The following is a 57,671-nucleotide window of genomic DNA, read 5'->3' on the forward strand; positions in this document are numbered from 1 at the left end:
AGTCGAGCCTATAAAGGATTTTACCTTAAAACTTTATGGAGATGGGAAGCTCGTTTGCCTGGAGCATAGTTCTTTGGACTTACGCCTCCGGGGTGGTTCTGCAATTTGGGGTAAGTATAAAGGAGATACAGGTGGTACCTTTGCGCGTTTTTTAAGCCTGTATTTATACATCCCTAAAGGAAAAGACTCATTTGAAATTTGGTAAAGAAAAATATTTAGCCGTAACCCTTTTAAAACACTTTACTAAAGAGGCAATGAAAACTATTAAGGCAGTTAATACGTTATCTAATTAATATAGACTTAATATTGAATTAAGAGGAATTGCCGGTCAGAGAGTTATAAAGATAACTGATAGCAAATGTAAAATCTTATTATAAATAGATTGTTGAAAATGAGTGTTTTATTGCGTATTTTTTCCATTATCTCATATAGAATGCGTACAGCGTCACGCTTGATGAAACGGAAAGTAAACCCTAGCACTATCACGATAAGCCGATTAAACCCAATAGTTTAAGGATTTGTGGCCTGTTTTTTGCTTTTTATGATCAGGGGTAATTTAACTATCGTGCTAGTTTGAATATCCCTGTGGAAAGAATAGTCTTGTCATTAAGGTTACCTTATCCTCGTATAGTTTTATTAATTATCCAAATTGTGAAGTAATGTGATTTTAGAATAAATTGTGATCTATGAAGCCTATAAACCAAAAAGAGATAAATGCGGCATACCGCAAATTTATCATTTCATTCACCTTTCTACTACTGATAGCATTATCCAGCTTATTCCTCTATTTAAAAGCTTCTGAAAAAGAATACGTGATCTTAAAAGAGCAATATGAAGAAGTGGAAAATTTAATGAACGCCCGCACGGATATCAATAGACAATTTGCGCAGATCAATCAATATTTCAAAGATATTGGGCAAGGCGATGCCGATATGTCTGCGGTAGCACGAAAGCGGGTGCTCCAGAATGAAATTGCAAAAGGGTCGGGACATATCGGAAGGGTCATCGATGGGCTGAAAGTGGATAGCAGTAGGGCAAGTTTAAAGCTTTATCGCAGATTGAATAAGGATATCCTATTGGTATCGCGCCTACAGGATTCTTTATTTTCCACTAAAAACGTAATTGAAAGCAAACGAATGCAGCTTCAGAGTTGTATTACCATGAATAATCAAATTAACAAAGTTGTAAACCAAGGTTCTATAGTAGGGAGATAAGGTATGATTAAACTAAGCTTAGTCGAACGACGTGAACATTTTTTGCTGCTGCTGGCCGCATTTGTATTGGCAATGACATTATTGGGGTACGTTTTATTTTACAGCGACGGTCCGCGATTTGCCATCTCTAAAGAAGATCTTGCCCTGCGTATACGTGACGATCAAAAGTTTGAGGAATCGGCTAATTTGGCTTTGAAATATGTTGATAGCGCTTCGGCGCAGATCAAAAGATTTGATCCGACCGTACAGGCCGTTTTTATTGAAAATGATATTAAAAAGACCTTCTCGGACATTAATGCTTTATACGCACAAAATAGCTTCGATAGTCGATATAGTATTTTTGCGCAAGGTGCATTGTTTTACGAGAATTATTACGTCGACAGGCGGGAGTTGAAAGGTAATCTCAATGATATTGAGCGCATTTCCAAAAACCTCGACGACTGCATTGTGAACCGGAAACAATTGCAGCAAACGATCAATATGATGAATTCACGCTAATTGCAAATTTTGAAAATCATTTTTTAATTAATCAATTGTAACTAAATGGATAGGAATTTTATCGAAGAGGGCGACGAACGGAATGTCTCAAAAAGCAACCCTCGTATTTACTTGTTTATCATTATCTTTTTGGTCGTCGCTCTTTTAGCAGGGTTGATTTATTTTTTCAAGGTCTATACGCGATCGGAAGAGAAGATTAGCGCCAAAATTAATAAAACTGAAATCTACCTAAATGAAGATCTGATTTATGCCGACAACACCAATGGCGCTAAAAAATGGCTTTGGGAATTTGGAAACGGCGATAAGTCGACAAAACAGCAAGGTACTTACCGCTTTAATAAGGTTGGGTCTTATGTGGTCAGACTCACCGTGAATGAGAATCTGCGTGAACAGTTCTTCGTTTCTGTGAAAGACAGTGTGGTCCATTCGATAGCACAGGATACCACATTGTTTATCAGCGGTTCTACAAACGGTATCGTGCTCGAAGAGATCCGTTTGGAAGCAAATGGCCCTGGTGAAATATTCGAATGGTGGTTTGGTGAAACCGGAAAGGTGGATGCAATCGGTAAATCGGCTTTATATACCTATACGAAGCCCGGTGTTTATCAGGTGCGGCTGCGCTCGGATAAAAGTTCAAAATTTGCTACACACAACATCCGTATTGTTGACCCGGCAGCAGACATTAATCAGCTGGTCACGCCGGGCAAAGGAGCGCAGGATGCCTTAAACGATCTGAAAGAAAAAATTCAGGATATCGCTAATGGAGCCGATTTTAACTCAAAATATAGTTACATCTTATCGAAATACCTCTGTGGGGACGAAAAAGTGAAAGTGAACGTCGAAATGGATGGTAAGAAAAAACAGATGGATATTTACGCGTATCTCATGGGACTTACTTTTTCAAAAGGGGTTACCATCAATGAAGTCACAGTGGAAAGCGCTTCGACGCCAAACGCCACAAAAGAATGTCCTACTTTAATTAAAGTTAAACAATCAAAATAAAGCCAAGCGCTGTATGAACTTAGTTAACTCTTTTCGGTTTTGTACCTTATGCCTGGGCCTGCTGTGGAGTGCCCTTAGCGCAAATGACCTCCTCGCACAGTCTGCGACCTCATTTGGCGGATCTGTGGTGGGACTGCCTATTCCATACCTCGAACCTAATGCTTCGACATCGACCAAAGAATCTTTCGATAAGTCTAACCTCCCTTGGATTGTTTTTTCGGATAGAAATGATAATCATACCAGCACTTCGCCGGGTGGTACGCTCATGATGGAAAAACTTTCGTTTATGCAGCCTTTTTATGTGTCGGAAGAAAAGGACGGCTATCTTAAACTCCTGCGGTTTAGCGATAATATGGTACGCGGCCTTAAGCTGAAAGATAAAAAACGTGTGGAAAGTGTGGGTTGGATAGCAAAGGATAAGTTGTTGCTTTGGCAGCGTTCTTTTGTCGATGTAGCAACCCGATTCCCCAATAAAGCGCTAACCATTATCAATGATGTAGAGCCTTTACTGAATGGACAGTATTATTTCGATAAAAAAGATTCTATTTTTGTTTTTGACGGACCTGATCTTAAAAATGGGAAATCTAAGGTGGCCCTGCATAATTACGTGTATATCTTCAAGAAGTCGGATGACGGCAAGCAGTTTCTGATTGGATCGACGGATCAGTTTGTTCCGCGTGAGGCAGCAAAATATATCAAAGGCTGGGTGTCAGCATCGGTCGTACAAAATTGGGGTCATCGCCTGTATTTTGCGCCCTATACATTTGAATCACCGCAGGCCGATACCGTGGTGGCAAAGATCAATAAAAATCGTATCGATGGATTCGAACCTTTTATGGTGGACCCATTGATAGATACAGCGAATATCACCATGCTCGGTTTGCCTGTGCGTACCGTTGATGATTCGGGCATCGCTACGCATTATGCGGTTGATGTGTTCAATAAATCGAATAATAAGGTGCTCACCATTAATGGGGCTGAACTGACTTATCCTGGATTGATCAACCTGATCAAAAACAGGTCGAAAGTCAATATTATTTTTGTAATCGATGGTGGAAACGCGATGCGTAACCATTTTGCCAGTCTTACCAATACCATTCAGGGGTTTGAAAATAGTGTCGAACAGGTCTTTAATAAGCAAAATGTAAAATACGGAAGTGTGGTGTTCCGCAACCCATCGTCATGTGGTGGACGAAGCGCCTCGTTGGAGCTGACCGATGATTTTCGCAAGCTGGTAGGATTTTTACGTGACCAATCCAAAATAACCAGTGAATGTGATCGTGGAAATGCGGAGCAGCCCCTTTTTGAGGGGATCGCACAGGCCACTAACTTGGTTAAGGATGTGGCGCAACAAACAAATCTTTTCGTGATTGTTGGTGCTACAGGTAATTTGGGTGGTGCAAACAACAGTCAACTGTCTTCAATAGCACGCCGTGTAGCCGATGTAGAGGGTCGAATGGTGATCTTACAAGCTTACAATAGCACACCAACAACGTTTAACGATTTTATTGTTCAATCTCGAAAGCTGGTCTCCAGTGAAGCCTATTATGCGGCTGAAAGGCGAAAATTTCAATTGGTACGTGGAGAAGCTTTCGGTAATCAGTCTTATGATTTTAACTTGACAGATTCGATTTCCTACTACCTTGATTTTCCGAAAAATAGCCTTATTCAGGGTGGCGTGGTGTTCCCTACAAGAGGTTCGGCATTAAATAATAAAAGTTTCAATGTAGCATTCTATCGTTTTATGGACGAAACCCGGCAGGATATACGCTCGCATATCCATAGCTTAGATAGTGCTTTTAGACTGACAGGTATTGAAAATGCTAATGTTAATCCGACCGTGGCCAAATTATTAGGAGGAAAATTCAATAGGGATGTGGGTGAAGGGATGCCGCACAATGCATTCAAATTTGCGTCTACCCTGAAATTCAGTCCGGATTTACAATATCAGCTTACCAAAGGGCTCGATTTTGATTTGATCCTGAACGCAGGCGAGTTCAACGAATTCAGCAGTATGCTGTCGGTTATGAGTGGAGATAACTTAGTGAAGGATGACAATTCTTTCCGTAAAAAACTATATGATAACTATATCGACGAATATAAGAAAAAATGGCCAATGTATTCTGCCCGTGATGTAGACAAATGGACATTAGGAAAGTACTTCTCCGTGATGTTGGGAATTCCGTTGCTCCACAATACATTTACCGACATGAAAGTGGAAGCATTAAAGAACAAGAAGGAGATGTCGCTACCGTCATTCGAAGAGTATATCGTCTATTTACAGAAGGTGATGTCCATGACGCGTACTTATGCTCAAAATCAAGGTAAATTTTTCTCCAACGGCGAGCAATATTACCGGGTACGTGGCAGCTTTTTTAATATGAACACCATTCAAACGGCAAATTAATGACGATTAGTAATTTTAGTGAATCTGTAAAATTAGCAATTCATATTGCACAGGCCTTGGCGGAAGAATACCATCAAAACAAGTTCGGCCCAGCGCATCTGTTAAAAGCTTTAATGCACAAAGATGTCGGCTTAAGACAATTTGTACAATCGATTGACAAAGACGACCAGTACATCTCCGAATGGGCCGAAGTGCGTATGGACGAACTGGAGCGATCCAGCAACGTGCCACCTGCCGAGGAAATCAGAGGGAATGAAGCAGTGGTGCGGTTATTGGACGAAGCCGACCTGGTGCGCATTAAACTGGGACTAGATCTTATCACACCTATATGTGCATTGGCCGCCATCTCCAAAGCGGGTATTGCGTTTGATGTCAATCAGTTGAAATCTTTTCCGATCAAAGAAAAGGAGATATATGATCTATATATTGATCAAAATCAGCTAACACAGGCGGTATCGGGTGCTGCTGGAAGCAGTAGCACGCAGAGCGGCGAGCCAAGCGGCTTGCATAATGCGTTGCATCAGTATTGTATCGATCGTCTGCAGCTGGTGCGCGAAGGGAAATCGGATCCGATTGTGGGTCGCGATCGCGAGATACGCATGATGCTCGAAATCCTCTGCCGACGCAACAAACCCAACGTAATTATTGCTGGGGAAGCAGGCGTGGGTAAAACAGCGCTTGTGGACGGCTTTGCCATCGATATCGTAAATGGCCATGTGCCGGAACAGCTCAAGGCAGCACAACTTTTTGAACTTGATCTTGGTGCCCTCATCGCAGGGGCAAGTTACAAGGGTGAAATAGAAGACCGACTGAAGAGAATTATCGCAGAAATTAAGCGATTCGATAAGGCTATCTTATTTATTGATGAAATACATACGCTTTTAGATAGCAAGGGACCCATCGGTTCTGGGGCGGGAAATTTGCTGAAACCTGAATTGGCCCGTGGTGAGATTACCGTAATCGGAGCCACCACGCTAGAAGAGTATCGAAAGATTATTGAACCCGAACAGGCCTTCAGTAGACGTTTTGAATTGCTGCAAATTGCCGAGCCAACGGAAGAGAAAGCCATTAAAATGATTGAAAAGGTGTTGGATAGGTACGAACAGCACCATGAATTGAAGGTAGATAGCGCCGCACTTCCCGTAACAGTCTCGCTAGCAAAAAGATACTTAAAGGACCGTCATCTGCCTGATTCGGCATTTGATCTTATGGACCGCAGTATGGCGGCACTAAAGCTTGCGAAAAGTGGTTCGCTCAGCATCCTTGAGCAGATAGACGAAGAATTTCAGCATCTCAGAACTGAACTGCAACAGAAAAGTGAGCGGGAGCAGTTTGATGCATATAAGTGGCTTACAGATGCGCTGTTTAATAGGTTGAGCCCCATTCTCTTGGGAATGTTAAATGAAGAGGAACGTTATGAAGACTTGGAGTCTGCTCAACACTATGCTGACTTTCTTGTACACATTATACCACAGTTGAAAATGCATGCGCAACAGTTGTCCGATACGCTCAGCAAGCAGGATATTGTTGCGGTGATGGCGCATAAAACTGGAATTCCGATGGGAAAACTACAGGCCGGAGAAAAAGAAAAGCTGTTGCAGATTGAAAGTTACCTACAGAAGCGTGTCGTAGGGCAAGATCAGGCTATCAAAGCAGTGTCGGAGGCCATACTGGAGTCGAGAAGTGGTTTGAATAAAAAAGGCCAGCCCATTGGCTCTTTCTTCCTTTTGGGACCTACAGGTACCGGGAAAACAGAACTTGCAAAATCCATAGCCGAGTTTCTGTTCAATGATGAGAAAGCAATGATCCGCTTTGATATGTCGGAATTTAAGGAGGAACATAGTGCGGCATTGCTCTATGGAGCTCCGCCGGGTTATGTAGGGTATGAGGAAGGTGGACTGCTGGTCAACAAAATCAGACAGCAACCTTATTCGGTTTTGCTTTTTGACGAAATCGAAAAAGCACATCCTTCCGTGTTTGATACATTCTTACAGATCCTGGACGAAGGCATGATGCACGACCGCTTAGGAAAAGCTGGTGATTTTAGCAATTCCCTGATTTTATTTACCTCTAACATTGGGAGTGAGTGGATTGCTGGACAAATCGATGCGGGTAAAGGCTTCCCAACGCATAATCAGTTGATGGAAATCATGACCGCCCATTTTAGGCCTGAGTTTTTGGCGCGTATTGCTGAAATTGTGCCTTTCGCGCCAATATCTAAAGATAATGTCGTTAAGATCTTTGATATTCAACTCCAACAACTCATTCAGCTGCTCGACAAGCAGGGGGTTGATCTGGTCGTAACTGCCGAAGCCAAGCAAGCTATTGCGATGAAGGGCTTTACGCCCAAATACGGTGCAAGGCAGCTGGCCGCAGGTATTCGCAATGAACTGCGGCGTCCGATTTCAAAAATGCTTATTGCAGGCGAGTTGAATAAAGGGGCCATACTGACGGTCGGCTGGGATGCAAGTCAGGAGATTCTCACGTGGGAAATAAAACAGAAATAGCTGTATGTTGTTTTAATACAGTGTACTAACGCGTTTGCTGACGGTATTATGTTAATATTTTAGTATATTGTAATTAGAATAGGACAAATTAATTAGAGTATAAACTTAATTTTTAGATATATGTTTGAGTACGAAATTGGTGGAAACGAAAGGAAAGTTGAGACTTCGGAATCCATTGTGGACATCTCGTTCAATAAAACGATGTTTATTCAGAAATTGACCGATAATGATCCTTTGCGTCCAGAGAAAGTAGAAGGACTAAAGAAAGTGGAGGATGTATTTGCGCATTTCAAGCCGAGTGTGGGCGTATCCTTTGAGGATGAAGACGGTAGCAGCGTTCATGAAGAGCTGAAATTTCAAAATCTGGGGGATTTTTCAGCAAAGAATCTAACGATGCAAAGTGATTTTTTGTCTAATCTAAGTGTTCAAAAAGATCTTTCTGCAAGTGTGATTAAACAGCTGAAATCGAATAAAACTTTGAAATCTGCCATTGAAAATGCCGAAACAAAGGCTGCATTCATCAATGTGCTGAAAAATTTTATCGCTGAATTAGAAGCTAATAAATAGGACCTATGGCAAATACACAAGAAGAAAAAGCGGCACAAGCGGGTAGCGCTGCCGGATATAAAGAGGTAAAGGATCGTTCAGCTACCGAAAGCTTGCAAGAAAGTTTGGATAAGCTGGTGCGTGTGGGGGGCTTTGATCTATTGGAAGCGTCGGTGGATGGTATCCAAAATTTAAATCCGGAACGTAAAGCACGCAAGCAGATTTTTTTGAGCGATGACCAAAAAAAGAAGGAACGTGAACAACTTAAAAAGAAGATGGAACTTTGGGTAGATCTTTTGGAAAATTCGGATTCCGTTGCTTCTATGGTAGATAAAAGCGCTGAAAAGCTGAAGGTAGCCGAAGAGACATTGAACCACAATTTGGGAACGGCTTTGGAAGCAACCCGTGAGCTGGAGCAGGCTTATCGCTCTGTCCACCTGTTCTATAAGAACACAGAAGCTGATAAAGTGGACAACGTGGTCCTCATGAATGCCAGTATGGACCAGCTGACAGACCTGGACAACCCGCGTTTTATCGAATATGTGTCTGAAGAGTTCAAACAGAATTATGATAGGCTCGACCTTCGCGACAACTATTCGCTATTGGTGTTGCCAGGCTATCTAGGATCCAACAAGGTATTGGATCGCTGGGCGAAAATTGCCAATGCGAATAAAGCGATGCTCGTTACCGATTTTGCAGATCTCGAACAGCCGGATGACGTGATTGACCTCTTCACATCTGGTAATTACACCAGCGCGGAAGCGTATAAATCCAACGTCATCATGACGACCAACTGGTTGATTGGACGGGAGAAAAATACCACTGTAGGCGAGGAGGAAGATCTTACTGTACCGGGCTCTGCCGCCCTGGCGGGAAAAATGTATTATACATTGATGTCGCAGGTAACCGCAGGAAAGAAACACGGTACAATCAATGAGGTTGATGGGGTAAAGTTTGACCTTAAGAAAAGTGAAATTTCGCATCTCGAGCGTATTGGATTGGTTCCAATGGTGAATGAATATGGAAAGGTGATGGCATTCTCCGCCAAAACGTTATTTAATGGTGATAATATTGGCTTGCAGACTTACTCTGTGGTGCGTGTATTTGATTATGTGACCAAAGTCCTCTTTGATTTTCTGAACCGCAGAGCGTTTGAAAACTGGACGACCAAGACGGAAAAAGATTTGCGTGCGCAGATTGTAAAGTTTTTGGACAGTATTCAAGGGCCAGATAGACTGATTGAGCGCTTTAAAATCATGCGATTTGAACGCGATGATCAGCAAAAAGATAAAATTCATCTTGATATCCATATTACTCCATTCTTTCCAGCCAAAAGTTTTATGGTCAAATTGGATGGCTACAAAGGGGAAGATGAAAGCACGACATGGGCCAGTGAGTACAATCAGCAATAAATGAGTTTATATGGAATTTTACCTGGATAAACCCTTACAGTTAAACCTCCCTGTGGAGAATCACCGGTTGAAAGAGTCGGATCTGGGTAAATCCATTTCAAACTATCTGGAGCTGATCATATTTACTCGAAAGGGAGAGCACCGCTTTAACGCCGATTTTGGATGTGCCATTTGGGACCTGGATTTTGAATTGATCGTCAGCGAGAGTCTATGGGAAGAAAAGTTTAGAAAATCACTGCTCGATTCCATTACGCGTTATGAGTGGCGCATCGCACAGGTGGTGGTCAAGGTTAATATTTCTGAAGTGGAAACATTCTTTCCCAAGCGGAAGGTCGCGGAGATCAAAAAGAAAGTAATGATTTATGTGGAGGGTAAGATGGTGGAGACTGGGGAGCGCTATGCATTCAGTACTTCATTATTTTTAAGTCCATTAGCTAAGTAGTGAGCAAAGAGCAGATGAACGATATTTTTTACTCCAGTAAGGAAGAGATTCGCAATAGGATCATTAAGAAGGCCCAGGAGCTTTGGGGAATCCAAAAGGTCTTTGACTTTGATCCGGTGGTCCTTTTATTGATGGAAGTGCTGAGCAGTGAGATCTTTCAGGTGTCGAATGATGTGCGCGATTTTGAGAATCGGATCTTTGATAAGATCGGTCGTCTCTTGGCACCGGACTATCTGGTAGCGCCACTGCCAGCTCATGCGATCTTGCTGTACCAACCAATTGAAGATGAGGTGCGTATAAGCCCTTACCTGCATATGAACATGAAGAAAAAAATTGTTTCTGTCGGCGCTTCAAAAGAGGAAAAAATGGTGGAAATGAATTTTTCCAGTTTGGAAGAAGTGCATCTATTTCATGGAAAGATCCGTTATATGGCTACCCCCAGGCAGCTGTTTGAAATACAGCCCAATGTAAAACGTTCGCTAGGAAAATCGCTGCATATCAATACTGGGCATTCTGTCTTTCTGGGTATAAAATGTTTGGAGTACGACCGTAGGAAATCCTTTGCGGGTTTAAATTTCTATTTCGACTGGGGCAATTATCAGGTCAACCGGGAGATCTACAAAGTTCTAAACCTTGGAAAATGGCACCTGAATGGAATTCCCATAAAACACCATCAAAATAGGTTTTTAAAGCGCTCGGATCGCTTAGTGGACGAACTGTTTGACCGTAAAAATTACCTCTTTAACTTAAGCCAGGACATAGAGGGCTATTATCAGCAGCATTTTCTGACCTTGGACGATGAGCCGGATGCGGCTTGTTTTGGGAAAACTAGTTCGCTACCGGAGGAAATTGTAGCGCATTTTGAACAGCAGATGACGGATCGCCTCGAGCAGGATCTGGATTGGATTCGTATTGACATGCCGACTTCCATGCCGGTGCAGCTGCTTGATGAACTACATGTACAAATAAATGCATTTCCTGTTGTCAATAAGCGCTTGGTCGAAGGTAAGCATCGGGTGAAAGCCCTTAAAAACATTGTTGGTATCGAAACCGCGCAGCTTGAACAACTACTGACGGTGGAAGAGGTATTGGATCAGGAGGGGGAAAAATATAGTGAAGTGCCTTACAACAGATCCGGTGTACACGCCGAAGCAGGCTTTTACACCGTGCGACAGGGTGGAGTCGAAAGACTTGATAATCGTACTGCCAAAGATTTGCTGGATTACCTGTTTGAACTGATACGGGATGAGAAGGCTGCTTTTTTGTCTTATAATGCTGATTTCTTGAATGCTATATTGCGTGAGTTGGACAAAAACTTAGCTATGATACAGCAAAAGGGAAAGGCCTTACAACTCCGAAAAAATGATTTCAAGCAGTACATTGTAATGAATCCAAAAAATGATGGCGACCTCCTTTTTACGAAGATGTGGATGACCCAAGCAGAGCTAGCGAACGGCATTGCTGTCGGTACGCCTTTGCAGATCCAGCTGGGTGCGGTAAAAAATTATGAACAGCTTGTCTTTCTTACCACAAGTAGAGGCGGACGTTCGCGTCTCAACCGAAGGGATAGTTTGCAAGCTTTTAAATACAATGTGACCACCGGAGATCGCATCGTTAGTAAGAATGATATTATCAATTTCATTAAACTGGAACTCGGACAGGTGGTTAAACGTATTGAAATTAAGTCTGGAGTAATGATGGATGCCGATCCAAGAAAAGGGTTTCAGAAAACCACTGATATCTACGTGGAGCCTGATGGAAGCTTTGATCTGGAAGACTCCGAGTGGAATGAGTTATTGGAACAGGTGATGAGTAAGCTACAGGTGCGCAGCAGCATGGAAGTGCACTATCGTCTGCTACTGAAGACGCTATAAGTTGTTGTATAGCAAGTAGGCTGGTCTGTCGCGTATACTACTATTAAGTAGACTACAGATATGTGGACTAGAGTGAAGTAGACTACAGGTATGAGGTGTGTCCCAATACAGTGGGGTTGTTACCCTGCTCATCGCTTAAATAGCTATGTTTCACCTCTGGAAGAAGGTCATAGCGCAAGTGTCGGTTTAGATGAGCCGGGAAAAGGTTGTCCAGCACCAGATGAATGATATATTCGTCTTTGGCGTTGGGGAGATAGTTCTTTAAAAGTTGGGGATAGGACGGTCCTATCGTGATGTTAAGATAGCTCTCATTGCGTTCAAAGTTCATCGTGGTCAAACTGTCGACTCCGAGCTGGCAATAGCCCAATGTACTGGGTGGAAGCCCGATTTCTTGCCAGTCGATTTTGCGGTCATGTGTTGCACGATGGATTTCAATGGGAATGTTGAGCAGGTTGCGCAACAGTTGTTGGGCATAAGCGATATCGTTTTTGTAGTTGTGGATTTCAGGAATAAAGTGCATCCAGATAACACGTTGGCGGGGGCTCAGGCGGTGTAGTTCGGGAAAATTGGAGAGCAGTAGGTTGCTCATATCCTGATAAGTTGTTTGCATATCAAGACGGCTTTCATATTGATCCAGTTGCGTCCGTAAATAGAACAATTCGTTTTCAAATGGGGCGAAAAACTTACGGGCATTTTGCTCCTGGCGACGCTTGTTTCTAACATCTTGGATCATAACATCTTCGTCAAGAATTTCACTGCCAGCATGTAGGGTATGAAAGAGGCCTTCGGGGAGCATATCATAAAAGCCCTCACGGTTCATATGGATGCGTACAAATTCTTCATTGCTCGTCTCGGAGATATAAGGGTTGACAGATTGAATTTCTGTAGAGAAGGGGCGACGGCTTGAACCATCACAAGTAAAGATAATATGATCTGGATCTACGCCTTGCTGAATAAGATCCGCCGCCTTTTGGCTGGCCTTGATATCTGATGTCATGCTATTGCTGGTGAATAAACCGTCCTTTTTTTTCATAGAAATCATTTTTCCTTGAACATATAAGCCCAATAGATTGTTTTAACCCAGTAGATTGTTTTCACTCTGACCGGGGATTTTAATTATAAATTGTTTATTTAAAGATAGTATATTAGTTTGTGAATACTGCAACAGCTGAAATGGAAGTACAAACAGTTTTTTTGAGGTACATACTTGCGCCTTTATTAGTATTTATTTCGACAATTGTATTGTCGGTCTGGAATAAGAAGAATTCTCTTCTTAGCAATAAGAAGTTAATTATTTCGATCCTTCTAGGAGGACTAGCTCTGGCATTGCCCGGTTTTTTCGGGTTTTTGGGCTTTGGCTATATGCCGTGGGGCTATTTTATGACCATGATGTATGCGTTGGGACTAGGGGTGCTTTGGGTGTATCTGCTGAGTAAATGGGATCTCAACACGTTGGAGAACAAAAAGGTATTTGTGTTTTTCGTCATGTTTGTCATGCTGTTGCTGGCAATATATATATATAAACTGTTTTTCGATTGGATGAGCCCATTCCGATTGGGATGGTGGGCAGCCACCAGTATCTCCATTTTTATGGTTCCTATGTTCTTTTGGTGGACCTACATTGCGCTGTTATCTATCCCTATGGAAATTCATCGGGTATGGGAATACCCACGGTTTCCAGAAGAAATCAGTCTGGATCATTTGGATTTTGATAAGCTATTGGTATTGGAACTGGAACTCTATAAGGATAGCAAAGACGTGGAGCCGTTGCGCGTGAAGGTGAAAGCGCCAGAGAAGATGAACTTCGGACTGTGGTTCCAAAAATTTATTGAAGATTATAATGCCAAATTTCCAAGTGCCCCGGTACGCTACGTGGATGATCAGGGGGAATACCAGCGTTGGATATTTGTTGTGAAAAGGTCTATTTTCAGAAGAAATGTATATATAGACCCAAATGCAGACATTTCAGGCAATCAGATTACAGAAAAAATGACTATTCACGCCAAGCGTGTTTCAGAAACGATAGGATAACATTAAGCTTATGCAAAAACCATTAAATTACGAAGGCATCAATTGGGTGGATGGGATGAAACTCTCCAGTGGTGATTTTGTTCATACGGATCTATATACCCAAGATCTCGTCCGCGACGGCATATCAGTGGGGCTTCATCATGCGAATTTTGGATTGTTGCCGGCCTTTGCGGGGTACGATCGTTCTTTTGATATTTCGCTGCTGAAAAAAAACACGAATTATCTGGAGGTTGAAGTTCGGTTCTGCAATGCGGTCACCAGCGATGGGAGCCGAATCAATATAGCCTATCAGCAAGGTGCGATAGAGGCAAATTTTAGCGCCTTTATGGATGTATCGAAAATTGCTATCGGAGAGCATTATGTAGTTTTATATGTACATTCATTTAGAAAATCGGCTTTTGGCGAACCTAATCCGGAGGAATCACCCCTTCGTTACCCGTTTGTAAAAAAAGAATATACGATCGACATTGTGACGAAGTCCGCAGTACAGCAACGGCAGGTGAGTGGTTCTTTTCTGCCTATCGGCAAGCTTGTAAACGACGGACAGGAAACTTTATTGGTTTCGCAATACATTATGCCTTGCGTTTATATCGAAAGCCATCCGCAATTGATGGATTTTCACAACCGCTTTTACCGAGCATTGAATGAGTTTCAGTCAGCCGCATATCGCATAATGGATAAAACGGTGAATAAACCTAAGATCACCGAGCTGGGGCTTAATATCCGCTTTATTACTGAACGTATCTTAGCGTATATGGCAACTTCATTTTTTGAATACCGATCTATCCTTCCGCAAAAGGCACCCATTTATCTTTTAAAATATTTTTCGGATTTTGCGCATGTATTTTTTAATGCTGTACGGCTGATCGAATCTGCTGAACGGGAGGAAATGCTAAAATATTTCTATGAGTGGAAAGATGTGACACCCGGAAATTTTGAGGAACGTTTATCAAACCTTATTGAATTGCGTTACGATCATCTGGAAATTGCAGAAGCGATGGAATGTGTGGCTGATTTTATGCAGGTAATGGTTTCGTTATGGGGTAAATTGGCGACGTTGGAATATATTGGTCAACGACGGGAAAATATAGTCGTTGCTGAGCAAAAGGTTGTGCAGGAGGTGCAGACCAAGCGAACCTGGTCTTTGCTGGATTAGCAGATTTATTGGGTGAGATCAGTTTGCGATTCATTTTTTTTGCTTATGTTAGCAAAAGATGAAGAACGTTTTATTAATCAATGGGGATCTTTTTAAAATAGCGTCTACTGACTTCCTGATGGATGCTTATCGAACAGGTGTAAAGCAGGCGGACGGCATTGTGCATGATCTACGGATCGCAGATCTGCTCTTTAATTACAATATCAGACTTCCTTCGTTGCATTCGACTTCTTTGGAAGCCGACCTGCAGTTTGCTTTGCGTCGTCTCCATTGGGCTAAACATATCGTATTGTTCTGTCCCGTTTACCGTTCGTATATCCCCTCGAAAATCAAAGGCTTCTTTGATCGCCTGTTCTTGCCCTATCAAAGCAGTCTCGATGTTAACCGAATTGATAACAATTTCTATGGTAAATCTGCCCGAATAGTAAGTATATTGGATCAAGATCTCTTTGCTGAATATAACCTTTACAAAAAGACAAACTTTATGAGCGTGAAGAAGGATGTCTTCGAACGCTGTCATATTTCGCCTGTGCGAACATCCGCCATGGGCGAACTGCATCAGCTGAACAACTCATACAGTTCGAAATGGGCAGATAAACTCGCACGGTTTGGCCGGATTGATCTCGTATAAATGTGCTACAATCATCTTTTAAATGTACGACAAATAGCTTTACAACATGGAATCACTCTTTAATGCCTGGAAAACGAGCCGTATGGCATACCTCAAATTTTTTGAGCATTATTCCCTAGAAGAGCTCAATCGCATTCCTGCTGGCTTTGGCAACAACCTGATCTGGAACATCGGTCACATCATTGCCACACAGCATAAATTAATTTATATCGGATCGGATGTAAAAGGGCATATTCCACAAGAAGTTTTTTTGAATTACCAGTCGGGTACAAAACCCACAGTACCGGTATCCCAACAGGAAGCGGATCTGCTTAAAAGTTTGCTTGTTGAACAGATTGAGCCGACTATCCTGGATTTTAACAAAAAAATATTTCTCCATTATAACGCCCGTACCACGGGGACGGGCTTCCATGTCACTTCAATATACGATGCCTTCGAATGGAATAATTTTCATGAAGGGCTCCACCTGGGCTATATGATGAGCATTAAGAAGTTTATCTAACGAAGTCCCAAATTTTAGAAAGCTTTTGCAAGCCAACTTGCATATTGATGTGCCCGTATTCATGATTTAATTTTCATGGTTTTCGTGGATTGTCTTCAAATGGACTAACGGTTAATTTTGTAATAGAGCTGAGTAATGCAGAGAATTTTCTTCGCACATCAGCTTACAACGAACGAAAGTTTTATGAAATATTTAGATATGAAATACAGCACAAAAGCGTTAGTCCTTCCGCTATTGTTTACAACGATAGCCTGTGGTAAATCCCAAGATTCTGGTTCGTATCAGCAGACGTTCAATGAACGCATGAATAGACAGGCCTATCTGGGCAGTACCGAGTCGACCATGTATTTACATGGATACGATCGCTTAGCACCGGTAAAGGGAAAAGGGTCTTTCAGCATCGATAAAATAAAAGGCGATAGCTCCACCTTGGTACTTGTCATGGAACTGTCTGGCCAAGAGGGATTCTCTTTTGCTATTCCAGGGAAGCAAACCGGGCGCTCGTGGCGGTTTACCGCTGAATCGGGCGAGTTATCCGTCGCAGACAACGGAGAAGTCAATGGATCGCTGACCGCCAGTGCTAAGGAGATCACGTGGAAGGGACGACTTTTTGACGACAAGCTGATGCTGGACGTCAAAATTAAATATCTTAAATCCGGTGGCGGTGTACCTGCAGAATCTATCTTAAATACACATTTTGAGCTTCTTAGATCGGGCGGCCGACAGGAGGGCAATGGGCAACAGGGCTGCACCATTGTATGGGAATCACGACCGGTATTCAATGTCTATGAAGGCGGTGTAGACCTGATTTATGTGCCGGTGTGCCACTGATGGTTGCGCTGTCCAAAGACAGCGCGTTGCTTATTAGATAAACTTCATTTCAGTAGCCTTGTGGATCAAGGAAGCCGAATTGCTGACGGAAAATTTTTGTAGCAGATTTCGACGGTGACTTTCGACAGTCAATGGGCTGATAAACATCAATTCGCCAATTTTGGGCGTGGTATAACCTTGCGCCATCCATTTGAGTACCTCGCGCTCTCTTTCTGTAATCTTTGGAACAGAATCTTGCTGATTACCTTTTAATATGAAGTTCATTTCTCGGCTGAGCACCTGTTCACCCTGATGAACGGAATGTATACCTTGAATTAAGTCTTCGGCAGATACATTTTTGAGAAGATAACCCAAGGCGCCCGCCTGCAGCATACGAAGGGCGATGCTGCCTTCATTTAGGTTGCTGATCGCAATAACCTGTGTGTTGGGAAAATCCTTTTTTATGATTGCAGTGGTATCGATACCATTCATGCCGGGCATGTTGATGTCGACCAAAACAATATCGACAGGTTGGGTTTGAAGAAAAGCTAAAGCATCAGCCGAGGAGGTAAATGTGCCCAGTAAAACGATGTCTGCGCTGTTCTTTAAAATAAATTCAAATCCATTCAGTACGAGTGGATGATCGTCTACGATAATGACTGAAATAACCTTATCCATGTATATTAAGTTGAATATGGAATGATGCGCCGTTTCCTACTGCTGCATCAATCTCTAATTGTCCATTTAAGATGTCGACCCGGTTGCGAATGTTGGAAATACCAATCCCTTCCTTGGTCATTGTTGCATGCTGGGGATCAAAACCCTTGCCGTTGTCCTCGACGTTCATGTGGAATTTATCCGCCACCTGACTACATTGTACCCACACCTGCGAAGCTCCGCTATGCTTTATGGCATTGGTCAGTAATTCCTGCAGAATCCGGTACGCCGCGATCAGAAAATCTTGCGGGTAGTGTTCTCGTAGATTTGAAGCCTGAAAATCGACCTGAAGGTCGGGATGTGACATGGCATTGCAAAGATCCCTGAGGGCGACTTCCAGACCCATGTATAGCAAAGACTCTGGCATCATATTGCGCGCTATCCGCCGGAGTTCATCAACGGAATGATCCAGTTGTTCAATGATTACATGGAGATCCGTCGTTTTTGCAGCTTCTTGCTGAGGGTTGGCATTTGCCGCAACCGCCGAAAGTTTTAGTTTGGTGCTCGCCAGTATTCCGCCCAATCCGTCGTGCAGATCCCGTGCGATGCGGCTTCGCTCTCTTTCCTGTCCCTGTAACATCGCATTATAAAGATTCAATTTTTCTTGTTGCTTACGATTTTTAATTTCCTCCTCTAAGAGCATCTCTTTGTGGGTGGCCAACTTTTTCTTGTTGAGGAAGGCGGTGTACCAGGTGAAAGATAAAAAGGATAGAATAAGCATAGCGAAAGCAAGAACACCGACCCACATGCGCGTCTTTTGAAGGGCGAGCTGATGCCCTTGGTTCTCTGTTTTTATGCGCAATAGTTCCTTTTCTTTTTCTGCCGTCTGATATATTTTTTCCAGTTCCATGATTCGCGCATTGCCCTTATCCTGATAAAGGGTATCGGATAGTTTTTTGTGCGCTTCGTACCAGTGGGTAGCTTCTCGCCATCGTCCCAATTTAACGGCAGTGGTCGCGAGGTTATCATACACCATTTGCTTGTTTCTGAGGGACTCTTTGTTTCGTACATAAGGAAGTACGGCCAACAGCTTGTCCAACGCAGCCTGATATTGTCCCGCTTCCTGTAAGGCAGTGAATTGATCAAAAATAATGGATGCCGTCATATCCTTATTTTGCTGTCTTTTAGCAGCAGCAAGACCATGCTCAAAATGGATGTTAGCCTTGGACATGTTCTTTTTTGCTGCCCAATAGCTTCCTGTAACAGTGTGGTAAATGGGTATATAGGATGAATTGGGAATACGGAGGCTTATTTTCTCAGCCTTATTGAGTCGTTTTTTGGCTTCTCTAACATCCTGCCGAAACAACGCATTACGGGCAGCATTAACGTATAATGTCAAAAGCTGTTCATCGGAATCTTTTCTCCCCTGTAGCAGATGAAAAGCCTTCTCATAGTATTGTTCGGCCTTGCCATATCCCTGGAGGTTCATCAGCACCATGGCAACATTCTGGTAATTATTGCCCAGCAGGATATTATCCTGAAGCTGTTCCGCTATCGGTATCACTTTATTGAGCAGCACATGTACATATTCATCCGACTTTCCCTCGCGCTGAAGTAATGCGCCATAACTTCCCCAAAGCCTTGCACGGTGCTTTTGGGCGGAGACATTATTTTTCTGATCGATCTTTTTAAGCTGATCTTCGGCCTGTAAGTAAAGCTGTTTCGCCTGTAAAGGTGCTGAGTCAAAGTAGACTGCAGCGCGGTAGAAATAAGATAACCCCCTATAGTAGCTGGATTTTCGCATGGTCCCTAATACCTGTTCGGCTTCTGCGATATACTTGAGCGCTTGGGTACTATCGTAATCGCACCAAAAAAAGCTCAATTCATACAGAGCTTGGGCCTTGCTCGCCTGATCGTCCACACGCAGCAGTTGTTGATATAGGCTATCGCTATAGTGCTCAAGTTGATTCTTTTGCTGGCCAAGGGCATTGAAGCGGGGCAGTGCACAGAGCACTGCGACAAATAGTAAAATTTTATGCATGCACGCGAAACAGAATATTGATTTCTCAAAATACAAAATAATTCTTATTACCGCCAAATCATCTGTCCATCAGCGCTTTCAATTCTGTCTTTTCCTTTCCAGATGACAGGAAGAACTTCGGAAGCACTATTGGTTTCTAAACCAACATCGTGTTGCTTACCATCATTCGGAATAATTTTCAGGTCCCATAGGTATCCAAGTGTTCCCGTGGACCGATAGTTGGTGCCAATCAATAGGTATTTTCCATCGGGTGAGAATTCTGGCATCGATTCTTTAAAATTGCTTGAAGTGACCTGCTTTAGGTTATTTCCGTCTACATCCATGGTGTAGATATGATTACCAATGTTGAGTGCAAATTGGGTTCCCGCCTGGTTGACCGTCAGCTTGCCCCAGTCCTGATAGTTCATTTCCTTTACCAATGCTCCGGAGTTATAAGGGGGCGCGATCTTTATAATATACTTTCCATGTGTCAAGACAATGTTATTTCCTGGTAGCCATAGCCGGGATTCGTTGAAACCCAGCCGTTCACCATTGATGTCTACAATACGTGCGACAAATTCGCCGTTTCGTTTTAAAATGGTCACCCCGTCCTGAAAGTCGTTTGACGTAACCATGATCAAGCTATTGTCGGGGGATAGGTAGCCTTTGCAGTAGGAGTTTCCAGCAGGACTGTTATAAATAAATTCTTCAACGATGTTTCCACTGTTCATATCACTGATCGTAAACTTCACATCGTATTGGCCGAATGTACTGGCATTTACTGCGGTTAGTTTCCATTTCCCATCGCGCGAAATATCAAAATTATTGAGCTTTGAATCATCTGGTATGAAAGATCCACCGATGCCATCGGGTAAGCTCATCTTCAGCACCCCTTCAGTCGCCCAATCGTAATAAATCGTTCCCTTCAATGCAGCGGGGTAAGTGCTCGATCCGCTACCATTGTCCACACTATCCTTTGAGCAAGAGCTGACAATCAATAAAGTAAATAGCTGTAAGGCTATGCAAAATAACTTTTTCATCGTTCTTTTCTTTTAGTATAATCCAAAATTACACGCTTGATGATTTTAAATCAATCCACGAAAACTAGGGTTTTATTTAAAATACACGTCAATTGTTTTGTGCTGGCGCAGCATTATCGATTTTGGAGAAAGCATTTTGTCATACTAAAAATACGAAAACGTTATAGTTAAAGAACGAAAACGTTGTAGTTAAATATTGATAACTTCAAAGTCAGATGTTTTTTCACGCATTGCTAACGGTGGGGAGTATAGCGCCAAGCACGTTTTTGATCGAAATGTCTGTTATTGAGACAAAGTCGCAATTTTTTGATACAATATCGTCCTGTTTTTCTAATTCCTAATCTTCACTTTTACAATTAAGATTCCTTGAATAAAGGGAGCCAATTATAAAATTACTGAATCATCTAAAGTGAGTATTTCTTTATGGGAAACAATTGTAAACTAAAACAAAATCCATTTTATGGTTTTGCCACCAGCAAATGGATACCCTGTTCCTGCCTGTGGTGTCTTTTCGCTTTCACGAGTCCTGCTGCAATATTAAGGGCGAATGTCCCCGTTTTAAAGACCTTGGACGGAGCTATCCAAAATCGTGAGATTACAGGTAAAATAACAGATGATACCGGCCAGCCGCTAGCTGCCGTGACCGTCAACGTGGCTGGTAGCAGCGTAAGTACTGCCTCAAAGGCGGATGGAACCTATACCATTACCATACCTGTCGGAAGCAAAAAGTTAGTTTTTACGCGGTTGGGATACAAGAGCCAGGAAATTGACCTAACAGCAACCAAGGTCGTCAATGTGGAGCTGACATCTACCACGGGCGAGCTGGATGAAGTCGTGGTGGTGGGGTATGGTACCATGCGCAAAAAAGACCTGACGGGCTCGGTTACACAAATCCATCCGGATCGCATCGCCAATGAAAACCCCAAAACCGTACAGGATATTCTGCGTGGCTCGGCAGGACTGAATATTGGCTATGACGCTTCGGCAAAAGGGGGCGGTTCCATTGAGGTAAGGGGTAAGCGGTCGGTATACGATAGCAACAGCGGTCACAACAACCCTCTGCTGGTGCTTGATGGGATGATTTTCTATGGTGAACTTTCTGAAATCAATCCGGATGACATTGAGCAGATTGATGTCCTGAAGGATGCTTCCGCTGCAGCTATCTACGGCTCAAAAGCGGCTAGTGGCGTAATTATCATCAGCACAAAAAAAGGGAAGCAGGGCAAACCGACCATCAATATGACGATGAATGCCGGTGCAACACAGTTGAGCGAATACCGCAAAAGATTCAGTCCCGATGCTTACTTGCAGCACCGTGAAGACTGGTATACCAAAAATACCTACGGCATTAACCCCACGACGGGCTTATATGAGGCTTATCAGACGCGGGATGCTAACGGTAACCTCACGGTGCCTTATGGCTTTTATCTCAATCCTGGACAGCTACCGGGCTCGTTGTCGCTCGATGCTTGGCGCGCGCAGTCGACCAATGAAAGTGGCGAGTCTGACCGGAGCATCTGGGGCCGCCGTTTGGGTCTGCAAGGGAATGCCCTGCAGAACTTTCTGGATGGAAAAACGGTCGACTGGGCCGATCATACCTTTCGTACTGGTCTTAATCAGGATTATAATGCTAGCATCAGCGGAGCAAGCGACCGGGTAAACTATTACCTGTCTATGGGCTACCTCAAAAATGAGGGCGCTGTCGTGAGCGATACCTACAAGGCTGTGCGGGCCAATATGAAAATCAATGCAAAGGTGACCAACTGGCTGGAGCTGGGGGCAAACGTAAATTTCCAGGACCGTTCGGACGGAAATATTGATATCGATATGGATCAAATCCTGCGCAACAGCCCGTACGCAGATTATGCTGATGCCAACGGCAATCCGCTGCAATATCCGCTCAGCGAACAGTTCAGCCAGCGGGGGTACAATTATGATTTTCAGAAGAAATACCTTGAGCTGGACAAAGGGTATTCGGTGGTTAACTCCATTTTCAATGCGAAAATTAAACTGCCCTTTAATATTACGTATTCATTTAATGCGTCGCCACGCTTGCAGTATTTCCATGACCGTTACTTTATGTCGGCCGAACTACCCGGATCCAATCCGGCCGATCGAGGTGCAAACCGCGAACAAACCAAACGGTTCGACTGGTCGCTCAATAACACCATCAGCTGGGAACAGACCTTTGCGGATAGGCATCGCCTGATGGTAACTTTGGTGCAGGAAGCAGAAGAACAGCAGTCCTGGAAAGATCGCATTGAGGCACGCAATATCTTACCGTCGGATGCCCTCGGCTTTCACAATACCAAAAATGGCTCGAAAGAAAACAGCAGCTTTGATAGCTACGATACCCATCAGACAGCAGATGCCTTATTGGCCCGTTTATTTTATGCCTACGATGACCGCTATATGCTCACGACGTCTATCCGACGGGATGGTTATTCGGCTTTCGGTACTTCCAACCCCTATGCAACTTTTCCTTCCGTGGCCTTAGCCTGGAACTTTACCAAAGAAAAATTCTTTAAATGGGGCGATGTAATGGATTATGGTAAGTTGCGCGTTTCCTATGGTAAAAATGGAAACAGGCAACTGGCCGATCCGAATCTGGCGTTGGCCAACCTGTATTCGGGTAGTGGCAAAATGCATGGTTACCTCAACTCGGCCGGTGAGCTGGTCCAATACCGCTACCTGATGGTGGATCGGCTGGCCAATCCAAACCTGCAGTGGGAAAAGACCACAGCATGGAATTTTGGTCTGGACTTCGGATTTTTTAAAAATCGCATCTCAGGAACACTGGAGTATTATCTGATGCAAACCCACGACATGATCATGGAGCAGAAGTTGCCCAATTTTACCGGATTTGGAAGTATCACCACCAACTTGGGGCAGGTGGACAACTAAGGAATTGAACTGACCTTAAACACCGTCAACCTGAAGAAAGAAAAACTACAATGGTCTACCAGCTTCAATTTCGCCTATAATAAAAATCAGATCGTACATCTTTATAAAAACTACCAAGATGTGCTGGATGCCAATGGAAATGTGGTCGGCCGTAAGGAAATGGATGAGATTTCGAACAATTGGTTTATCGGACAGCCTATTGGTGCCATCTGGAATTATCACGTGACGGGGATCTGGCAGGCCAATGAAGTGGCAGAGGCTGCTCAATATGGGCAGGCTCCTGGTGATCCGAAAGTAGCCAATGTGTATACCGCAGATGATGTTGTGAACGGCGATGTAACAAAACCTGTATATAATAATAATGACAAGGTTTTTTTAGGGCAGACGGATCCCCGTTTCCGTTGGTCGATGCGCAATGAGTTTATCCTATGGAACGACCTTAGTTTTTCGTTTAATATCTATTCGGCCATGGGACACAAAAGTTTGTCGGGCAATTACCTGAATAACGATGATGATGGCGGCCGTATGGCCTATGGGCTGGCTAATCTGCCCGCAAAGGAATACTGGACGCCGGACAATCCCACCGATCGCTATGGCCGTATCGAGGCCAAGGGACCGATCGGTGCCGAGGGTGCAGCGCGGCTATACGACCGCTCGTTTATCCGGCTCGACAACATCTCGGTAGGCTATACGCTGCCAAGAAATCTGACCTCCAGATACAACCTCAACCGGGTGAAGCTGTATGGTACGGTGCGCAATGTGGCGACCTGGGCAAAGGACTGGGAATACGGCGATCCAGAGACGGAATCCTGGGCCTCAAGGGTATTTACCTTCGGTGTTAATTTATCTTTATAACCTGATTAATTGTGATGTACATGAACGATATACGAAACAAATCCAGATCCGCAGGCAGAGGCATCGCCTTTTTGCTTGCCAGTACGCTAGCGATAAGCAGCTGCTCGAAGGAATTTCTGCAGCCCGATCCGCTGTCAATTTATTTACCAAACGAAACTTTTAATACCGAGTCTGGTTTACTTTCTGCAATGGCTATCTGCGACCGCCATCTAAAGGGGTATTGGGCCACAGATCATAACGAGATGCTGACCCTGGGTACAGAATACATCTTTTCTGAACTGATGGTGGCCAGCAATACCGACAAACGCAGCATGATGGCGGATGTGGCCAATATGCTGACGCCGACCAGTGACAACTCCAGCTTACAGAATCTCGACCGATCCAACAGCCTATGGTATCTGTGGCAGGAAACGTATAAAGGGATCAGTTATGCCAATACCATTATCAAGTACGTGGATCAGGTTCAGACCCTGAGCGAGCAAGATCGGAATGCTTACAAAGGACGGGCTTATTTCCATAGGGCTTTCCGCTATATGGCATTGGTGTTTGAGTACGGAGATGTCCCCTTAGTAACGACAATCATCGATGTGCCCAAACAGAATTACCGAAGTACCAAGCGCGATGCCATTTTGCAGATGATGACCAAGGACATGGAATTTGCCGTCCAATGGGTACCGGATCAGAAAAATATGAGCCTGATCGGTATGATCAACAAAGGGGCCTGCCGTATGTTGCTGGCAAAATGTTATCTGGCCATAGGGGAGTACCAAAAGGCCAAAGAGCAAACCGATATCCTGATTGACCAGTCGGGCTATGCTTTGATGACTGAAAGCTTCGGTACATTTAACGATGGCGGGGAAGCGCAGACCTGGCCTATTACGCGTAATGTGATCTGGGATATGCACCGCCCCGAAAATAAACTGATCGCCAGCAACCGTGAGGTAATCATGGGGATGCCCAACCGTGGTGCCGATGCGGAGTCTTTTGTAAAAATGCTCACCATGCGGATCTTATATCCCTTTGTATTCGACTCGCGGATACAAACGACAGACGGGAAACAGGCTTTGTTGAACATCAAACGTAACAGCGGGGATTACAATGCTAAATATGATTACATGCGGGCCTTTGGTCGCGGTATAGGAACTTTTCGCCCCACTTCTTTCCAGTCCCAGGGGGTATGGGCTGTCAACGGAAAGCAAGATGAGGGCGACCTGCGCCACAGTTCCAAGGTGGGAAACTGGGTGCGCATGGCAGATTACAAGGTCAACAATAAGGCATCCAAAGATTTTGGTAAACCACTTTTACTCAACGATCCAGCTACAGGCAAACTCCTTTGTAGCGATACCATCCGTCGCTGGTACGATGTGCCACATTATAAATTTTTTCTGGACGACCCGGTAAGTGAGGCCAATATCAGCGGTTCAGACGGTTCACGGGGGGCTACCAACGGTAGCATCGCAGACTGGTACCTCTATCGCCTGGCTGAAGCTTATCTCTTGCGCGCCGAAGCAAAATATTATATCAGTCCGTCTGATGGGACAATTAAAGACGACTTAAATGTCATTCGTAAGCGGGCAAAATGTACCGAGCTCTATGATGGGGTCGTTACCATTGGAGATATCATGAATGAAAGGGCTCGCGAGCTCTACTGGGAGGAATGGCGTAATGTGGAATTGAAACGGGTATCGCTTTGCCTGGCACGTAGTGGTAAACCGGATGAATGGGGAAATGTATACCATCTGGATAATTTTGATAAGCAAAGTGGTACAGATGCCATCGGGGGTAGCTACTGGTATCAACGCATTGTGCATTATAGCTTATACAACAAAGGCATCATTCATGTCAATGCAACAGGCCTAAGTGATATCAATTATACCATGGATAAAAAGAATATGTATTGGCCAATACCCAATGTAGCTATTACCTCAAATATTAAAGGCCAGTTAAAGCAAAACTATGGCTACGATGGTTATAATCCGGCTACCCCAGTATGGGATCAATGGGAGGATGCTGTTGCGGATGAGTCTAAAGTGGAATAGCGCCCAAGAAGTCCCGAGTCCTTGCGCATGAGCGCAATAAGTTCGGGATTCTTTAATACCATATTTGATAATTTAAAATCAGTTTATAAGTACATAAAACTAATTCATATGATAAAAAAGACCCTTTTGTTTTTATTGATACTTCCAGTTCAACTGTCAATCGCACAGTCGAATCTGGTAAATTTTCCGGCCGAGGCAGACCCAATGGAGGTAGGACATCGCATCGCGCATCGTTTTACCGCGGGCAAACATATGCTACATGCGGGTAAATGGATCAGCTATCCGGAGACCTTTTATTGGACGGGTGCAATTAACTATGCGCGTGTAACAAATGATGCAAAGCTGATGCAGGCAATGAAAGATCGATTTTCCAAACTCGTATCCAGCGAGCCGCAGTTGCTGCCACCGAAAAACCACGTAGACTTAAATATGTTTGGAAGTCTACCTTTGCGTCTTTACCAACTGACCAAGGAGGAAAGTTACCTCAACTTGGGCTTGCCCTACGCGGATACGCAATGGCAGGTACCAGAAAATGCGGGGCAGGAGGCTAAAAACTGGGCGCAGCAAGGATACTCCTGGCAGACCCGGATGTGGATTGACGATATGTACATGATTACCATTGTACAGACGGCTGCATTTAAAGCAACTGGTGAATCAAAATATCTCGACCGCGCGGCTAAAGAGATGGTGCTTTATTTAGATAAATTACAACGCCCCAACGGATTGTTTTACCATGCACCTGATGTTCCTTACTATTGGGGTCGTGGTAATGGCTGGATGGCCGCGGGTATGACCGAATTACTGCGCATGCTTCCGAAAGATCATGCTGACCGGCCCCGTATTTTGAAGGGCTATCTTACCATGATGGAGAGTTTGAAAAAAGAGCAGCGCAAAAGTGGCATGTGGAATCAGCTGATTGATGAAGCCGACTGTTGGGCAGAAACTTCGGGCTCGGCAATGTTTGCTTATGCGATCATAACCGGGGTAAAGCACGGCTGGTTAAATGAAAAGCAATATGGTCCCGTTGGTCGAAGAGCTTGGCTCGCGCTTGCAAAATATGTTGACGGGCAAGGAGCGGTATCGGAAATCTGTGTGGGTACCAATAAAAAGAACGATAAGCAGTATTATTACGATCGTCCTCGACATACAGGCGATTATCATGGACAGGCTGCCTACATGTGGTGTATCAATGCGCTATTGGAAACCAGCGACAATTTGTCGTTATACTAAAGTTTCGGTATTTTTGAACCACACGCTATCCATTGTGGACAGCATGCAGTGTAAGCTGACGGCAACCAAGTTGCCGTCAGCTTTTCTTAATTGCCTGCTTATATACGTATGTCTCAAAAGAAAAATATCATTACGATACAACATCCGGAATCCGTGCATCATACAAACGGCATGATTGGCTCTTGGAACGATTGGCCATTAACGGAAAAAGGGATCCAACAAGCGGAAAATATCGCTGCTAATTTAAAGTCGGAGTTTCGGGATACGAAGTTTTCCGTGTATACATCACCGCTTAGCAGAACAACCCAGACCGCTGAGATCATTGGAAAACAGTTTAATGTCGTTCCCCAAGGGGCAACTGCACTAAAAGAACGTTACCTTGGACGAGCGGTGGGGCAATCGGTTCAATGGCTTAAAGACAATATCGAGGCGGAAGAACGATCAATCTACGACAAATGTTTTAGTGATGCAGAATCCAGATTTGACGTCTGGCAAAGGATGATTCCCTTTTATGAAACAGTAATGTCTGGTAACAAAGAGAATATCATCCTTGTTTCGCACGGCGATAGCTTAAGTATCTTCAATGTCATGTGGCTTGGATTGCCGGTGGAAAGCCTTCAAACAATGGATCTATACGGAGTCAGTGGTGGCGTTTCTTTTTTGTACCAAACAGAAATGGGAAAGAGAATCATTAGGCGGATGAGCGACACTTCGTATTATAAAAGCAAAGCAATATGAAGACTCCATCTCCTGAAAACATCAAAGCAGTATTTGATACGTATTATCCCGTCGACATTAAATTTTGGGTTGAATTTGCAAAAGTGGTAGAATGTCGGAGTTTTGCAAAAAACGAAATCCTGAAGGCATACGATAAGACCGAAAAGTTTATCAACATTCTCGTTTCAGGTTCGGTAGGACATTTTGTGCCTTATCAGCATAAAGATATATGTATCAATTTATATTACGAAAACCAGCTATTCAGCGACTACCTCTCTTTCGTATCACAGCGGCCGACTGTCATCAAAACGGAATGCCTCGAAGATACAGAACTTTGGTCGGTAAGCCATCAGAATTTACAGGAGCTTTATGGAAAGTCCGACCGATCGCTCCTTATCGGTAAGGCCATTTCGGATATCATGTTTACGGCTAAACAGTCTGAGCAGATCAATCTGCTTACTTTGCCACCTACCGAAAGATACCTGAAACTGATAAAAGAGCGACCATATATCTTTCAGCGTACGCCGCTTAAAATTATCGCCTCCTATCTGGGTATAGCACCGGAGAGCCTGAGCAGAATAAGAAAAAAGATTTCTTAACTTTCGTCAAGTGTTTTTTGTTTTAATGCAGTTATTTTTAGGCATTGCAAAAAAGCTATACAAATAGGATGAAAAGAAAAATCAATTATTGGGCCGTTATTGTTTATTATATTATTGCCATCGCATGCCGCTATTTGACCAACAAAACTGAATTACTACATTCCATCGACAATCCGTATTTAAAATCCATTCTTACAGGAATGGGGCCTGCGCTTGGAGCTGGGCTTGTGTTTGTGGCTTTCAAGATAAAACCTATACTCTCCCTCAAAGGAAACTATAAGAGTCTCCTTTATCCGATTACATTATATTGGGTATTTCCGGTAGCTTTGATCAGCACGGTGTCTTATTTTTCAAAAGGTACTATTCCATATCTGACTGTTTTTACTGTCCTGATCTACGGTCTGCTGGAAGAAATTGGATGGCGGGGCTTTCTCTATCAGGAATTCAAAGCATTGAAGCCTATCTACAACATATTGCTGCTGTCATTACTTTGGTTTTTATGGCATCTCAATTTTGATTTTACGCCGGTTCAGTTCTCGTTTTTCGCCATTTTGGTGTTGGGAAGTTGGGGGATAGGTAAAGTCGCCGATGCAACGGGTTCACTGGTTGCTGTTAGTGCATTTCATTCCCTCAATAATTTCTTTCCCGGTATCAACGCTAAAAGCGGCGCAATTTTGGGTGTACTACTACTTGTTTGGGTGATTGCCTTGGTGCTCCGAAAAAAGATGAAACTGGCGGCATCAGTGTAGAAAGCCAACTGACATGTTTCAGTTGGCTTTGCTCGTCAAAGGATTGGACTGCCCTCTATTTGGAAATCTTGCTAAACTCGAAAGGAATCTGGAGGCTATCGCCTGCGACATTCGCTTTCAATTGCTCACCGTCGCGCCAGTAAGAAATCTTTTTTGGGAAGGGAAGCGAATCATTATTGCATTCGAACAGTCCATCTTTCATCATGGTCATTGTAAATGCGATAAAATCTTTCTCGTCAGGCACTTTAACCCTTAAATTCCAGTTGCCGTCAGATTTCAGCAAGTGCATGGTTTCCTGATGAATGGTGTCCATGTTTTGCAATGTAAATGCAAAGCCTGCATATTCAGAATCGTTCATTTTCTTCCAATATTCAAAGGTCTTTTTATCTTTGGCTTCGTTGGTGCGCTGCCATTCTCCTACGAGCCAATCGAAATTTTCGGACGGCTCCTTTTGACTTCCCACACATTGTATGAAAATTGGAAAAAAGGATAATGATACCCATACCTTGGTTAATTTTAGCATATGATATTCGGTTTTTAAAGGTTTGTCAACTAGTCGATTGTAAAATATGTATGAAACGGTAAGGTGAATTAGCGTATGCCCATATCTCATTAAATTTAATAAAAAATTAGAAGTTTTGAAAGTGATTGATAGTTAGACTGTTAATTTAACTTAATGTTTGTTAAATCTTTGCAGCTTTATGCTAACATGTATAAATAATTCGTTATTTAGGTATAAATGGAAGCATGATGATTTCTGATTTTATAAAAAATAAGCATCTCGCCAATCGAGCGGGATTTGGGATGAGTCTTCAGCAGATTACGGATTTTGAACAGCAATCTCCCACCGCAATATGGAAGCTATATGCGCATGCGTATCCATTCCACCCGATAAGTTTCAGTTCGGAGCAGGGGGAAGTTGATTATACGGCACTATCTCAATTGAATGCTTCTGATAAAAAGCTGGTACAGCAGCTCAACCGCAGGCGTAATATTGAAATCAATCTTAATTTTCTGAAAGCAATGGTGCATGGTGAGGACCAGCTCAGGGAGAAAATGGCTTTTTTTTGGCATGGACATTTTGCCAGCAGGGTCATTAATGCCAATTTTAGTGCGCACATCCTCAATGAAATCAGAAAACATGCCCTAGGAAATTTTCGGGACCTGCTATTTGCGGTTTCTAAAGCCCCAGCCATGCTCAACTTCCTGAATAACCAGCAGAATAAAAAGGGGTATCCGAACGAAAACTTCGCGCGGGAAGTGATGGAGCTCTTCACAATGGGAAGAGGTAATTATACTGAATTGGATGTCAGAGAGGCTGCCCGCGCCTTTACAGGGTGGTCTTACGATAAGGATGGTCAGTTTCTGGAGCGCAGAAAATTTCATGATACCGGCAGTAAAACATTTTTGGGTAAGACGGGAAATTTTGATGGAAACGATATTTTGGATAGTATATTGGAGCAGCCTGCTACAGCCCGGTTTATTAGCCGAAAGCTATACCGTTTTTTGGTCAACGAACAGGTGGATGAGGAAATTGTCTCTTTACTGAGCCGTGATTTCTATCATTCGGGTTATGATATCAAGCAACTGGTCAACAGCCTATTTACGGCAGACTGGTTTTACGATTCCAAGCATATCGGCAACAAAGTAAAGTCGCCAATAGAACTTATTGCTGGTATTATGCGCATTTTACCCATGGAGATCGCGTACCCAGAAAACCTTATTGTCTATCAGAAATTATTGGGGCAGATGCTTTTGTATCCGCCGAACGTGTCGGGTTGGCCTTCAGGAAAAGCCTGGATAGACAGCTCTACCTTGTTGCTCCGCATGCAACTACCGCAGATATGGAGCGGACTGCGCCCGCTCGACCTAGCTGTCAAGAATGACGACGACCTCGACATGGGCATGAAACAGTCAAGGGCACTGGCAAAAGCCTATAAAAATCCAAAAATTTCCATTGACTGGTCCACTGTAGAAGATAGTTTTGGGGAGAGAGACCCTTTTCGTATTTTGTTGCAGCGGCAGATATCCTTTGAAAAAGCATTACGGGATGAATATGACCGTGAAAACAGTCGAATGGCGATTATTGAAGCCATGAGTATTCCCGAATATCAGCTTTGTTAACTGTTAGAAGAACGAATACTATGATCCTTAAACGACGGCAATTTCTCAAAGCGGGGTCACTCGTGTCGGCATCGCTACTGTTGCCTAATTTCTTAAAAGCCCTATCTTCGTCCAGTGCGCTGGAAAGTCGGCATAAGGTACTGGTGATAGTGCAGCTCAGCGGGGGCAACGACGGGCTTAACACGATAATTCCGATCCGTAACGATATTTACTTTCGGGAACGACAGACGATTGCCATCAATGATGCGCTGCGGCTCACGGATGAAGCGGGTATTCATCCAGCTTTGCCATTTTTTAAAACACTTTTTGATCGTGGCGAACTGGCAGTGCTTAACAATGTCGGTTATCCCGATCCAAACAAATCGCATTTTCGTAGCATGGATATCTGGCATAGCGCGAGCCGAAGTGATGAATACTTGGATAGCGGCTGGATAGGACGCTATCTTGATCAGGTCTGTTACGACTGCGACCATCCTACGCAAGCTTTGGAGGTGAACGATATGCTTAGCCTCGCGCTCAAAGGAAGGCAACAAAAAGCGTTTGCGTTTAAAGACCCCAAAAAGCTTTATCAGACAAGTCGTGAAGCGTATTTTAAAAAGCTGTATCAGGAACATCAGCATCAACATGAAGACGAAACAGTTGCTTATCTGTACCAGACACTGGGGGATACCCTCAACAATGCCGATTATATCTTTGAACAGAGCAAAGCTAGTAAAACTGCAGCGACGTACCCAGACTCGGTGCTTGGGAAGGACCTGAAAACGGTGTCTTCGTTGATTAAATCGGATATCAATACGCAGGTTTATTATTTGCAGATCGGTAGTTTTGATACGCATATCAATCAAAATCAACGGCAGGAGAGCCTATTCCGCACGATCAACGATGCAGTAGAAGCTTTTGTAGAGGATTTAAAGAAAAATGGACTTTTCCGGCATGTTATGCTCATGACCTTTTCGGAATTTGGCCGGAGGGTGGCACAGAATGCGAGCAATGGTACCGATCATGGTACAGCCAATCAGCTCTTCTTTCTCTCGGGCGGATTAAAAAAGCAAGGATTACTGAATGATTTGCCGGATCTGACCCAACTGAATGAGGGTGATCTCCAGTATACCGAGGATTTCAGAAAGGTGTATGCTACGTTACTTAAAAGCTGGCTTAATGCCGATTCTGACAAAATATTAGGCTGGAAAAATGGGATTTATGATTTTATATGAAACATACTGTGTATGAGGTATATTATAAAAACCCTGATCTGAATAGCAGACCAGGGCTGTTTTTACAGGTAGTTTGACTTCTATTAAGCTTTGATAAATAAACCTGCAATGTTAAGTACAGCTTCTGCAGATAATGGTTCATCAAAAGATTGTGTAGCCGCATTTGTGGAGATCTTTCCCATGGAACTGGTGAGTGCCGTAATATCAACACCTGCCTGTTTTACATTATCTTCACCAGCGTATACAGTGTCGACCACGGTACCGATACCAGAATCATTTGCACCAGTGATCCAAGGTTTTTGATTTGCAGCAGCGCCCCCGCGTGCACGACGCATCTGACGGATATGCGATGCATGCCTAGCTTCAACCGAATGAATCTGCAGTGCTGCAGTAAGGACAACCCGATTGCCAACTAAGATGCCTGCTTGGCCTTTGTAAGCCCGTACACCTGTATCTTCAAACGCCTGTGCAACCGCCAAAAATGTGTCATAATCGCTAAAGACATTTCCAAAAGTGCCACCGGCTGTAAAATCAAATGTTGGCTTCGATACAGCCTTACTACCCAATACCTGTTTCAAAAAGTTGACATGGGCGACTTCATGATCCCGTATGGTCGTAATAGCGCCAAGTGGTTTACCCGAAGGAATAAGTCCAGATTTAGCAACCCCCATTGTATAATATTCGGCCTCCAAATATTCGAGCGTGAGTGCATAATTAAGGACGCCATTGACATCCGTAGGAGCGGTTGCACCGTACGCTTTTTTGAAAAGTTCACTGACAAAAAAGGGCAGCGCTGCCAAGGTTACTTTTTTACTCATGGAAGCTAGATTTTTAATAGCCTCGCGACGTGGGCTGATACGATCGCTGAACTCAGGATCTACAGCATTTATTTGGTCAAAAACATTTAAAAGATTCATGATAATCCGTATTTAGGTGAATTAATAAGTGGGTAGATCCGATACATCAATTTTAGATTTGATAAAGGGTGCGGCGGCGCTCAGGACGACACTGGGACTTTTAGCAACATCGAGTCCATTGGAATCAACAACTTCCGGGTTGGCGAAGCTGCCATTATCGATCATATCCCTTACCCAAGCGGCATGCCGCGCTTCTACCGAAACAATCTTTCCGGCCAACAGCAGGTAATTAGGGTCTTTGATAAGCCATCCAGCACCATTATATGCGGATACGCCGAGATCTTCAAATGTTTTGGCGGTTGCCAAGACATTTTCCCGACTGCTAAAATTAATACCTGAAAGATTTAATTCAAGGCTGGAGATTGCTTTGGCACCCAGCGCAACTTTAAAAAATTCACGATGTGCAATCTCGTGATCACGGATATCCGTAAAGAAGGCCTTTTCCATATCGGTCATGCCTGAGTAGGGATTATTGACCAATTGAATGTAAAAAGCAGCTTCGAGTTGCTCGAGGGCATAGGCATAATTGAGGATAGCTATATCGCCACTACCAAAATATAGTCCTTTTCCGCCGTTATCCATGTTATCATCATGGTCTTTTTTACAGCTCGACAAACCGAGAATGGCCAGCGATGCTGCACTGGCACCTGCAAACTTTAAAAAATCTCTTCTGCGGAGATCCTTTTTGTCTATTTCACCATTGGGAGTCAATAGCGAATCGTTGTGGGGAGTTGTTATCTTTTCCATAACAAAAGTCTTTTAGTTTATAATATTTTTCTGTACTTATCATCATTTACGACTTTTTGGAAAGCTTGGATTTCTAAATCCTAAATTTTTTTTATTTTTTTCAAAAAAAAACTGATGCAGACTTGCACCAGTTTTTTAAAGAAGCGTTGAAGTGATTCGTTTTACTTCTTGACCAGTAGAGGCAGATATTTTTCATAGCCTTTGGCTTTCATCTCTTCTTTGGGCACAAATTGGAGCGATGCACTATTAATGCAATAACGTAAACCGCCTTTGTCCGCCGGACCATCATCAAAAACATGTCCCAAATGAGCATCTCCGGTTTTGCTGCGTACCTCTGTGCGGCGCATACCGTGGGAGTTATCAGATAATTCTTCGACTAAGTCGGGATTGATCGGTTTGGAAAAGCTGGGCCATCCACAACCTGATTCAAATTTATCTGTCGAAACAAATAGCGGTTCACCGGTGGTAATATCCACGTAAATGCCATCTCTAAACTCATTATTGTATGCGTTGTCAAAGGCCCGTTCAGTGGCCTGATCCTGCGTTACATCATATTGCAGTGGTGTAAGTTCCTTTTTGAGCGTGCTTCTATCTTTTTTATGGTAACTTTTCGGCGCAGTAACATCTTTGGGAGCAGGGTTAGCTTTGCGCGCTAGATCAAACATCTCTGGAACGATATGGCAGTAGCCACCCGGGTTTTTGTCTAGATATTTTTGATGGTACGCCTCCGCATCGTAGTAATTCTGTAAGGGCTCGAGTTCAACAACTATTTTTGCCGGATATTTCTTGTCCAGTTCGGCTAGGCTTTCCTTAATAACTGGAATAACTGCGTTATCGGTATAGTAAATACCGGTACGGTATTGTGTTCCGATATCGTTCCCTTGTTTATTGAGGGACGTGGGATCTATTGTCTTTAAAAACAGATCTACGAGAAGCTTAAGCTCAACTATTTGTGGATCATAGGTGACTTTGACCGTTTCAGCAAAGCCTGTTTTTCCGGTGGAAACCTGCTCATAGCTTGGATTCTTAAAATTACCATTGGCATAGCCTACTTCCGTGCCCGTAACGCCGCGCACCTGTTTGAAAAAATGCTCGGTACCCCAAAAGCATCCGCCGGCGAAATAAATAACCTGATCATGCTTGGCTCTATGGTCCGCCGATTGTTTCTCAATCGGTTTGGATGGATCCGATTTCTGTGAAAACCCAAATTTGCTAAGCATAAATAAGCCTAACCCTAGTAATAGTAATAAAAATGCTTTTTTCATAGCGATTGTCCGTTCTTGTTTTCTAATATACGATGTAAAGACCCGAATTGGTTTTAATCAATTTGAAAATTGAGGATCTTGACTCCGTTATCTTACGATAGGTTTCGCTATGAATTTCCATAAAGTATTAAGGAAAAGTTTTCAAAATGGAATCCTTTTTTACCTACAGAAGACAATCTACTATTTTTTTTGGCGAACAACTACAGTTGAGTAAGATGGTTTACAAACAATTTCGCCAGTTAGTTGTTAAAACTACAATCTATTTCCGAAGTGCAATATCGTTAAGCGCACTAATTCGTAACATAAAATCTTAATTGGTTGTAAGACCGCAGTATAAACAAAACTTAATTCTTGTGAGCTTGTCAAAATCGACGTTTAATAGAGGAATTGTCATTCCAAGTCTGATCTTCATTGTAGGCGTTTGTCTATTGTCGGTGTTTTTTCCGACTTTGGCTGTCCGTATGCTAGATACGGTCAAACAATTTATCTTTGTTAACCTCAATTGGGTTTACGTATGGGCCGTTACGCTCTTTGTTATTTTCCTCCTCTACCTGATGTTTAGTAAATTTGGTAATATCAAGTTGGGAAGTAACGACAGTAAGCCCGAGTATACATTCTTTTCCTGGATATCCATGTTATTTGCTGCCGGTATGGGAATTGGCTTGATGTATTTCAGCGTTGCTGAGCCGATGCAGCATTTTTCAACGGACGCATTTGCTGGACATCACAATATTAATCGGGTTCAAACTGCTCAGCTGTATACATTTTTTCATTGGGGTATTCATGCTTGGGCGATCTATGGCGTTGTGGGACTCTCTTTATCGTATTTCGCTTATCGTTATCGACTACCGCTTTCGCTAAGAAGTTGTTTCTATCCCTTGTTGAAAAACAAGATTAATGGAAAATGGGGTAATGCCGTTGATGTATTTGCCCTCTGCAGTACGTTTTTTGGTATTACGACGACGCTCGGTTTTGGGGTGGTGCAAGTCAATGCAGGCTTGCAAACTTTAGGACTTGTCTCGGGAAATAACTTCGCTTATCAAATCTTGATTGTTGGCGTGTTGACTCTCTTATCCATCTTATCCGCAACTTCAGGGGTGGATAAGGGAGTAAAGCTTTTGAGTAAAATTAATATAATCACCGTTGTCGTCCTGCTATTGTTTGTACTTTTCTTAGGACCAACGGTTTACCTTATTGGAAGTTTTACGGAAGGAATCGGTAATTATGTGAACAATTTCTTTAGTTTGACTTTCGATACGCATGTCTATGACGAAGCTACGCTGCCGTGGTTCTACAATTGGACAATTCTTTACTGGGCCTGGTGGATATCATGGTCGCCTTATGTAGGATTATTCATTGCTAAGATATCCAAAGGGCGGACCATTCGCGAATTTATTGCGGCCGTACTTATTATTCCCACCATATTTAATTTTGTATGGATGTCTGTTTTTGGTAACAGTGCAATGTGGTTTGATCTGCATTTTGCCAAAGGTGCACTGAGTGCCTTGGCTGATAATCCTGATGCCTTGATGTTTAGGTTTTTGGACTACTTACCGTTCTCCGAGATAGTCAGCTACATGGTCATTTTGATTATCATTATCTTTTTTGTGACTTCAGCCGATTCGGGGATCTTTGTGATGAATAGCATTTCTACTAAGAATGCGGAGAAGTCACCGAAATGGCAAATGGTTTTTTGGGGTGCTTTGTTGGCAATCTTAGCACTTATGTTGTTAAATACGGGTGGACTGCAGGCATTGCAAACCATGACACTTATCACAGCTTTGCCTTTTTCGCTGATTATGTTGCTTTTTTGCGTCAGTTTGGTCAAAGCATTGACCATTGATCGAAGTTATTATGAACGTGATTTTTCGGTCAGTACGGTTCCCTGGTCGGGCGAATTTTGGAAAGATCGCCTCCAACAGATTGTCTCATTCAAAAGTCGTGAATCTGTTGAAGAGTTTATGAAGAACACCGTGATGTTAGCGTTTGAGGATTTGCAGGCGGAATTCAAGCATAATCGTATAGAAGCAAATATTCGCGAGTTTGAGCAACCCAAGCGGATACAAATTGAAATCCGGCATGACGTAATCAACAATTTTATCTATGGTGTAAAAAGCCAGGTCAAAGTGGTTTCTGATTATGTGGTTGAAGAAGAGAATCTTCCAGACTTCGACGATAATAAAACGTATTTTCCCAAATCTTATTTTGGGGATGCACGTGAGGGTTATGACGTTCAGTACTTTACGAAAAACGAATTAATCAGCGATGTATTGAAGCACTACGACCGTTTTCTGGAAATTATCTCGGAAGAGAAAAATGAAATTTTTATCAGTAGCAATGCCAATGAAAACCTCCGATGATGTTTAACGAAAGAAATCTTGTCTATTTAAAAAATAGTGGTTTTATAAGGATTTAGGGTGTTTTTAGCTCGCAAGACTACTTGACATTTATAAATATTAAAAAGTAATTAGATTGAAAAAGATACTGTATTTAACATTGTTTTCTCTTCTCATCATATCATGCGATTCGAAGGGAAGGGCAGATTTACAAAATCGTGAAGAACAGCTTGTCAAGAAAGAACACGAATTTGCGCAGAAAGAGTCCGAATACGAAGCATTGTTAGCTATGCGAGATAGTCTGCATGCGGCAGAATCCAAGCAGCTTAAGCCCGACACCATCGTTCAGCGTTGGCCAGATTCGATCGCCGGACAATGGAGCAGTAGATTGGTCTGCCGTTCGTCGAACTGCAACAATTATGTAATTGGTGACCAAAGGAACGAGCAATGGCAATTTGTGGCTGATGCTTCAGGTATTTATGTAAAGACCTATACCAAAAATAAAACGATGCGACTCTTTAAAGGTTCTTTATCGGATAATCGGATTAGCCTGGTCCAAGTACAAGACAGTATGGACGAAAGTAGGGCGAGGGTGCAAATGAACCTTGATCTGATTGGTTCTAAGATCATGCGCGGAACACAGACGGTCGGCACGAAAGGCGATTGCCAAGCAAACTTTTCTATTGAACTTACACCCACTGAAAAATGATCCTAGCCAGTATTCACCACATTACTTTTCCGGTTGAAGACCCTTTACTTAAGTTCTTTATCGAGTTGCTCATTATATTGCTGGTGCCTCTGCTACTCAATAAAATAAAAGTTCCACATCTGCTAGGTTTACTGGTTGCAGGTGCGATCGTCGGGCCCTACGGCTTCAATATGCTCTCTCGAGACAGCAGTGTCGTGGTGACGGGAACGACAGGGCTGCTTTACATAATGTTTCTAGCTGGTCTAGAAATCGATATGGGTGACTTTAAGAAAAATAAATGGAAAAGTATCACGTTCTCAATCTATACTTTTTTGGCGCCCTTTATACTCGGATTTATCGGGGGATATTATGTATTACATTTTTCGCTATCAACGTCGATTCTATTTGCCAGTTTATTCTCGTCGCATACACTGATCGTTTACCCATTGGTCAGTGGCTTGGGCATAACAAAAAATCTTGCCGTCAATATTGCCGTTGGAGGGACAATGATTACAGATGTACTTTCGCTTTTGGTATTGGCAGTTATTGTCGGCCTTTCTCAGGGCGATGTGAGCACTGCCTTTTGGATTCGTTTAAGTGTTGCTATGGTTGCTTTTGCGCTGGTTGTTCTGTTAGTGTTCCCGATTATAGCGCGCTGGTTTTTTAAAAATGTATCGGACAAGATCTCGCAATATATATTTGTAGTAGTAATGATCTATCTGGCTTCGATTTTGGCGGAGCTGGCCGGTATTGAATCCATTATTGGTGCTTTTTTTGCTGGACTGGCACTGAATCGCCTGATTCCACATACTTCCTCTTTGATGAATCGGATCGAATTTGTTGGAAACGCTATATTTATTCCATTCTTTCTGATCAGCGTGGGAATGCTAATTGACTTTTCGGCTTTTTTTAAAAGCTGGGAAACCCTGGGTGTGGCAGCGATCATGCTGGTGGCCTCTATTGGTGGTAAGTATATAGCTGCCCTGCTGACGCAAAAGACCTTCTGCCTTAGCAGGGAAGAGGGGATGCTTATATTTGGGATGAGCTCGGCTTCTGCCGCCGCCACATTGGCTGCGGTTATGGTTGGTTATAATATTATCCTTGGGCAAACGACAGACGGTGAACCTATTCGTTTGCTCAACGAGCATGTGCTGAACGGGAGTATTTTGCTGATTCTAATTTCTTGTACCATTTCATCCTTTGTGTCGATGTCCAGTGCGCAGCGAATTGCGGAGGCAGATCGGGAAGATACCATAGCAGGGGATAAGCTTCCCGATGCTCATATCCTATTGCCGATCAATACGGAACAGATGACTGAAAAGATGGTCAATTTGGGACTGCTGATTCGTACAAAATCAAAAGACGACCAGCTTTTTGCTTTAAATATCATCAGTGAGGATAAAAATGAGTCTTCTGTAAAAAATGCAGAAAGGATTCTTGAATCTGCAGTGAAGCTGGGAGCAGCGGCTGATGTCCAGTTGCAGGCCATTACCCGGCATGACAACGGAGTAGTTGACGGAATAAATAATGTGATCAAAGAAAAATCCATTTCGGATCTTATCATCGGCCTGGATAAAGATAAGGGCTTTTCAACGTCTTTTATGTATAATCTGTACAACGGCTACTTAAAAAATGAGCATGTCAATTTGATGTTGTACCGTGCCGTTCAACCGATTTCAACTGTAAAAGAGTATGTTGTGCTTATCCCGCCATTGGCATACCGGGAATCCGGCTTTTTTGAAGCGCTATCAAAAATATGGAATATTGCCCGCAATTCGAGCGCCCCACTTATATTCTACAGTACAGCTGATATCATCGAAATTCTCCATCGGATTATCAAAAAGTCTGCTGTGGAAGCTTCATTTGTTAACATATCCGACTGGAAAGAAGTGGATCAGGTTATCGGCGGACTAACATCTGATCAGGGGTTAATCGTGCTAATGGCCGACCGTAACCGTTTTTCGTATAGATCGCCTATTCATACCATTACCCAATACCTAAACGAAAATCAGATCGAAAACAATTATCTGCTGATTTATCCCTTTACTGAAAATAACAGTGATGTGTCAGAAAAGCGCGCGATTAGCAATCACCAGGATTTTGCGGAGATCGGTAAACTGATACAACGGGTATTCCGATAAACCATTTAATGATAAATGCCTAGTGGTTTTCATATGAAAACCACTAGGCACTCTTAGTTGGTTATTACAAACTAGATTCAGCACGTTCTTTTTTCGATACAAGCAAACGCAAATCGTCTGCCGCTGGCAATTCAAAGATTTGCAAGTGAAAGTGTTTGATTGCTGCGAGCAGATGGTCAAAAATATCGGCCATCGTATCTTCAAAATATACCCATTGTGTTCCCTTGGTAAACATATATAACTCTAATGGTATGCCATATTCTGTCGGAGCCAGCTGACGTACCAGTAATGTCAATTCTTGGTGGATATTAGGGTTATTTTTTGCGTATGCGAGGACATAAGCCCGAAATAAACCAATATTGGTCATTCTTCGCCCATTAACTGGCGAAGAATTGTCTGTATTCCACGTCTTATTGTACGCGGCAATCTCGCGTTCGCGCTGATCAATATACGGTGATAATATGCGGATATTTTTCAAGGCTGTTATTTCCTCCTCGCTAAGATACCTTACTGATGACATTTTAATATTCAGTGCACGTTTTATACGACGACCGCCAGTCTCCTGCATTCCGCGATAGTTTTTGAATGAATCGCTGAGAAGCGTATAGGTCGGTATAGTGACAATGGTTTTGTCCCAGTTCTGTATTTTGACATTATTAAGATTAATTTGTAGCACATCGCCGTCTACACCATACTTGGGCATTTCAATCCAGTCGCCTACACGTACGGAGTCATTGGCCGACACTTGAATACTGGCTACAAATCCCAAAATTGTGTCTTTGAATACCAACATCAGAATTGCGGACGCTGCGCCCAGCGACACGAGAAAGGACCATGGTGAATTTCCTGTTAGAAGTGAAACAGCCAGTGTCCCGATCACAAAAATTAAAAAGATCTGCACCACCTGTAGGTAACTGTCGATGGGCTTATCTTTAAAACCATTTGAAGTGCGGAAGATATCACGGCAGGTTTTCAATAAGCTATTTACAAGATGATAGATAGTCAGCAAAACCACTAAATCAAGAAATTTGACCAAAGCAACCGTTAACACTGGAAAGCCCAGGAAAATTATTGGTAATAGCTGGCGTGCCAGCAGAACGAGAATAGTGCGACTTAGGCGGACATGTACCTTATTGCTCAAAAGGTAATCATCCCATTTGGTTGAGGTTCGAAGGGCAATTTTATTTAGCGCTGTATGAAATACGCGACGTATGATATAGTCGAGCACGTAGAGGAGTAACGCTGCGGTCAAAAGGAGCCCAGCTGCGGTTGCTATGTGGGCCTGCTGTTCGGGTAAGCCTAATTTTGAGAAGAGATCGAAAATGTACTGATAGATTGAATTTGATGATTGTTCACTAAGATTTAGCATATTTAAATTTTTCATATGAACAGACAAATTTAAGAAAAAATATTAACACGTGTTTTTCTGGGTGTAAATACGCCTTTGTTAACTAATTTTTGCTTATTGATTAATTTTTTGCTAATTTTGTAAATTAATAGATAACCCGATAGCAAAAGATCGCTGCTTTTGCATCTTTAAAACCCCCAATAATTTGAATGAGATTAGTGTGATTGGTGGTGGGAGTTGGGCCACGGCCCTGGTTAAAATTTTGACAGAAAATAGCATCCATGTGAACTGGTATATGCGGCGTTCCGAACAGGTACGCTCGATCAATGAAGATGCTGTCAACCCCGACTACCTATCTTTTTTAAAACTTGATAATACAAAAATTTATGCTTCTGATCAGCTGGATATGATCGTGGCGCGTTCGAAAGTAATCCTATTTGTCGTTCCAAGTGCGCACCTGGATCATGTTTGCGAAGCAATCCCCAAAAAGGACATGAGCGGCAAATTTGTGATGACCGCAATAAAAGGAACCGTTGGGCCGGATAATTTGCTTCCCAGTGCTTTCATTGCCAGGTATTTTGAGCTAACCGACTTACAGCAGGCAATTATCGCGGGCCCTTGCCACGCGGAAGAAATTGCTAGAAGCAAAAAAACCTATATAACCTTATGTGGATCAAATGAAAGCGTTATTCAAAAGATTTCGAAAGGATTTGCATCAGCTTATATGCAGGTACACTATAGCGCTGATATGATCGGAGTGGAATACGCGGCCATTTATAAAAATGTGGTTGGTATTGTCTGCGGTATGGCTGAAGGATTGCACTATGGCGACAACTTTATGGCGGTGTTGGTAGCGAATGCAATCGACGAACTTGGATTGTTGCTGCAAGCTGTTGGTCTACCCAATTCTCGGCTAGGCAACTCGACCTATTTGGGTGATTTATTGGTGACGGGATACTCCAAGCATAGCCGCAACCGGAAGTTTGGTCATTATCTCGGTCAGGGATTTTCGGTTTTTGAGGCACGTGGGCTGATGGGAATGGTTGCCGAAGGTTATTATGCGACAAAGGGGATAATGAATACTGTATCAAGTCTCGGACTCAATATGCCCCTGTTGCAGACTGCCTACCGGGTGTTGTATAACCATATGGCAGCAAAAGATGAATTTAAACTTTTAGAAAGGAATATAAGATAATATGATATTAGCAACAGATTTAGATGGAACTTTTTTGGGGGGTAAAATGGAAGATCGCCTCAGATTATATCGATTGATGAAGGCGAGTGCGAATATGCAGCTGGTTTTTGTGACAGGGAGGGGGCTGGAGTCTGTATTGCCTTTGCTGAGCGATCCACTTATTCCGGTGCCAGATTTTATTATAGCTGACGTGGGGGCTACATTGGTAAACGGCCACAGCCTCGAAGCGATTGAACCATTGCAGAGCGAAATTGAGGAAAAATGGCCGCAGACTTATGCGATCCGTTCAGCGCTGGATGAGATTCCGCAATTGCGTTATCAACATGTACCACAACAGCGGCGCAGCTCTTTTTATTATGAACCTGAGGTAGACCTCAATCTAGTGAAGCAAGTGGCCGACAGGTATGAGTGTGACATGATTACTTCGGCCGATCAGTATCTAGACCTGCTTCCGAGAGGTGTAAACAAAGGTACAACGCTTAAAAAGCTGATTGAATTTTTGGATGTCGAGCCGGACGATGTAATGGTGGCTGGGGATACCCTCAATGATCTGGCCTTGTTTGAGATCGGTTTTCGTGGTGTTGCCGTAGGAAAGTCGGAGGACGGTCTGCTTCAAGCTGTTGATCAAATGGAGACAGCTTACGCCGCCGAGGCCGCCGGTGCGGGGGGTATATTAGAGTATATGAGTAAATATCGCCCTTTCCAGCAACTCATCCGTACTGAACAAAAAATAGCACCTCAAAAAGGCAGGACTAAAAAATCCGATCAGCTGGTGATGGTGTATCATCGATTGCCTTTTGAAAAGGAATCGATCAATGGGAAGACAGTGCGGGTGGCTCCGAAAAGTCCAAACGGAATTATTCCTTCATTATTGGGCTTATTTGAAAAGGGGCGTTCAGGTCTTTGGATCGGTGAGGAAGTTTTGCAGCCGGATGGACAGCCGGTTCCTAATCAGTTGGTAGATGAAAGCAGGTATCCCAACCTGGTGGCATCCACCATATCGCTATTAAAAGAAGACATAGATAAATTCTATCGCGTGTTCTCAAAAGAGGCCTTTTGGCCAACTATTTTTTCCTTTGTGGACCGTGCAAAGTTTAACCACGAAGATTGGGATCACTACTTGATGATTAACAAGCACTTTGCCGAGCGTATAGCAAGAGAAGCCGACGATGGGGCCCTCGTATGGATCCATGAGTATAACCTGTGGATGGTACCATCGTTTTTAAAGGCCGTGCGACCCGATCTGAAAATTGGTTTCTTTCATCATACCGCTTTTCCGGCAGCTGATATTTTTAATATCATTCCTTGGCGCAAAGAAATTATCGGAAGTCTGCTGCTTTGCGATTTTATCAGTTTTCATATCCCACGTTATGTAGAAAATTTTGTGGATGTGATCCGTAGCCATACCCCTTTTAAAGTGATCAAAAAGGTGAATGTTGCCAATCAATTTCTCACTTATAGCTGCGCTCTCGGAGTAGATCAGATGACGAAAGTCATTGAAGTGGACGGCAGACAGATCAGGTTGGGAGCTCAACCGGTCGGCGTAAACAAGGATCATATCGAACAGATTTTGATGGATGACCAGGTGAGGCTGGAGATTAATACGCTCAAAAGAAACAAAGACGAATCAGGAGTAACGCGTATTATATCTATAGAGCGCTTAGATTATGTAAAAGGCCCGTTGGAGAAAATTCAGGCTTTTGGAGAGTTCTTAGCAGAATACCCCGAATTTAGGGGTAAGATTGAACTGGTGAATGTGTGTACACCGCCATCGCAGGGCATGACAATCTACGATGAAATCCGCGATCAGGTAAATCAGGCGGTGGGTGAGATCAATGGGAAATATGCTACGATGAACTGGACTCCGATACAATATTTTTATAGAGCGCTTCCTTTTGAGGAGGTCATCAAGCATTATGCGTTAAGCGATATTGCCTGGATCACACCTTTGCGCGACGGCCTCAACCTTGTGGCAAAGGAATACATTGCCACCCATGGATTACTGGACACTTCAGGAACACTTGTACTTTCTGAATTCGCAGGAGCATCGGTGGAACTGCCCTATGCTATTTTGACAAACCCCTATGACCGCAAGAGCATGAAAGATGCCTTGTTGAAAGCTTTGGTGATGGAACCGGGCGAGGCTCATGTGCGGGCGCGTCGGCTGTATGAGCATATTGAGCATTACGATATCCATTATTGGGGGAAGGATTTTGTAAAGGAACTCGAAAAATCTGTTAGGTATTGATGGGCGCTCGCTTTAGGCAATTGATATCCTATGGATCATATCATGGGTATAGTGATGCCGTTGTCTTATTCGTACGGATTAGGAGGGTCAAATTTGATAAAAATTTGGCCCTTTTCGCTGAAGAATGGCTATATTTGCGGCTATAATAATGGTTGCGAGAATTTTTAAATCGATTACAATAATCCTGCTGCTGCTATGCGTCATCCTAATGAGTTTTAGCAAGATTTTTATTGTGCTAAGCTTTTATGCGAATCGTACCGAAATTGCAAGTACCTATTGTATCAATAAAGGTAAGCCATCCTTACACTGTGATGGTAAATGCTTTCTTATGCGTATGTTGAAAAAGGAAACGCAAAGGGAGAAAGATGTTCACGAATATTTCTCAAAAACGCCGGTTTTTTTTTGTCACCATTATTTTCCGACAATTTTGCCAAAAATCTTTACCCCAAAGTCTGAGCGCTCTGTTGGCAAGGCGCGGTCAACCTTGTTTATTAAGTTTGATTTCTTTCATGAAATACTCAGACCACCCATCTTTTTCATTAGCTTAATTCTACCAGATTATCCCCTTTTTTTGAGATAAAATCTATAATTCTTTATGACGACTTTCGGTTTGTCTGGAATTCGCTATACTGTATTTTAGTTTTAATTCACATTTATTATTGGTCCACTTTAACTTATAATGCTTTTGAAAACGATATATTTAGCGTACGCATTCATGTTTACGCTTTTATTAACCATTTGTAGCAGCACTGCAAGGGCGCAATACAAAGATTCACTATTGCCCAAACAGCTTGACTCTGTTTATATCAACGCACGGTTCAGAGCCAAAGATAAAGCCAGCTTCCAGTCTGCCCGCATGAATATCCCTGACTACGAAAATCCACAGGTAACTGCGAGCGTGGGTAAACGTCTAACTAAAAATAGAAACTACACAACCCAGTCGGCGATGCTATCAAATGCGGCGGGTGTAACACCAAGCTGGGCCGGAGTAGCGCCTTACTTTACTGTCCGTGGATTTCGGACGCGGAGCAATTTTAGAAATGGCTTGAATGCTTATTTACAGTATAATGATGAAAATAGCAATATCCAGCAAATTGATGTGATAAAGGGACCGAGCGGTACTTTGTTTGGAGGAACAAACATGGTTTTTGGCGGACTGATCAATGTACTGACGTATGTACCCGTTGATAGTAGCTTTATGAATTTTTCGCTGGCTACAGGCAACAATGCTTTGCAGCGCATCGGTATCGACCTAAATACGCATTTAGATGCAACCCATAAGTCGCTGTTCAGAATGTTTGGTACCTATACGTCGCGAAAGAGTTTTCAGGATGCAGGAATAAACAAAAGTATTTTTCTCGCTCCGAGTTTTAGTTATCAGTTAAGTCCGGATCTTAAGGTGAGGTTAGAGGCAGAATTCTTGCGAAGAAATACGACAAATAGTCCTTTATTTACGCCAGCAAATCCGCTCGTCGGTGGAAGCTTGATCAATGTTGAGCATTCCAACGGCCTGAATTTGGACTACTTTAAATCTTACACCGACAACACTTTGCTATGGCAAACGTCTTCACTGAATTTTTACGCAAAGATAAGTTACGCTATTTCGCCGGATTGGCAGTCTGAAACAAACTTTGCCAGTACAAACAGTACATCGAGCGGCGATTATCAAACAAATTTATTGGTCAAAAATAATACTGCCGTAGCGAGGAGGGTATTGCACTATGATGAGGAGGGTATGCGTAATTATCAGGTGCAACAAAACTTTATCGGTCATTTTAATATAGGGGGGCTGGAAAATAAATTGCTGGTCGGTCTTGATTACCACCGCTATAGCTATGCTGCAAATTATAAAAATGCCGGTTATGTAGATACGATATTCATGGCCAATCCTTTGGCCGGAGCAAATTCATTGCATGCAGACCTGATCCGTAATCTTGTGCTTTCTAAACAGCCCAGCAATTCCGTTGCTCCGCAAAATAGTTATTCGGCTTATATCTCAGATGTTATCCATCCAACCGATGCATTGACATTGATGCTCAGTGCGCGGTATGATAGACTGATCAATTTGGGGACGAAAGATTTGCTGACAGGCACGACTACTGCGGATTATAAACAATCAACCATTACCCCAAAGATAGGGTTCACTTATCAGCTTCTTCCAAAAGTGGCGACATTTTTTGGGAATTATATGAGCGGCTTTCAAAATCTCGCGCCAACGAGTACAAATGGTGTTTTGTATAATTTCAAACCGCAATACGGTAGTCAGCTAGAATCTGGCGTCAAAATAGCGGTTCCTGGTAATGCACTTGACTTGACATTGAGTTATTATGCCATCAACGTACGCAACACGGTGATGACAGATCCTAATGATGCCACGAAGTATACACAGGGGGGGCGACAATATAGCCGCGGTCTGGAGCTTGATATACAGGCAGAACCCTTACCCAATCTCTTTATACATGCAGGTGGCGCGCACAACATAAGCAAAATAACGGTTGCTGACGCCGCGGTAGAGGGTTTGAGACCTGTGAATGCTGGGCCCAAATGGTCTTCCACTTGGTATGTGAGTTATGAACGGCTTGTCGCCAAAGAAAGTAAGTGGAATGTGGGATTCGGGGGGAACTATGTGGGACGAGATCTAATCATCAACAGCCAAAGTGCCGGGAGTTTTTATACCGATGCCTATATCCTTTGCAATGGTAACATTGGTTATGCATACCGACAACTTAAATGTAATCTGACTGCCGATAATCTATTTGATACTCGCTATTATTATGGGGGGAGAGGCTTTATCACCCCAGGCAACCTGCGCCAGTGCATCTTGTCGATGTCGCTGCACTTTTAACGGCTAAATCTAAAGGCAATGCTCCAATTATTTATAGCATTGATGTTAATTTCTATCCCAGTCAATAGCTTGGTTGATTGACTGAGATAGAAATGAATAATTGTATTTAGTGCCTTAGCTATCAAGGCTTAAAATGATACGTTAGAAATTATAAACACATTAAATGCGATTAGTTATTCAGCTGTAATTTCCCAATAAACGGGCGGCTATCAACTGTCATTATCGCTTCTTTAATGGAATAGCATAATTGGTAGTTTTCGCTCAGTATTTTTTTGCTCGATTCTATCTTGTCTTTTTCAACCTTATCGACAATCCACGTTGGGTTTAATGGATCTGAATTAAATTTGGTTATCAATACGGTAAATCCTTCTTTCTGAGCACTAATTAGCGTGTCTTTTGTTATATCTACTATCTTCATAGTGAGACAATATACAAAAAAAAATATGAAAGTCCTTTTATCCCGAGCAATAAACCATGCCAACACCTTTGTTACAACTTAAGGTAACGATGCCTGATGTAGTTCGCTTTTGGGTTTAAATTGCGTAGATGCCGATGAAGATTTCTGCATGGTTTTGTGAGGTAAATAGGATAGTTTAACATTCTAATAATTTTTATTAATTTAGCATCATATGATAGCATTGATGGAGAATAGCACTATTGATTTTACCATATTTTTATTTAATGAAATAGTAGGTGTATGCGTGAAGTTAATTGTCATGATGAAAAGATTCATCTTTGTGGTAATATTCAGTCTTTTGGCTATCTATTTATCTTCGAGGATGATAAGTGTGTCGGTGTAAGTGAAAATTGTGCAGTGATTATGGGGGCAGCATGTCCTACGGTGTTAGGTATGACCCTTGAAGCTGTTCTGGATCATGTCGCTCCGTCGTTTGGGCTTCGTGGAGATAAAATTGAACAGGCCGTTTCCCAAAGTCTATTTGCCAGATTTGTCGAGCGTGTGACGATTTATCAGCAAGATTATTTTCTCAGTTTATATCGGTATGACGGAAAAATATATCTTGAGATTGAAGACTGTAATCCCCAAGCCGTAAAGACAACCAAATTATATTATTACGCGAAGCATCTGGAAGATCAACGTGAAGGTAAATCTTGCTGGCAGGCACTGACGGAACTGATAAAGGATATCATCCACTTTGATAGGGTGATGATTTATCGTTTTATGGAGGATAATAGCGGTCAGGTGATTGCGGAAAGCAGGAGCGAGGAATTAGAATCGCTGTTAAACTACCGGTATCCGGAGTTTGATATACCAGCACAGGCTCGGGAACTCTACCGTATCTTCCATGCGCGGCACACGGCTGATGTGGATGAGCGAGCAATTCCAATCCTGGGCAAGGCTGCAGAAAATTTTGATCTGACACGTTGTAGCTTAAGGGCGCTTTCACCCATGCATTTGCAATACCTTAAAAATGCCGGCGTAAAGGCCAGTGCCAGCTTTAGTATCATTGTCGATGATGAACTCTGGGGACTCGTTGCCTGTCAGCATCGGGAGCCTATGCATGTGGATCTCTCGCAGCGCCATTTATGTACATTGCTGACTCAATATGCCGTAAACCGTTACCTTGCAGATTTCCAGAAAGAGCAAGTTCGTATGCATAAAAGCCTGTCTCAGCTGGAGCATAGTTTAAAAAGTGATTTGTTGATTAAACGTGACTTGTATGATGTGTTGGAGAATTATGCAACGCGGATCATGGAGGTCATGAATGGGCAGGGGCTCATCATTAAACGTGATCGTGCGACCATGACTGTCGGTGAGGTGCCTGACAAAAAGATTCTTAAAAAGATCGATGAAGAGATTGGAACTAAGGAGTTTTTCGTCACCAATAGATTTAAGTGTACTGGCTTTGGTGACGATGTGGAGGTTTTTCCCGGTGTCTTGCGTATTAGTATTTTGCCTGTAACGAATTGGTACTTATATATTTTTAGGAAGGAGCGTTTGATTGAAGAAGTATGGGCAGGGAAACCAGAAAAAGTGATGCAGATTGACGCAGAAAAAAAGATCGCTTTTCCTTCGCCACGCACTTCGTTTGAAGCCTGGAAGAAGATTACAAAAGGGAAAGCCGAAAAATGGCGTCCGTCAGAACTTGCTTTTATTGAAAACATTACCCATATCATTCAGCAGTCGATTGCGCAGCGCGGGGGAGAAATTGACAAACTTAACAAGGAACTGGTGCGCTCTAATAATGCTCTTGATACATTTGGGTACACGTTGACCCACGATCTTAAAAATCCATTGACTACCATTCAGCTAACGGCTCAGATGTTGCTGTATAAAAAGGATGTCTCTCGGGAGTTTCTCGAAAAGTCAATGAAAAATATCTTGGAAGGAACGCAACTTATGAATGATATGATGGACAAAGTTTACCAAATGTCTAAGGTAAACCATGTTGACTTTGTCTTTGAGCCGATCAATCCGCGGTCAAAGATTCTTAATATCGTTGAGAATTGTAAGCAGCAATATCAGGTAACCCATTTGGAATTTAAAATGGGAGAAACATTACCGGTTATGGGGGAGAGAACCTTAATATATCAATTGTTTCTGAATCTTATCGGTAATGCAATAAAATACAGCAGTAAGAAGGAAAATCCAAAAGTCTCTGTCAATAGCGTTAGAGAGGGAGATACCGTTCGTTATGATGTAAAAGATAATGGAATTGGTATAGATCTGAAGGAGAGTGAAAGAATTTTTGAAATTTTTGGGCGTATGTCAAATACCGAAGGTTATGAAGGTTCGGGTATTGGTCTATCCATTGTGAAGCAAATTGCTAATAAGCTCAATGCAACATTACATGTGGAAAGTGAACTTGGCATGGGTACTACTTTTTCAGTCACCTTCAATGATGCTGCTGTAGCTATATAGTGACAAAGGATGAAATGGTATTTTTAAAAAACGGAAACAATCGCTATTATGTATGGGTTCAAAATGATAATGAGACTTTTTTAGCATCATTACCTTATTAATTTATACCCATTACATAATTATATATGCTGAGTGCCGACAAGATGAGTGAATTGCAATATGCCTTTAAGTTAAATCATACCTATTATTTTGACGATTTCGATCATGATGATGAATTTCTAAATGCTGCTCAAAAACTGATTGAAGACAAATGCTTCATCATAGTTTTTGGAACAATTAACGATGGAGATGAAGGGTACGACAAATTATTATTCTTCAATCAGTATTATTTTCCGGTCTCCGAAATAAAAGGATATTTGAAAAAAGGCGCTTATTTTGCCTTTCGATCGGATCTTTTTAAAGGCTATAGTATGCGGAACAGATTAAAGGATCTTGGATTTCTGGAATACTCAATGCAGGAATCATTGGTTTTAAAAGACAACCATCACCATCTTATTGCTAAGCTCTTCAACCTATTGGTTGAAGAGACCAAAATGCCACAAAGTGAAATTCATTCAACAATAATCGCTTCCTATCTGAATCTATTGTTATACCATATGCAAAGGTTTTACCAACGCTTCATGGAGGATAAATCGGATGAACTTAATGCATTACAGTGTCAATTCTTAAAGGAGCTGGATACATTTTTCGACCAGGAGCGACGTTGTATGTTAGCGCCACCGACCGCTACATCATTATCGAAAAGACTAAATTGTACAGCACGATTTCTTAATGACATCTCGCTAAAGGTATCGGGAAAGACAGCACAGTATCATATTGAAAATTTTATAGTTGCCGTTGCCAAGCAGCTATTGGCCGAAACGGATCTTTCTGTTGCGGAAATAGCGGAAAGAATGAAGTTTGAGCATCCTCAGTCGCTAACCCGATTGTTCAAAAGAAAAACACAAATTACCCCGCTCGATTTTCGGATTTCCATTATTTGATTAAACAACGCTATCACCCGGCGTCGGACGTGGGTGATAGCAATATTTAATAAATAAAGCAGTTGTTTATCCCATAAATTGACTACCTTGTCGAAATCTCAAAGAAAGATGATATAAAAGGTTTGGTAACCAATTATCTGCCCAGCTTAGGTCTATTTTTTTAATTCTCTCCAAGACCATATTTTTCAATCATTGCGGTGTTTATAAACAATCAAAAAATGAAAAAGAAAATTGTTATTTGTGACGATGACGCGCTCATCCTTAATGTATTGGAGCTGGCTTTGAAAAATGAACGAAACGATGTTTATCTCGTTTCAAAGAGCAGGGAACTTGTAGGCATTGTTGACGAAGTATACCCTGATATTTTAATATTGGAGATTGATATGCCCTGGTTATCTGGTGACGATATTGTACGCGAGCTCAGAAAATCGGAGAAACACGCCGATCTTCCGGTAATTTTGATGTCTACAAAGTCGCATGGCAAGCAGATTGCTTCTGATTGTGGGGCCGACGCCTTTTTGTCCAAACCATTTGAATTGGACGATCTATTCTTGTTGGTTGATAAATTGAGTCGACCGTAATATGGCTGATATACTAGCTGTATTCAAAAAAAACACTTTTGATTAAAAGTGTTTTTATAAATTTTAATGAGCATATTTCAACGGACTATTTAGGGGTTAATTCTTCAGTATATTATCAATTTTTTGGGTGATATCTACCAGATCAAAAGGTTTTGCGATAAAACCATTGGCACCTAAGCCGCTTGCAATCTCTGGTCCATCCACGCTCGCCGAGAGCACGATTATAGGGGTGTCTTTGATTTCGGGTGTGCTTCGGATCATCTTGATCAGCTGATCGCCGGAAATTATTGGCATCCAAAGATCCAATAACAATAGGTCGGGCTGATGAGAAATTAATTGCTTTGTCAGGTTGGTACTATTTGATTCGCATATGACATTAAATCCTTCCATATCTAAAAAAAGTTCCAGCATTTCGAGTATTCCTCGGTCATCATCACAGATCATTATCTTTTTAGTCTGCATATTTGTTAGTTATTGTTTACAATGGGTAATGTAAAATTAAAAGTAGATCCTTCCCCCAGCTCACTCTCTACCCACAATGTACCGTTGTGATTGACAATGATCTCGTGCGAAACGTAGAGACCAATGCCCAAACCCGGAAACTTTTTTTGTATATGGCTGACGCGGAAAAATCGTTCGAAAATCTTTAATCTGTCTTGATAGCTTATTCCCATACCGTAATCTCGCACAGAGACCTTTACAAAGTTAGCAACCCTATGAATACTAACTTCAATTTTCTTAGATTCTGGCGAATATTTAATAGCGTTTGATAGCAGATTATTGAGTACTTGGATAATCTGTAGTTCATCACCCTCCACGATACTATCCGAACTGCCTGAAAAATGAATATCAGCGTCAGGCACGGCCAGTCGCATACTCTCTACGGCGTCTTGAATCGTCTTATCGATCTCAAATGGTTCCATGTGCAGTTCCAAATTTCCAGATTGAATTTTAGAAGTATCCAAGAGTTTGGCTATAAGCAGGTTTAGCCGGTCGATATAGGATGCTATTTTATCTAATGTAGAAATATACTTTGGATCTGTATTTTCGACACTGAGCCGCTGTACAATCTGAAAAAGCCCCTTAATAGTTGTGAGTGGAGTTTTGAGCTCATGGCTTGCGATAGACAAGAAATCATCTTTACGTCGATCTTGCTCTTTCTTTTCAGTGATATCTTCGATCGCGATGAGGATTCGGTCTTTGTATTTGCCTTCAAATTCAATACGGTAGGCATTCAGCAACATCACTTTTCGCCCAATATAAGGGAACGTATGATCCACTTCATAGTCGATCACTGGATTATTGGTAGGCAGTATCTGTGTAAGCATCTCCTTTAACGAAGCAATATCCCATTGCTGATTACCCAAGTCAAATAACTGCTTTCCTAACGTTTCCTCTGTAGTAACTTTAAAAGAGTTTAAGAAATGCTTATTGGCGCTCAAGACAATATAATTCGCGTCTAATACCAAGAGGCTCTCTCTAACTGTTTCAATAATACTGGATAAAAAACTTTCTTTGTCCTGAAGTTCTTTCGTCCTCTGCTGTATTTTGAGCTCGACATGTGACTTTTCTTCACGAAGATCGTGCTCTGCTTTTTTTCGATCACTGATGTCATTTTGAACACCGATAAAATGTGTCACCTGTCCGTCTTCGTTTTTCACGGGGGAAATAAAAAGTTCGTTCCAAAAAAGGGTTCCGTCTTTGCGGTAATTACGAATTTCGATTTTGCACTCTTCACCCCGCAGAATCGCTTCTTTGATAATTCTACGTTCTTCTTGCGAACGATCTTGCGCTTGTAAAAAGCGGCAGTTGTGACCTATTATTTCCTCTTGTGCATAGCCACTGATGGTTTCGAAAGCTTTGTTACAATAAATAATAGGGTTGTCATGCTGCGAATTGTCTGTAATAATAATTCCCGAATAGGCAGAATTCAATGCTTTTAGATAAAGATCTATATCATTGTTCTTGTTGTCACTACGTTGCTTTGCATTGCTGTTTCCGGAAGGATTTTTTCTCATATACTATAGTATACCATGCTTACTCATGGTGCGCGAATTTAATTTTAAAATTCGAAATTAAATGGAAAATTGCAATGACTAATTTGAAATACCGTATAAATGCGGGTGAGGATACAGTGGCTTACCTATCAATTTGGTTATTGCATTGAGCCTATATTTTTGATGAAATTATAGGTAAACTAAAAAAACAAAGTTCGTATTGGCACTGCAGCGTAAAATTGAAATTTAACATAATCGATGGGCGGGACTGAGTAGATTTATGATATTTCATAAGTTTATATAGATTTTGTTAAATTGTCTATTTTTAGTTTTTTATGTTTAAAAATATTTTTGATTTTAGCCGTTGATAATTTTAATTCTATTTTCTTATTTTCGGTCTAGGTTGTGAAAAACCTCTTGGAGACCTTTGTCATGCACTGCCAGGGTGTTGTTATCGTGTTATATTCCTTTTATGAGCAATCCTATTTGAAAAATCATCTAAAATATGAGCCGTGCAGCAAATAAATTAAAGGGAATATTTCTTTATAAATATTATATTGTATTGATGTGCAGTGATATGTGTTTTTTATGTATACTAAAGGTATAATATGTGAATTAAGCTGTTGGGTTATTGAGAATAAAAATTATTCCTAAACATAAAGACCTTCTGTATTACGTGACAAGGCAAGTGGCCAAGCGGCCAAGGGGGTTGAAGTTGGGGGCTAATTTAAAAAGACATCATCACGTCTTTCTGACGGATTAAATGTAGTTGATGTATGGCGGATATATAAAAAAAGTGCAACGGTTGCCCGGTGCACTTCGCAAGAAGATAAATAGATATCTTCTTGTGTGTTTACTTAATTATGCGATACGTACGTTAACTGCGTTAACACCTTTTTTACCGTTTTCTACATCAAATGTTACACTGTCATTTTCGCGTACTTCGTTGATTAATCCTGATACGTGTACGAAAATGTCATCTCCACCAGCAGCTGGAGTAATAAAACCAAATCCTTTTGTTTGGTTGAAGAATTTAATAGTTCCTTCTTGCATTGTTTTATATATTATATTAAAGTATTCTATAAATAAATTCGCGTTACGATACGGATATCTTAACCCTATTCAATCGATTTGTTTGCAAGAAATGATGTTTGTAGTTTAATGTGCTTGGGTATATTCAAGTTCAAAAAGGTACTTCACCTATTATTTTGACAACAAAAATTGCTTCTGAAGATGCGAAACTGAGCGGGAAGTGTTATAACTTTCCGATTTCAGAGAAGCAAATTGAGCCGATTATCTTCCAAATATAACTATAAAATATTATTAAACATAGTATTTATGAGCCTATTATTAAAATGAATGAGTAATTCCGCGATTAGGCCATTCTAAAGTAGGTTTTACAGACAAAATAAATTTGCACATCCATTTTTTTTAAACTTGATATAGGAAAGCATTTATATTCATTCCAGCACCTACCGAAGCAAATAGGATGATATCGCCTTCATGTATCGATTGATCTTCAATCTCGCCTCGTTTGATGAGATCATATAGTGTCGGTATGGTTGCGACGCTACTGTTTCCCAAGCTATGGATAGTCATTGGCATGACATCAGCTGGGGCCGTCATATTGTACAATGCGTAAAATCTTTTGAGAATGGCTTCATCCATTTTTTCATTGGCTTGGTGGATCAGTACTTTTTTTATCGCTCTGATATCGATACTAGCATTTTGAAGGCAAGCTTGCATGGCCAAAGGAACTTTGCTGAGGGCAAACTCATAAATCTTGCGTCCCTTCATCTTAATATATCGCGTTTCCGTATGTTGCTCATGCTGGTATGAAGGTCCAAAATTAAGGTAGTCGGATTCCTCAATGGCGTACGTTGCACTTTCAAAGGCCAAGAGGCCACGGCTGTCATGGGTTGCTTCGACAATTACCGCGCCGGCACCGTCTGCGTAAATCATAGAATCTCGATCAAAAGGATCAGTCACACGTGATAGCGTTTCTGCACCAATAACGAGACAGCGCTTTGCCATCCCTGATTTGATAAAAGCATTGGCATGCAGAACACCCTCATTCCAGCCGGGGCAACCAAATAATAAATCATAAGCGACGCATTTGGGATTGCTGATACCAAGTTTTTTCTTCACTCTGCTCGCTAGGCTTGGTACTGTATCTGACTGGATTTTACCATATGGAATATCACCATAATTGTGGGCTAAGATAATATAGTCTAGTGTTTCTGCATCAATACCCGCATCATCAATGGCAAGTTGACTGGCTTTAAAAGCTAGATCGGAAGCGACTTGGTTAGCATCGGC

At 42.3% G+C, this 57,671-nt stretch carries 47 protein-coding genes and 1 pseudogene (2 of these 48 running past the window's edge); 33 read left to right on the plus strand and 15 right to left on the minus strand.

Annotated elements, in window-relative coordinates:
* The 10 genes from J2X77_RS01840 to J2X77_RS01885 all read left to right on the plus strand — a co-directional run.
* On the plus strand, positions 1–205 hold the 3' portion of the coding sequence (locus tag J2X77_RS01840) for a hypothetical protein (protein WP_209579774.1). Its footprint begins 734 nt before the window's first position; 205 of the gene's 939 nt are visible here — the last part of the coding sequence; its start codon lies beyond the left edge, outside the window; its stop codon occupies positions 203–205.
* A 481-nt stretch (positions 206–686) separates the two neighbouring features.
* Positions 687–1,214 (plus strand): hypothetical protein, encoded by a 528-nt coding sequence (locus J2X77_RS01845; protein ID WP_209579776.1) that lies wholly within the window; start codon positions 687–689, stop codon positions 1,212–1,214.
* A 3-nt stretch (positions 1,215–1,217) separates the two neighbouring features.
* Complete coding sequence (tssO, locus tag J2X77_RS01850; RefSeq protein ID WP_209579778.1) at positions 1,218–1,712, plus strand: type VI secretion system TssO; 495 nt, start codon at positions 1,218–1,220, stop codon at positions 1,710–1,712.
* A 45-nt stretch (positions 1,713–1,757) separates the two neighbouring features.
* The gene (locus tag J2X77_RS01855) at positions 1,758–2,714 is read left to right on the plus strand and encodes a PKD domain-containing protein (protein ID WP_293936184.1); all 957 of its coding nucleotides are present in this window, start codon (positions 1,758–1,760) and stop codon (positions 2,712–2,714) included.
* A gap of 13 nt (positions 2,715–2,727) precedes the next feature.
* The gene (tssR, locus tag J2X77_RS01860; protein WP_209579781.1) at positions 2,728–5,121 is read left to right on the plus strand and encodes a type VI secretion system protein TssR domain-containing protein; all 2,394 of its coding nucleotides are present in this window, start codon (positions 2,728–2,730) and stop codon (positions 5,119–5,121) included.
* Positions 5,121–7,628, plus strand: coding sequence for an ATP-dependent Clp protease ATP-binding subunit (locus tag J2X77_RS01865; RefSeq protein ID WP_209579784.1), 2,508 nt, complete (start codon positions 5,121–5,123; stop codon positions 7,626–7,628). Before tssR ends, J2X77_RS01865 begins: the two co-directional genes overlap by 1 nt.
* Positions 7,629–7,748: 120 nt before the next feature.
* Positions 7,749–8,195, plus strand: a complete 447-nt coding sequence (locus J2X77_RS01870) for a hypothetical protein (protein WP_209579786.1) — start codon at positions 7,749–7,751, stop codon at positions 8,193–8,195.
* A gap of 5 nt (positions 8,196–8,200) precedes the next feature.
* Complete coding sequence (locus J2X77_RS01875; protein ID WP_209579788.1) at positions 8,201–9,586, plus strand: DUF5458 family protein; 1,386 nt, start codon at positions 8,201–8,203, stop codon at positions 9,584–9,586.
* A 10-nt stretch (positions 9,587–9,596) separates the two neighbouring features.
* On the plus strand, positions 9,597–10,028 hold the full coding sequence (locus J2X77_RS01880) for a GPW/gp25 family protein (RefSeq protein WP_209579790.1): 432 nt from the start codon (positions 9,597–9,599) through the stop codon (positions 10,026–10,028).
* A gap of 14 nt (positions 10,029–10,042) precedes the next feature.
* Positions 10,043–11,902, plus strand: a complete 1,860-nt coding sequence (locus J2X77_RS01885) for a type VI secretion system baseplate subunit TssF (RefSeq protein ID WP_209579792.1) — start codon at positions 10,043–10,045, stop codon at positions 11,900–11,902.
* Between the two features lie 82 nt (positions 11,903–11,984).
* Here J2X77_RS01885 and J2X77_RS01890 read toward each other — a convergent pair whose 3' ends face one another.
* Complete coding sequence (locus tag J2X77_RS01890) at positions 11,985–12,722, minus strand: hypothetical protein (protein ID WP_209579794.1); 738 nt, start codon at positions 12,720–12,722, stop codon at positions 11,985–11,987.
* A gap of 332 nt (positions 12,723–13,054) precedes the next feature.
* Here J2X77_RS01890 and J2X77_RS01895 point away from each other — a divergent pair, with 332 nt between their 5' ends.
* The 5 genes from J2X77_RS01895 (at position 13,055) to J2X77_RS01915 (ending at position 17,053) form a co-directional block, all read left to right on the plus strand.
* On the plus strand, positions 13,055–13,933 hold the full coding sequence (locus J2X77_RS01895; protein WP_310078737.1) for a TssN family type VI secretion system protein: 879 nt from the start codon (positions 13,055–13,057) through the stop codon (positions 13,931–13,933).
* A gap of 10 nt (positions 13,934–13,943) precedes the next feature.
* Complete coding sequence (locus tag J2X77_RS01900) at positions 13,944–15,089, plus strand: hypothetical protein (protein WP_209579796.1); 1,146 nt, start codon at positions 13,944–13,946, stop codon at positions 15,087–15,089.
* Positions 15,090–15,147: 58 nt separating this feature from the next.
* A complete protein-coding gene (locus tag J2X77_RS01905; protein ID WP_293936202.1) occupies positions 15,148–15,720 on the plus strand; it encodes an NAD(P)H-dependent oxidoreductase in 573 nt (190 codons plus the stop codon).
* A gap of 46 nt (positions 15,721–15,766) precedes the next feature.
* Complete coding sequence (locus tag J2X77_RS01910) at positions 15,767–16,222, plus strand: DinB family protein (protein ID WP_209579811.1); 456 nt, start codon at positions 15,767–15,769, stop codon at positions 16,220–16,222.
* 183 nt (positions 16,223–16,405) lie between these two features.
* A complete protein-coding gene (locus tag J2X77_RS01915; protein WP_310078741.1) occupies positions 16,406–17,053 on the plus strand; it encodes a hypothetical protein in 648 nt (215 codons plus the stop codon).
* 33 nt (positions 17,054–17,086) lie between these two features.
* Here J2X77_RS01915 and J2X77_RS01920 read toward each other — a convergent pair whose 3' ends face one another.
* The 3 genes from J2X77_RS01920 to J2X77_RS01930 are packed head-to-tail and all read right to left on the minus strand — an operon-like array spanning position 17,087 to position 20,749.
* Positions 17,087–17,710, minus strand: a complete 624-nt coding sequence (locus J2X77_RS01920; RefSeq protein ID WP_293936206.1) for a response regulator transcription factor — start codon at positions 17,708–17,710, stop codon at positions 17,087–17,089.
* On the minus strand, positions 17,703–19,730 hold the full coding sequence (locus J2X77_RS01925; RefSeq protein ID WP_310078743.1) for a sensor histidine kinase: 2,028 nt from the start codon (positions 19,728–19,730) through the stop codon (positions 17,703–17,705). The genes J2X77_RS01920 and J2X77_RS01925 overlap by 8 nt, the downstream gene beginning before the upstream one ends.
* A 47-nt stretch (positions 19,731–19,777) precedes the next feature.
* The gene (locus J2X77_RS01930; protein ID WP_310078745.1) at positions 19,778–20,749 is read right to left on the minus strand and encodes a hypothetical protein; all 972 of its coding nucleotides are present in this window, start codon (positions 20,747–20,749) and stop codon (positions 19,778–19,780) included.
* Positions 20,750–21,172: 423 nt separating this feature from the next.
* On the opposite strand from J2X77_RS01930, the gene J2X77_RS01935 reads away from it, so the two are divergent.
* From J2X77_RS01935 to J2X77_RS01965, 7 genes are all read left to right on the plus strand, one after another.
* Complete coding sequence (locus J2X77_RS01935) at positions 21,173–23,653, plus strand: SusC/RagA family TonB-linked outer membrane protein (protein ID WP_310078747.1); 2,481 nt, start codon at positions 21,173–21,175, stop codon at positions 23,651–23,653.
* Positions 23,654–23,773: 120 nt separating this feature from the next.
* Positions 23,774–24,508: a hypothetical protein gene (locus J2X77_RS01940; RefSeq protein ID WP_310078749.1), complete on the plus strand. Its 735-nt coding sequence runs from the start codon at positions 23,774–23,776 to the stop codon at positions 24,506–24,508.
* 20 nt (positions 24,509–24,528) lie between these two features.
* Entirely contained in the window at positions 24,529–26,547 is a 2,019-nt protein-coding gene (locus J2X77_RS01945; RefSeq protein ID WP_209579822.1) for a RagB/SusD family nutrient uptake outer membrane protein, read from the plus strand.
* Between the two features lie 108 nt (positions 26,548–26,655).
* A complete protein-coding gene (locus J2X77_RS01950) occupies positions 26,656–27,777 on the plus strand; it encodes a glycoside hydrolase family 88 protein (protein WP_310078752.1) in 1,122 nt (373 codons plus the stop codon).
* A gap of 108 nt (positions 27,778–27,885) precedes the next feature.
* On the plus strand, positions 27,886–28,515 hold the full coding sequence (locus tag J2X77_RS01955; protein WP_209579826.1) for a histidine phosphatase family protein: 630 nt from the start codon (positions 27,886–27,888) through the stop codon (positions 28,513–28,515).
* On the plus strand, positions 28,512–29,093 hold the full coding sequence (locus J2X77_RS01960; protein ID WP_209579828.1) for a Crp/Fnr family transcriptional regulator: 582 nt from the start codon (positions 28,512–28,514) through the stop codon (positions 29,091–29,093). Before J2X77_RS01955 ends, J2X77_RS01960 begins: the two co-directional genes overlap by 4 nt.
* 68 nt (positions 29,094–29,161) lie before the next feature.
* Positions 29,162–29,842, plus strand: coding sequence for a type II CAAX prenyl endopeptidase Rce1 family protein (locus J2X77_RS01965; protein WP_209579830.1), 681 nt, complete (start codon positions 29,162–29,164; stop codon positions 29,840–29,842).
* A gap of 55 nt (positions 29,843–29,897) precedes the next feature.
* Here the strand turns inward: J2X77_RS01965 and J2X77_RS01970 are convergent, their stop codons facing one another.
* Positions 29,898–30,365 carry a DUF6265 family protein gene (locus J2X77_RS01970; RefSeq protein ID WP_209579832.1) on the minus strand — a complete coding sequence of 156 codons (468 nt, stop codon included), beginning with the start codon at positions 30,363–30,365 and terminating at the stop codon, positions 29,898–29,900.
* Between the two features lie 224 nt (positions 30,366–30,589).
* On the opposite strand from J2X77_RS01970, the gene J2X77_RS01975 reads away from it, so the two are divergent.
* A complete protein-coding gene (locus tag J2X77_RS01975) occupies positions 30,590–31,966 on the plus strand; it encodes a DUF1800 family protein (RefSeq protein WP_209579834.1) in 1,377 nt (458 codons plus the stop codon).
* Positions 31,967–31,986: 20 nt separating this feature from the next.
* Positions 31,987–33,180 (plus strand): DUF1501 domain-containing protein, encoded by a 1,194-nt coding sequence (locus J2X77_RS01980; protein ID WP_209579836.1) that lies wholly within the window; start codon positions 31,987–31,989, stop codon positions 33,178–33,180.
* A gap of 83 nt (positions 33,181–33,263) precedes the next feature.
* On the opposite strand, the gene J2X77_RS01985 is transcribed toward J2X77_RS01980, so the two are convergent.
* The 4 genes and pseudogenes from J2X77_RS01985 to msrA form a co-directional block, all read right to left on the minus strand.
* Complete coding sequence (locus tag J2X77_RS01985) at positions 33,264–34,097, minus strand: ferritin-like domain-containing protein (protein WP_209579838.1); 834 nt, start codon at positions 34,095–34,097, stop codon at positions 33,264–33,266.
* A gap of 21 nt (positions 34,098–34,118) precedes the next feature.
* The gene (locus J2X77_RS01990; RefSeq protein WP_209579840.1) at positions 34,119–34,844 is read right to left on the minus strand and encodes a ferritin-like domain-containing protein; all 726 of its coding nucleotides are present in this window, start codon (positions 34,842–34,844) and stop codon (positions 34,119–34,121) included.
* A gap of 161 nt (positions 34,845–35,005) precedes the next feature.
* Positions 35,006–35,509 carry a peptide-methionine (R)-S-oxide reductase MsrB gene (msrB, locus tag J2X77_RS23660; RefSeq protein ID WP_409050298.1) on the minus strand — a complete coding sequence of 168 codons (504 nt, stop codon included), beginning with the start codon at positions 35,507–35,509 and terminating at the stop codon, positions 35,006–35,008.
* Between the two features lie 24 nt (positions 35,510–35,533).
* A pseudogene (gene msrA, locus J2X77_RS23665) lies at positions 35,534–36,109 on the minus strand (peptide-methionine (S)-S-oxide reductase MsrA); the annotation flags it as partial.
* Positions 36,110–36,462: 353 nt separating this feature from the next.
* Between msrA and J2X77_RS02000 the strand changes: the two are divergent.
* The 3 genes from J2X77_RS02000 (at position 36,463) to J2X77_RS02010 (ending at position 41,274) form a co-directional block, all read left to right on the plus strand.
* A complete protein-coding gene (locus J2X77_RS02000) occupies positions 36,463–38,469 on the plus strand; it encodes a BCCT family transporter (RefSeq protein ID WP_310078759.1) in 2,007 nt (668 codons plus the stop codon).
* Between the two features lie 112 nt (positions 38,470–38,581).
* Positions 38,582–39,154 (plus strand): hypothetical protein, encoded by a 573-nt coding sequence (locus J2X77_RS02005; RefSeq protein WP_209579844.1) that lies wholly within the window; start codon positions 38,582–38,584, stop codon positions 39,152–39,154.
* The gene (locus J2X77_RS02010; RefSeq protein ID WP_209579846.1) at positions 39,151–41,274 is read left to right on the plus strand and encodes a cation:proton antiporter; all 2,124 of its coding nucleotides are present in this window, start codon (positions 39,151–39,153) and stop codon (positions 41,272–41,274) included. Before J2X77_RS02005 ends, J2X77_RS02010 begins: the two co-directional genes overlap by 4 nt.
* Before the next feature lie 64 nt (positions 41,275–41,338).
* Here the strand turns inward: J2X77_RS02010 and J2X77_RS02015 are convergent, their stop codons facing one another.
* Positions 41,339–42,658 (minus strand): mechanosensitive ion channel family protein, encoded by a 1,320-nt coding sequence (locus J2X77_RS02015; RefSeq protein ID WP_209579847.1) that lies wholly within the window; start codon positions 42,656–42,658, stop codon positions 41,339–41,341.
* Between the two features lie 169 nt (positions 42,659–42,827).
* On the opposite strand from J2X77_RS02015, the gene J2X77_RS02020 reads away from it, so the two are divergent.
* From J2X77_RS02020 to J2X77_RS02030, 3 genes are all read left to right on the plus strand, one after another.
* Positions 42,828–43,817, plus strand: a complete 990-nt coding sequence (locus tag J2X77_RS02020) for an NAD(P)H-dependent glycerol-3-phosphate dehydrogenase (protein WP_209579849.1) — start codon at positions 42,828–42,830, stop codon at positions 43,815–43,817.
* Between the two features lies 1 nt (position 43,818).
* Complete coding sequence (gene ggpS / locus J2X77_RS02025) at positions 43,819–46,065, plus strand: glucosylglycerol-phosphate synthase (protein WP_209579851.1); 2,247 nt, start codon at positions 43,819–43,821, stop codon at positions 46,063–46,065.
* A gap of 715 nt (positions 46,066–46,780) precedes the next feature.
* Complete coding sequence (locus J2X77_RS02030) at positions 46,781–48,910, plus strand: TonB-dependent receptor domain-containing protein (protein ID WP_209579860.1); 2,130 nt, start codon at positions 46,781–46,783, stop codon at positions 48,908–48,910.
* A gap of 169 nt (positions 48,911–49,079) precedes the next feature.
* Here J2X77_RS02030 and J2X77_RS02035 read toward each other — a convergent pair whose 3' ends face one another.
* Positions 49,080–49,328 (minus strand): hypothetical protein, encoded by a 249-nt coding sequence (locus tag J2X77_RS02035; RefSeq protein WP_209579862.1) that lies wholly within the window; start codon positions 49,326–49,328, stop codon positions 49,080–49,082.
* Between the two features lie 279 nt (positions 49,329–49,607).
* Between J2X77_RS02035 and J2X77_RS02040 the strand changes: the two genes are divergently transcribed.
* The 3 genes from J2X77_RS02040 to J2X77_RS02050 all read left to right on the plus strand — a co-directional run bounded on the left by J2X77_RS02040 (position 49,608) and on the right by J2X77_RS02050 (position 53,355).
* The gene (locus J2X77_RS02040; protein ID WP_209579865.1) at positions 49,608–51,791 is read left to right on the plus strand and encodes an ATP-binding protein; all 2,184 of its coding nucleotides are present in this window, start codon (positions 49,608–49,610) and stop codon (positions 51,789–51,791) included.
* Between the two features lie 125 nt (positions 51,792–51,916).
* Positions 51,917–52,774 carry an AraC family transcriptional regulator gene (locus J2X77_RS02045; RefSeq protein ID WP_209579868.1) on the plus strand — a complete coding sequence of 286 codons (858 nt, stop codon included), beginning with the start codon at positions 51,917–51,919 and terminating at the stop codon, positions 52,772–52,774.
* 218 nt (positions 52,775–52,992) lie between these two features.
* Positions 52,993–53,355: a PleD family two-component system response regulator gene (locus J2X77_RS02050; RefSeq protein WP_209579871.1), complete on the plus strand. Its 363-nt coding sequence runs from the start codon at positions 52,993–52,995 to the stop codon at positions 53,353–53,355.
* Positions 53,356–53,451: 96 nt separating this feature from the next.
* Here the strand turns inward: J2X77_RS02050 and J2X77_RS02055 are convergent, their stop codons facing one another.
* The 4 genes from J2X77_RS02055 to J2X77_RS02070 form a co-directional block, all read right to left on the minus strand.
* Positions 53,452–53,817 carry a PleD family two-component system response regulator gene (locus J2X77_RS02055; protein ID WP_209579874.1) on the minus strand — a complete coding sequence of 122 codons (366 nt, stop codon included), beginning with the start codon at positions 53,815–53,817 and terminating at the stop codon, positions 53,452–53,454.
* Positions 53,818–53,822: 5 nt separating this feature from the next.
* Positions 53,823–55,373, minus strand: coding sequence for a PAS domain S-box protein (locus J2X77_RS02060; protein ID WP_209579877.1), 1,551 nt, complete (start codon positions 55,371–55,373; stop codon positions 53,823–53,825).
* An 840-nt stretch (positions 55,374–56,213) separates the two neighbouring features.
* Complete coding sequence (locus J2X77_RS02065; RefSeq protein ID WP_046676064.1) at positions 56,214–56,405, minus strand: cold-shock protein; 192 nt, start codon at positions 56,403–56,405, stop codon at positions 56,214–56,216.
* Positions 56,406–56,783: 378 nt separating this feature from the next.
* Positions 56,784–57,671, minus strand: partial view of a 3-oxoacyl-ACP synthase III family protein gene (locus J2X77_RS02070; RefSeq protein WP_209579879.1) — the 3' portion only. The gene runs 168 nt beyond the window's last position; only the last 888 of its 1,056 coding nucleotides appear in the window; its start codon lies off the right edge, out of view — the gene reads right to left on this strand; its stop codon occupies positions 56,784–56,786.

Origin of the sequence: Sphingobacterium sp. 2149, from assembly GCF_031455655.1 — a bacterium.
Taxonomy (GTDB): Bacteria; Bacteroidota; Bacteroidia; order Sphingobacteriales; family Sphingobacteriaceae; genus Sphingobacterium.

Excerpts from the sequence above, each read along its gene's own strand:
- J2X77_RS02045 (WP_209579868.1), top strand. The coding sequence starts at position 51,917 with ATGCTGAGTGCCGACAAGATGAGTGAATTGCAATATGCCTTTAAGTTA.
- J2X77_RS01885 (WP_209579792.1), top strand. The coding sequence starts at position 10,043 with ATGAACGATATTTTTTACTCCAGTAAGGAAGAGATTCGCAATAGGATC.
- J2X77_RS02065 (WP_046676064.1), bottom strand. The coding sequence starts at position 56,405 with ATGCAAGAAGGAACTATTAAATTCTTCAACCAAACAAAAGGATTTGGT.
- J2X77_RS01920 (WP_293936206.1), bottom strand. The coding sequence starts at position 17,710 with ATGGATAAGGTTATTTCAGTCATTATCGTAGACGATCATCCACTCGTA.
- J2X77_RS01990 (WP_209579840.1), bottom strand. The coding sequence starts at position 34,844 with ATGGAAAAGATAACAACTCCCCACAACGATTCGCTATTGACTCCCAAT.
- msrB (WP_409050298.1), bottom strand. The coding sequence starts at position 35,509 with ATGTTTGATCTAGCGCGCAAAGCTAACCCTGCTCCCAAAGATGTTACT.
- J2X77_RS01960 (WP_209579828.1), top strand. The coding sequence starts at position 28,512 with ATGAAGACTCCATCTCCTGAAAACATCAAAGCAGTATTTGATACGTAT.
- J2X77_RS01875 (WP_209579788.1), top strand. The coding sequence starts at position 8,201 with ATGGCAAATACACAAGAAGAAAAAGCGGCACAAGCGGGTAGCGCTGCC.
- tssR (WP_209579781.1), top strand. The coding sequence starts at position 2,728 with ATGAACTTAGTTAACTCTTTTCGGTTTTGTACCTTATGCCTGGGCCTG.
- J2X77_RS01955 (WP_209579826.1), top strand. The coding sequence starts at position 27,886 with ATGTCTCAAAAGAAAAATATCATTACGATACAACATCCGGAATCCGTG.
- J2X77_RS01975 (WP_209579834.1), top strand. The coding sequence starts at position 30,590 with ATGATGATTTCTGATTTTATAAAAAATAAGCATCTCGCCAATCGAGCG.
- J2X77_RS02030 (WP_209579860.1), top strand. The coding sequence starts at position 46,781 with ATGTTTACGCTTTTATTAACCATTTGTAGCAGCACTGCAAGGGCGCAA.
- J2X77_RS01980 (WP_209579836.1), top strand. The coding sequence starts at position 31,987 with ATGATCCTTAAACGACGGCAATTTCTCAAAGCGGGGTCACTCGTGTCG.
- J2X77_RS02055 (WP_209579874.1), bottom strand. The coding sequence starts at position 53,817 with ATGCAGACTAAAAAGATAATGATCTGTGATGATGACCGAGGAATACTC.
- J2X77_RS01945 (WP_209579822.1), top strand. The coding sequence starts at position 24,529 with ATGAACGATATACGAAACAAATCCAGATCCGCAGGCAGAGGCATCGCC.
- J2X77_RS01950 (WP_310078752.1), top strand. The coding sequence starts at position 26,656 with ATGATAAAAAAGACCCTTTTGTTTTTATTGATACTTCCAGTTCAACTG.
- J2X77_RS01870 (WP_209579786.1), top strand. The coding sequence starts at position 7,749 with ATGTTTGAGTACGAAATTGGTGGAAACGAAAGGAAAGTTGAGACTTCG.
- J2X77_RS01915 (WP_310078741.1), top strand. The coding sequence starts at position 16,406 with ATGAAATATTTAGATATGAAATACAGCACAAAAGCGTTAGTCCTTCCG.
- J2X77_RS01855 (WP_293936184.1), top strand. The coding sequence starts at position 1,758 with ATGGATAGGAATTTTATCGAAGAGGGCGACGAACGGAATGTCTCAAAA.
- J2X77_RS02060 (WP_209579877.1), bottom strand. The coding sequence starts at position 55,373 with ATGAGAAAAAATCCTTCCGGAAACAGCAATGCAAAGCAACGTAGTGAC.
- J2X77_RS02035 (WP_209579862.1), bottom strand. The coding sequence starts at position 49,328 with ATGAAGATAGTAGATATAACAAAAGACACGCTAATTAGTGCTCAGAAA.
- J2X77_RS01965 (WP_209579830.1), top strand. The coding sequence starts at position 29,162 with ATGAAAAGAAAAATCAATTATTGGGCCGTTATTGTTTATTATATTATT.
- J2X77_RS01890 (WP_209579794.1), bottom strand. The coding sequence starts at position 12,722 with ATGAACCGTGAGGGCTTTTATGATATGCTCCCCGAAGGCCTCTTTCAT.
- J2X77_RS01845 (WP_209579776.1), top strand. The coding sequence starts at position 687 with ATGAAGCCTATAAACCAAAAAGAGATAAATGCGGCATACCGCAAATTT.
- J2X77_RS01985 (WP_209579838.1), bottom strand. The coding sequence starts at position 34,097 with ATGAATCTTTTAAATGTTTTTGACCAAATAAATGCTGTAGATCCTGAG.
- ggpS (WP_209579851.1), top strand. The coding sequence starts at position 43,819 with ATGATATTAGCAACAGATTTAGATGGAACTTTTTTGGGGGGTAAAATG.
- J2X77_RS02015 (WP_209579847.1), bottom strand. The coding sequence starts at position 42,658 with ATGAAAAATTTAAATATGCTAAATCTTAGTGAACAATCATCAAATTCA.
- J2X77_RS01865 (WP_209579784.1), top strand. The coding sequence starts at position 5,121 with ATGACGATTAGTAATTTTAGTGAATCTGTAAAATTAGCAATTCATATT.
- J2X77_RS01900 (WP_209579796.1), top strand. The coding sequence starts at position 13,944 with ATGCAAAAACCATTAAATTACGAAGGCATCAATTGGGTGGATGGGATG.
- J2X77_RS01930 (WP_310078745.1), bottom strand. The coding sequence starts at position 20,749 with ATGAAAAAGTTATTTTGCATAGCCTTACAGCTATTTACTTTATTGATT.
- J2X77_RS01970 (WP_209579832.1), bottom strand. The coding sequence starts at position 30,365 with ATGCTAAAATTAACCAAGGTATGGGTATCATTATCCTTTTTTCCAATT.
- J2X77_RS01935 (WP_310078747.1), top strand. The coding sequence starts at position 21,173 with ATGGGAAACAATTGTAAACTAAAACAAAATCCATTTTATGGTTTTGCC.
- J2X77_RS01925 (WP_310078743.1), bottom strand. The coding sequence starts at position 19,730 with ATGCATAAAATTTTACTATTTGTCGCAGTGCTCTGTGCACTGCCCCGC.
- J2X77_RS01880 (WP_209579790.1), top strand. The coding sequence starts at position 9,597 with ATGGAATTTTACCTGGATAAACCCTTACAGTTAAACCTCCCTGTGGAG.
- J2X77_RS02040 (WP_209579865.1), top strand. The coding sequence starts at position 49,608 with ATGCGTGAAGTTAATTGTCATGATGAAAAGATTCATCTTTGTGGTAAT.
- J2X77_RS02010 (WP_209579846.1), top strand. The coding sequence starts at position 39,151 with ATGATCCTAGCCAGTATTCACCACATTACTTTTCCGGTTGAAGACCCT.
- tssO (WP_209579778.1), top strand. The coding sequence starts at position 1,218 with ATGATTAAACTAAGCTTAGTCGAACGACGTGAACATTTTTTGCTGCTG.
- J2X77_RS02050 (WP_209579871.1), top strand. The coding sequence starts at position 52,993 with ATGAAAAAGAAAATTGTTATTTGTGACGATGACGCGCTCATCCTTAAT.
- J2X77_RS01910 (WP_209579811.1), top strand. The coding sequence starts at position 15,767 with ATGGAATCACTCTTTAATGCCTGGAAAACGAGCCGTATGGCATACCTC.
- J2X77_RS01905 (WP_293936202.1), top strand. The coding sequence starts at position 15,148 with ATGAAGAACGTTTTATTAATCAATGGGGATCTTTTTAAAATAGCGTCT.